Annotated in this window: 52 protein-coding genes and 1 riboswitch (1 of these 53 running past the window's edge); of the genes, 38 read left to right on the top strand and 14 right to left on the bottom strand. The window is 53.1% G+C overall.

Annotated elements, in window-relative coordinates; all coding sequences use genetic code 11:
* The 3 genes in view from E1757_RS27345 to E1757_RS27335 are tightly spaced (at most 56 nt apart) and all read right to left on the bottom strand, a layout consistent with a single transcriptional unit that may run on beyond the window.
* Positions 1-797, bottom strand: partial view of an AEC family transporter gene (locus E1757_RS27345; protein WP_133234404.1) — the 5' portion only. 130 nt of this gene lie to the left of the window's left edge; only the first 797 of its 927 coding nucleotides appear in the window; it begins with the start codon at positions 795-797; the stop codon falls past the left edge of the window.
* A 36-nt stretch (positions 798-833) separates the two neighbouring features.
* Positions 834-1,685 (bottom strand): sugar phosphate isomerase/epimerase family protein, encoded by an 852-nt coding sequence (locus E1757_RS27340; RefSeq protein ID WP_133234213.1) that lies wholly within the window; start codon positions 1,683-1,685, stop codon positions 834-836.
* 56 nt (positions 1,686-1,741) lie between these two features.
* Entirely contained in the window at positions 1,742-2,908 is a 1,167-nt protein-coding gene (locus E1757_RS27335) for an MFS transporter (RefSeq protein WP_133234402.1), read from the bottom strand.
* A 157-nt stretch (positions 2,909-3,065) separates the two neighbouring features.
* Here E1757_RS27335 and E1757_RS27330 point away from each other — a divergent pair, with 157 nt between their 5' ends.
* From E1757_RS27330 to E1757_RS27235, 19 genes are all read left to right on the top strand, one after another.
* Positions 3,066-4,694: a response regulator gene (locus E1757_RS27330; protein ID WP_133234211.1), complete on the top strand. Its 1,629-nt coding sequence runs from the start codon at positions 3,066-3,068 to the stop codon at positions 4,692-4,694.
* 17 nt (positions 4,695-4,711) lie between these two features.
* Positions 4,712-6,553, top strand: a complete 1,842-nt coding sequence (locus tag E1757_RS27325) for a sensor histidine kinase (RefSeq protein WP_133234209.1) — start codon at positions 4,712-4,714, stop codon at positions 6,551-6,553.
* Between the two features lie 130 nt (positions 6,554-6,683).
* Positions 6,684-7,865: an oxalate decarboxylase family bicupin gene (locus E1757_RS27320; RefSeq protein ID WP_133234207.1), complete on the top strand. Its 1,182-nt coding sequence runs from the start codon at positions 6,684-6,686 to the stop codon at positions 7,863-7,865.
* A 424-nt stretch (positions 7,866-8,289) separates the two neighbouring features.
* Positions 8,290-9,258: an ABC transporter permease gene (locus E1757_RS27315; protein ID WP_246079563.1), complete on the top strand. Its 969-nt coding sequence runs from the start codon at positions 8,290-8,292 to the stop codon at positions 9,256-9,258.
* Between the two features lie 16 nt (positions 9,259-9,274).
* On the top strand, positions 9,275-10,150 hold the full coding sequence (locus E1757_RS27310; RefSeq protein WP_133234205.1) for a carbohydrate ABC transporter permease: 876 nt from the start codon (positions 9,275-9,277) through the stop codon (positions 10,148-10,150).
* Positions 10,151-10,248: 98 nt separating this feature from the next.
* Positions 10,249-11,796: an extracellular solute-binding protein gene (locus E1757_RS27305; RefSeq protein WP_133234203.1), complete on the top strand. Its 1,548-nt coding sequence runs from the start codon at positions 10,249-10,251 to the stop codon at positions 11,794-11,796.
* 44 nt (positions 11,797-11,840) lie between these two features.
* Entirely contained in the window at positions 11,841-13,253 is a 1,413-nt protein-coding gene (locus tag E1757_RS27300) for an FAD-dependent oxidoreductase (protein ID WP_133234201.1), read from the top strand.
* Complete coding sequence (locus E1757_RS27295; protein ID WP_133234199.1) at positions 13,240-13,914, top strand: SGNH/GDSL hydrolase family protein; 675 nt, start codon at positions 13,240-13,242, stop codon at positions 13,912-13,914. The genes E1757_RS27300 and E1757_RS27295 overlap by 14 nt, the downstream gene beginning before the upstream one ends.
* 445 nt (positions 13,915-14,359) lie before the next feature.
* Positions 14,360-15,778 (top strand): MATE family efflux transporter, encoded by a 1,419-nt coding sequence (locus E1757_RS27290; RefSeq protein ID WP_165972317.1) that lies wholly within the window; start codon positions 14,360-14,362, stop codon positions 15,776-15,778.
* Positions 15,779-15,849: 71 nt separating this feature from the next.
* On the top strand, positions 15,850-16,815 hold the full coding sequence (locus E1757_RS27285) for an aldo/keto reductase (RefSeq protein WP_133234195.1): 966 nt from the start codon (positions 15,850-15,852) through the stop codon (positions 16,813-16,815).
* 38 nt (positions 16,816-16,853) lie between these two features.
* Positions 16,854-18,053: an MFS transporter gene (locus E1757_RS27280; protein ID WP_133234193.1), complete on the top strand. Its 1,200-nt coding sequence runs from the start codon at positions 16,854-16,856 to the stop codon at positions 18,051-18,053.
* Positions 18,054-18,386: 333 nt separating this feature from the next.
* Positions 18,387-19,640 (top strand): ABC transporter substrate-binding protein, encoded by a 1,254-nt coding sequence (locus E1757_RS27275; RefSeq protein WP_133234191.1) that lies wholly within the window; start codon positions 18,387-18,389, stop codon positions 19,638-19,640.
* Positions 19,641-19,706: 66 nt separating this feature from the next.
* Positions 19,707-20,639: a carbohydrate ABC transporter permease gene (locus E1757_RS27270; RefSeq protein WP_133234189.1), complete on the top strand. Its 933-nt coding sequence runs from the start codon at positions 19,707-19,709 to the stop codon at positions 20,637-20,639.
* Positions 20,636-21,478, top strand: a complete 843-nt coding sequence (locus E1757_RS27265; RefSeq protein ID WP_246079561.1) for a carbohydrate ABC transporter permease — start codon at positions 20,636-20,638, stop codon at positions 21,476-21,478. Before E1757_RS27270 ends, E1757_RS27265 begins: the two co-directional genes overlap by 4 nt.
* A 52-nt stretch (positions 21,479-21,530) precedes the next feature.
* Entirely contained in the window at positions 21,531-22,493 is a 963-nt protein-coding gene (locus E1757_RS27260) for a sugar phosphate isomerase/epimerase family protein (protein ID WP_133234186.1), read from the top strand.
* Between the two features lie 109 nt (positions 22,494-22,602).
* Positions 22,603-24,117, top strand: a complete 1,515-nt coding sequence (locus E1757_RS27255) for a response regulator transcription factor (protein WP_165972316.1) — start codon at positions 22,603-22,605, stop codon at positions 24,115-24,117.
* Positions 24,110-25,981, top strand: a complete 1,872-nt coding sequence (locus tag E1757_RS27250) for a sensor histidine kinase (protein WP_165972315.1) — start codon at positions 24,110-24,112, stop codon at positions 25,979-25,981. The genes E1757_RS27255 and E1757_RS27250 overlap by 8 nt, the downstream gene beginning before the upstream one ends.
* A 236-nt stretch (positions 25,982-26,217) precedes the next feature.
* Complete coding sequence (locus E1757_RS36645; RefSeq protein ID WP_246079559.1) at positions 26,218-26,589, top strand: hypothetical protein; 372 nt, start codon at positions 26,218-26,220, stop codon at positions 26,587-26,589.
* A 16-nt stretch (positions 26,590-26,605) separates the two neighbouring features.
* Positions 26,606-26,968, top strand: coding sequence for an S-layer homology domain-containing protein (locus E1757_RS27235; RefSeq protein WP_133234180.1), 363 nt, complete (start codon positions 26,606-26,608; stop codon positions 26,966-26,968).
* Between the two features lie 59 nt (positions 26,969-27,027).
* Here the strand turns inward: E1757_RS27235 and E1757_RS27230 are convergent, their stop codons facing one another.
* Genes E1757_RS27230 through E1757_RS27215 form a run of 4 tightly spaced genes read right to left on the bottom strand, consistent with a single transcriptional unit; the run spans position 27,028 to position 29,718 of the window.
* Complete coding sequence (locus E1757_RS27230; RefSeq protein WP_133234178.1) at positions 27,028-27,870, bottom strand: energy-coupling factor ABC transporter ATP-binding protein; 843 nt, start codon at positions 27,868-27,870, stop codon at positions 27,028-27,030.
* On the bottom strand, positions 27,867-28,673 hold the full coding sequence (cbiQ, locus tag E1757_RS27225; RefSeq protein WP_133234176.1) for a cobalt ECF transporter T component CbiQ: 807 nt from the start codon (positions 28,671-28,673) through the stop codon (positions 27,867-27,869). The genes E1757_RS27230 and cbiQ overlap by 4 nt, the downstream gene beginning before the upstream one ends.
* On the bottom strand, positions 28,670-28,954 hold the full coding sequence (locus E1757_RS27220) for an energy-coupling factor ABC transporter substrate-binding protein (protein WP_133234174.1): 285 nt from the start codon (positions 28,952-28,954) through the stop codon (positions 28,670-28,672). Before E1757_RS27220 ends, cbiQ begins: the two co-directional genes overlap by 4 nt.
* Entirely contained in the window at positions 28,951-29,718 is a 768-nt protein-coding gene (locus E1757_RS27215) for an energy-coupling factor ABC transporter permease (RefSeq protein WP_133234172.1), read from the bottom strand. The genes E1757_RS27220 and E1757_RS27215 overlap by 4 nt, the downstream gene beginning before the upstream one ends.
* Positions 29,719-29,883: 165 nt before the next feature.
* Positions 29,884-30,078, bottom strand: a riboswitch (cobalamin riboswitch).
* Positions 30,079-30,335: 257 nt separating this feature from the next.
* Here E1757_RS27215 and E1757_RS27210 point away from each other — a divergent pair.
* The 6 genes from E1757_RS27210 (at position 30,336) to E1757_RS27185 (ending at position 36,791) form a co-directional block, all read left to right on the top strand.
* Positions 30,336-31,487 (top strand): Gfo/Idh/MocA family protein, encoded by a 1,152-nt coding sequence (locus E1757_RS27210; protein ID WP_133234170.1) that lies wholly within the window; start codon positions 30,336-30,338, stop codon positions 31,485-31,487.
* Positions 31,488-31,502: 15 nt separating this feature from the next.
* On the top strand, positions 31,503-32,669 hold the full coding sequence (locus E1757_RS27205) for a dihydrodipicolinate synthase family protein (RefSeq protein ID WP_181956699.1): 1,167 nt from the start codon (positions 31,503-31,505) through the stop codon (positions 32,667-32,669).
* 15 nt (positions 32,670-32,684) lie between these two features.
* The gene (locus E1757_RS27200) at positions 32,685-33,506 is read left to right on the top strand and encodes a sugar phosphate isomerase/epimerase family protein (RefSeq protein ID WP_133234166.1); all 822 of its coding nucleotides are present in this window, start codon (positions 32,685-32,687) and stop codon (positions 33,504-33,506) included.
* A 230-nt stretch (positions 33,507-33,736) separates the two neighbouring features.
* Entirely contained in the window at positions 33,737-34,549 is an 813-nt protein-coding gene (locus tag E1757_RS27195) for an AraC family transcriptional regulator (RefSeq protein WP_133234164.1), read from the top strand.
* A 30-nt stretch (positions 34,550-34,579) separates the two neighbouring features.
* A complete protein-coding gene (locus E1757_RS27190; RefSeq protein WP_165972313.1) occupies positions 34,580-35,791 on the top strand; it encodes a Gfo/Idh/MocA family protein in 1,212 nt (403 codons plus the stop codon).
* Positions 35,792-35,798: 7 nt separating this feature from the next.
* A complete protein-coding gene (locus E1757_RS27185) occupies positions 35,799-36,791 on the top strand; it encodes a Gfo/Idh/MocA family protein (RefSeq protein WP_133234160.1) in 993 nt (330 codons plus the stop codon).
* A gap of 290 nt (positions 36,792-37,081) precedes the next feature.
* Here E1757_RS27185 and E1757_RS27180 read toward each other — a convergent pair whose 3' ends face one another.
* From E1757_RS27180 to E1757_RS27165, 4 genes are all read right to left on the bottom strand, one after another.
* Positions 37,082-37,675, bottom strand: coding sequence for a YdeI/OmpD-associated family protein (locus tag E1757_RS27180; protein ID WP_133234158.1), 594 nt, complete (start codon positions 37,673-37,675; stop codon positions 37,082-37,084).
* Positions 37,676-37,877: 202 nt separating this feature from the next.
* Positions 37,878-38,420, bottom strand: a complete 543-nt coding sequence (locus E1757_RS27175) for an AAA family ATPase (protein ID WP_133234156.1) — start codon at positions 38,418-38,420, stop codon at positions 37,878-37,880.
* Positions 38,421-38,571: 151 nt separating this feature from the next.
* Complete coding sequence (locus E1757_RS27170) at positions 38,572-39,018, bottom strand: DUF1801 domain-containing protein (RefSeq protein ID WP_133234154.1); 447 nt, start codon at positions 39,016-39,018, stop codon at positions 38,572-38,574.
* 3 nt (positions 39,019-39,021) lie between these two features.
* Positions 39,022-39,492 carry an SRPBCC family protein gene (locus tag E1757_RS27165; RefSeq protein ID WP_133234152.1) on the bottom strand — a complete coding sequence of 157 codons (471 nt, stop codon included), beginning with the start codon at positions 39,490-39,492 and terminating at the stop codon, positions 39,022-39,024.
* Positions 39,493-39,735: 243 nt separating this feature from the next.
* On the opposite strand from E1757_RS27165, the gene E1757_RS27160 reads away from it, so the two are divergent.
* The 12 genes from E1757_RS27160 (at position 39,736) to E1757_RS27105 (ending at position 53,477) form a co-directional block, all read left to right on the top strand.
* Positions 39,736-40,836: a GntR family transcriptional regulator gene (locus E1757_RS27160; protein ID WP_133234150.1), complete on the top strand. Its 1,101-nt coding sequence runs from the start codon at positions 39,736-39,738 to the stop codon at positions 40,834-40,836.
* 74 nt (positions 40,837-40,910) lie between these two features.
* Positions 40,911-41,600, top strand: coding sequence for an L-ribulose-5-phosphate 4-epimerase (gene araD, locus E1757_RS27155; RefSeq protein ID WP_133234148.1), 690 nt, complete (start codon positions 40,911-40,913; stop codon positions 41,598-41,600).
* A gap of 35 nt (positions 41,601-41,635) precedes the next feature.
* Entirely contained in the window at positions 41,636-43,306 is a 1,671-nt protein-coding gene (locus tag E1757_RS27150; protein ID WP_133234146.1) for a ribulokinase, read from the top strand.
* A 191-nt stretch (positions 43,307-43,497) separates the two neighbouring features.
* A complete protein-coding gene (araA, locus tag E1757_RS27145) occupies positions 43,498-44,988 on the top strand; it encodes an L-arabinose isomerase (protein ID WP_133234144.1) in 1,491 nt (496 codons plus the stop codon).
* An 829-nt stretch (positions 44,989-45,817) separates the two neighbouring features.
* On the top strand, positions 45,818-46,588 hold the full coding sequence (locus E1757_RS27140; protein ID WP_133234142.1) for an SDR family NAD(P)-dependent oxidoreductase: 771 nt from the start codon (positions 45,818-45,820) through the stop codon (positions 46,586-46,588).
* Between the two features lie 60 nt (positions 46,589-46,648).
* A complete protein-coding gene (locus tag E1757_RS27135; protein WP_133234140.1) occupies positions 46,649-47,125 on the top strand; it encodes a 2,4'-dihydroxyacetophenone dioxygenase family protein in 477 nt (158 codons plus the stop codon).
* A gap of 290 nt (positions 47,126-47,415) precedes the next feature.
* Positions 47,416-48,066 carry a GntR family transcriptional regulator gene (locus tag E1757_RS27130; RefSeq protein WP_133234138.1) on the top strand — a complete coding sequence of 217 codons (651 nt, stop codon included), beginning with the start codon at positions 47,416-47,418 and terminating at the stop codon, positions 48,064-48,066.
* Positions 48,067-48,711: 645 nt separating this feature from the next.
* Entirely contained in the window at positions 48,712-50,049 is a 1,338-nt protein-coding gene (locus E1757_RS27125) for an ABC transporter substrate-binding protein (RefSeq protein WP_133234136.1), read from the top strand.
* Between the two features lie 59 nt (positions 50,050-50,108).
* Complete coding sequence (locus E1757_RS27120; RefSeq protein ID WP_133234134.1) at positions 50,109-50,987, top strand: carbohydrate ABC transporter permease; 879 nt, start codon at positions 50,109-50,111, stop codon at positions 50,985-50,987.
* Positions 50,988-51,004: 17 nt separating this feature from the next.
* Positions 51,005-51,847 carry a carbohydrate ABC transporter permease gene (locus E1757_RS27115; protein WP_220446537.1) on the top strand — a complete coding sequence of 281 codons (843 nt, stop codon included), beginning with the start codon at positions 51,005-51,007 and terminating at the stop codon, positions 51,845-51,847.
* Positions 51,848-51,871: 24 nt separating this feature from the next.
* Complete coding sequence (locus E1757_RS27110) at positions 51,872-52,639, top strand: SDR family NAD(P)-dependent oxidoreductase (protein WP_133234132.1); 768 nt, start codon at positions 51,872-51,874, stop codon at positions 52,637-52,639.
* A gap of 73 nt (positions 52,640-52,712) precedes the next feature.
* Complete coding sequence (locus tag E1757_RS27105) at positions 52,713-53,477, top strand: SDR family NAD(P)-dependent oxidoreductase (RefSeq protein ID WP_165972312.1); 765 nt, start codon at positions 52,713-52,715, stop codon at positions 53,475-53,477.
* A gap of 217 nt (positions 53,478-53,694) precedes the next feature.
* Here the strand turns inward: E1757_RS27105 and E1757_RS27100 are convergent, their stop codons facing one another.
* Both E1757_RS27100 and E1757_RS27095 read right to left on the bottom strand, forming a co-directional pair.
* Positions 53,695-54,753 (bottom strand): tartrate dehydrogenase, encoded by a 1,059-nt coding sequence (locus E1757_RS27100; RefSeq protein WP_133234128.1) that lies wholly within the window; start codon positions 54,751-54,753, stop codon positions 53,695-53,697.
* Between the two features lie 168 nt (positions 54,754-54,921).
* Positions 54,922-55,593 (bottom strand): GntR family transcriptional regulator, encoded by a 672-nt coding sequence (locus E1757_RS27095; RefSeq protein ID WP_133234126.1) that lies wholly within the window; start codon positions 55,591-55,593, stop codon positions 54,922-54,924.
* Between the two features lie 234 nt (positions 55,594-55,827).
* Here E1757_RS27095 and E1757_RS27090 point away from each other — a divergent pair, with 234 nt between their 5' ends.
* A complete protein-coding gene (locus E1757_RS27090; protein WP_133234124.1) occupies positions 55,828-56,592 on the top strand; it encodes a sugar phosphate isomerase/epimerase family protein in 765 nt (254 codons plus the stop codon).
* Positions 56,593-56,810: 218 nt separating this feature from the next.
* Here the strand turns inward: E1757_RS27090 and E1757_RS27085 are convergent.
* Positions 56,811-57,671: transposase (locus tag E1757_RS27085; RefSeq protein WP_165972311.1), on the bottom strand; the 861-nt coding region annotated here is incomplete at its 5' end.

The raw sequence follows: 57,671 nt of genomic DNA, 5'->3' as shown, positions 1-57,671 counted from the left end.
GCGGGCATGGACGCCAATATGAACATAACGTCAAACAGCGTGCCTTTGACCGACAAGCAGATCAGCACCGCATAAGCGAGCGCGGGAGCAGCGACGAGCCGAATGACGATACCGGCCCAGAACGCCTTTTTATGATTGGGCGGCAGCGTCTCCCGCTTGACACCGATCATCTGTGCGCCAAGAATCGCCAGAACGACGGGAGAATACGAATCCGCCATCAGGGTGAAGCCTTTGTACAGCGCCTCCGGCATATGCAGCTCCGTCAATCTGGCGATTGCGGCGAGCGCGGCCGCATAAATCGAAGGCATTTTAAATACCGACAAAATCGCATTTTTAACCGTAAATTGGGAGCGTGCCGCAAAATAAATGCCGAGCGTATTCACGATGATCATCTGCACGATGACATAGACGGACGCTTTGTCGAGTCCCGCTTGCCCTAATGCCAGCAGCACGAGCGGAAGCCCGTAGTTCACGCTGTTCGTGAACGTCGAGACCATAGTCAGCCCTGCGCGTTCCCCCGCCGGCAAAGCGAGCATTTTGCCGACGGCTATCGCCGCCCCCCATAGAACAACAATATTGATAACCGTGAACAAAATCGTATCGGTAATGTCGCTCCAGGAAATTTGAGCCTTGAACAGAGCGGTAAAAATAAGCGCCGGGCTGAGGACATACAAGGCCAGCATCGAGATCGGTTTCGTATCCATCCCCCGGAATCGCCGCAATAACGCTCCTCCGATGACGGGAAGAGAAATCGGCAAGAACACTTGATATATCGTAGAAAGAAAGGTTTGCAGCATCAGCATAAGTCAAATTCCTCTCCGGTCATTCCTTGTTCATTGCTGTTTCGCCGTAATGTTTTTCAAATAATGAATGACATCGTTCATCTCATGGGCGTCCGTATCCTCGATGGACACGTCGAGGAACGGCTTGTGTACCTGCAGCTTGCGCAGAAAGCCCGCGATATCGAATACGCCGGTTCCCGGCTTGGCCGACTGCGGCCGCCCGTCCCGCTCGCGGAAGGACGGCGTCACATCTTTCAGATGGGCCAGCACGATGCGGTCCGCAAACAGCTCGAAGCATTCGTCGACGACCTGATCGCGCCGCTCGAAATTGCCCCGGATAAACAAATTGCACGGGTCGAGCACAACGCCGATATGACCGGAAGGCACTTCCTCCATGATCCGCTTCATTTTTTGCGGCGATGTCAGCGTGTGGGTGCAGACCGGCTCAAGCCCGACATATACGCCCCATTTTTCCGCTTCCTCCGCCAGTTCCTCGACTGTAGACCGGAAAATCGACCAGCCGATTTCCTCATAACGTTCGGCATCCTGCGGAAGGTAGGTTGTCAGATCGCCGGTCTCGGTAGCGACAATCGTCGTTCCGAAATCGCGGGCAAACCGCAAATGCTCCTTGAAACGCGCGATTTCAGCCTTTCTTTGCACCGGATCGGGATGAACCGGATTGATGTAGCAGCCGAGCGCGCCAATGCGGATCCCTTGCTGATGAAACGCTTCCGCAATATGATTGGCCAAGCCGGGACTCAGTCTGCCGAGCGAAGTGTCGATATCGCCGATCGCCTTGGACATGGCCAACTGGACGAAGTCGATATCCAATTCGCTTAATTGCTGTGTCAGCTGCCGAAGCGGCAGCTTGCCTGCCTTATGCGCCAATGTTCCAAATGCCATATGTAGATTCCCCCTGTTTTTATGTGACGGTTCAGTTGGTTTATTTTTTCGGCTTGCTAGCTTCCGACGGCGCGGTTTGCGTCGGCCCGCCGGTCGGACGCTCTTTCCTTCAAACAGAGCCAGACGATAAATCCGGTACAGGCTGCGGCGAGCCAGCCGTTGAAGTAAAAGATCGGCTTGATTCCGTAAGCTTCGATAGCCAGGCCGCCGAAAAAGCTGCCCGCAATCCTGGCGATCCCCGCCGATACCAACGCGTTCAACGTTTGCCCGCTTGCTTTCAATTCCGCCGGCACCTCCTGATTTATGTACATGGCCATCGTAACGGACAGCACGATAAATATAAGGCCGTGCAGCACTTGGGCGGGAAGCACCCAATAAGGGTTGTCGGTCAGCGAAAAGGCGAACCAGCGCAGCGTTGAGGCAATGCCGGCGACAAGCAATATATGGATGACCTTAAACCGTTTCATAATGCGCCCCGAGAAGAGCAGAAAAGGAATTTCGCTTACTGCGGAAATAACCATGGACCAGCCCAACAACAGGCTGCTGCCGCCAATGTCATGGAAATACACCGGAAAAAACGAATAATAATAGCCCAGCATCGTATGCAGAACAAGGTTAATGCCCATATAGATCATCAGCTTGCGGTGCTTAAATAAGACGGCAATGTTCATTTTCCGGTCCGCCGACCGGAATCGGGTAGCGGAAGGAAACTGCGACAGCAGCATGACGCTGACGAACATGATTAGGGCATAGACGATGAAAATGAAATCGATATGGTTCTTTGCAATCCACCCGAAAAAAAGCGACATCGCGGCGAACCCGATCGTTCCGCCGAGCCGGATCGGACCGAAAGACCAGCGCTTCTGCTTATCGAGCTGCTCCAGCGTAATGGCGTCGCTGATCGGACCGATGGAGGTTTGGAAAAACGTAAACAAACAAACCATGACCAGCAAATAATAAAATTGGCTGGAGACGGGAAAAAGCAAAATGATCAGGCCGGTGCCGATAATAAGCGCCCGAAGCACCGAGTTTTTCGATTTTGCCCGGTCGCCGAGGGAGCCCCATACGGGCTGTGCGAACAGAGCGATCAGCGGCCCGATACTTAGCAGCGAGCCGATTTGCGCAGGCGTGATTCCGACCGATTGAAAGTAAACCGGGATGAACGTTCCATAAACCGCGTTCGCCATATAAATGACGATATAATAGAGCAAAAAAGGGAGCATGCCTCTCACAGCGATCGCTTCTTTCATTTTTGAACTTGAATGCAAGCACGGTGCTTATTATCTCACTATTTGCGTTTGACGTAAATATAAAAAGCTCCGCTTTTCGAAACCGATTTCATGTATAATGGGGAAAAACAACGGAGGGGGACGGTACCGGATGTACAAGCTGGTCATTGTCGACGACGAGCCGACGGTTCGTTACGGGCTGCGCAATTATTTCGACTGGAGCGCCCATCATATTGAATTTGCGGGCGAGGCCGATGACGGCGATGCAGGGTTGACGTTAATCGGACAGCTTCAGCCCGATGTCGTGCTGACGGACGTGCGTATGATCAATATGGACGGAATCCGCATGTCCGCCGAAATCCGGATGCGCTTTCCGCATATTAAAATCGTGTTTGTAAGCGGTCATGACGATGCGGATTATTTGAAATCCGCGCTGCAGGTCAACGCTGTCGATTATATTTTCAAGCCGGTCAATATGCAGGAGCTGCGAACCGTCGTGGAACGGGTCGTGCGCGAGCTTCAGGCCGAGGAGAAAGAGCGGATGCTGATCGCGGATATGCAGGTCAAGCTGACGCAAAGCATGCCCCTGCTGCGTGAAAAATTTCTGATGTCGCTCATTCGCGACGGCATTGCCCGGCCTGCGGGCACGCGGAGCCGGCTCGAATTTTTGCAGCTGGAGCTGCCGGACGACGATGAGTATTGGGTCATTGTCGTTACGATCGACGATAATGCGGAGGTGGTGGAACCGCGCTCGGAAAGAGACAAGCAGCTGCTCTCTTACGCGGTGCTGAATGTATGCCAGGAGCTGGTCGATCGGCATATGGGGGGGTATGCGTTTGAAAACCGGAGCAGCGAGTATGTAGCCATTCTTCGCACCAACAGCGCAGCGGACGAGGAGGAGCAGCGGGAGGGCAAGCTGTTCCGGCTGGCCGAAGAAATCCGCGAAAACCTGCAGCAGTGGCTCTCCATTACGGTAACGATCGGGGTCGGCGAACGAGTGACGCAGCTGGCGGCGCTGCCTTTGTCGTACACACAGGCGCGCGAGGCGGCCGATCAGAAGTGGTATCTGGGCAAAAACCGCGTCATATCCATGGATAGTCTGGAGCGCGAGGAGACGGATATGTTCCGGTTCGACCCAACGGTCAGCGAACGGTTTATGTCCGCGATGAAGGCTGCGGAGCCCCATCAGCTGTCGGACGAACTGGGTGGCCTGTTCGAACGGCTGGCAAGCAACCGCCGGAACGGGTTCAGGTATGCCGGCAACGTCTGCCTGCAGCTGATTTTGCTGTCCAGCCGGCTGATGCTCGAGTTGAATATCCACAGCCGCGACCTGGAAGAGAAGGAGCATGGTTTGTGGGAACGGGTATTCAAGCAGGAGACGATCGCCGATCTGCAGCGGCTGCTCGAAGCTCATCTGACCGAAGTATGCTCCCTCATCCGGGAGAAGCGAAGCGGTAAATCGAGCAATGTCATCGAACGGATACGCCATGTGATCGGGCAACGCTACGCGGACAATTTGACGGTCGCGGCCATAGCGGAAAGCGTTTATTTAAGCCCGACCTACGTCAGTCTGCTCTTCAAGCAGGAAACGGGCGAAACGGTCTATGAATATTTGACCAGGGTACGGGTCGAACGCGCCAAGGAGCTGCTGCGCGATCCCGGCGTGAAATTGTATGAGGTATGCTTTGCGGTCGGCTATTCCGATCCGAGCCATTTTAGCAAGCTGTTTAAAAAGGCAACCGGCTTTACGCCGAGCGCCTTTCGCGAACAGCCTTTGTAAAGGCGGTGCATGGCGGGATGAAAGTGTGGCTGCAAAAAAGAAAGCGCGACGTCACGCTGCTGCTGAAACAATTCATTGCGGCCCGAACCTGGCTGCTATGCTATGTGCTGTTGATTTTGCTGCCGGCTTCGGCGCTGCTTTACTTTTACGTTCAGCGCTCCTCGGGCATTCTGGAAGGAGAAGTGACCCGCTCGATGCTGCAGACGGTCAAGCAAACCGGAATCAATCTGACTTACCAATTCGAACGGGTGCGCGATACGTCCAACTCGATTTTTATGAATCCCAACCTGTACCAGTACTTGAACCAATCCGAGGCGACGGCGCCGATCGGCCAGCAGCTTGTAGCGCTCAAAGATTTGCGCTATATGATGGACACGGCGGAGACGAACGGCAATGTGTTCCGCGTCAGGCTGTTTGTGGACAAGTCGCGTATTTACGCTGGAGAGCTGATCAACTTTTTTCCGCTCGACAGCTTGAAGAGCCGGCCCTGGTACAACAACGTAACGGAAGCGGGCGGATCGATCGTTTGGACCGGAGCCTATGAGGAGAAATATATCGACAGGGAAAGTGCCTATGTGCTGTCGGGAGCCCGGATGATCCGCGATGCGAATAAATACGATCAATTGGTGGGCGTGCTCGTTATCGATATTAAGGAGCAAGTCGTAAGAACGATATTGGATGCGGTCGAGCTGTCCAAGCAGCAAACTATTTATTTGATCGATTCGAAGGGGATGTTCGTGCTGCATCCGGATAAAGCGATGCTGGGCCGGACGATGCCGGGCGACCTTGTAAAAAAAGCTGTCTCCGAAGTGGATGAAGGAATCGTGAAGCTGGAGGACGGCGATAAAACGAAGTATGCGGTTTTTACGACGCTGCATGCCACCGGCTGGAAGCTGGTGGCGGAGGTGCCGGCAGCGGAAATATCGCGCCAGGCCGTCACGTTGAACCGGTTTTCCGGCGTCGCCACGCTGCTGGGCGGTTCGGTACTGTTTTTGCTGCTGGTGTTCGCCCTGCTGGCTTTTATAATCCGGGGCATGAACCGGCGGGTGCAGCTTGTCATCCGGACCATTCACCGGGAGGGGCTGGAAAGTCTCGATGAGCGAAGCGCAGCGGCTGAAGGCCATATTAACGTGCTCGAGCGTAGCGTCGATCATTTGATCGACAAGGTGCGCAGCTTGATGGAGGAAACCTACAGGACGAAGGTGCTGGAACGGGAGGCGCAGCTCCGCGCATTGCAGGCGCAGATCAATCCGCATTTTCTTTACAATACGCTCGATACGATCAACTGGATCGCGATTGGCCGCAATGCGCACGATATTAGCCAAATGATAGACGCGCTGGCCAAATATTTCAGGCTGAGCCTGAACAAAGGGCGGGATTGCGTAAGCGTCGAGGATGAATTGAATTTGGCCCAGGTTTATTTGGACATCCAACAGAGCCGGTTCCCGCAAAGCTTTACTTATACGGTAGAGTCCGACCCGTCCGTTCACTCGTATTTCATGCCGAAGCTGACGCTGCAGCCAATTGTGGAAAATGCGCTGCTGCACGGCATCCGCAAATCCCGGGAAAAAAACGGCTGCATCAAGATTACGGCGCATCCGGTCGGGGACGAGCTCGTATTGACCGTGTCGGATGACGGCGCCGGCATGGAACCGTCAGCGGCCGAGCGGCTGCTGAGCGAGCCGCGGCCTGCCAGCCGGCTGGACGGCTCGGGCAGCTCTTACGGACTGTATAATGTGAACGAGCGAATCAAGCTGTACGCGGGTGAGTCGTTCGGCTTGTCCGTTCGTTCCGCGCCAGGTCAAGGCACGACGGTAACGGTTCGCCTAAAGGCGATTCGCGAAGAGCCCGTACAATGAGGAAGGCCTACATTGAAACAAAGGGCTGCAGGCCGATATAAAAAAAGGACATATTTCACATTGCCGCCTCCTTTCATAACATAGTCTAGGCTAATGTCATGGTGCTTGATTTGAAGGAGGAGCAAAATTTATGGGAAACAAGACGCGCAATCAGACTGCGGACGGAAATATCCCCCAGCCGATCAGGAAGGATGGGGCCGGTTGGTGGGATTTGGGCCCGCGAAACATCGGAAGAGATATGCAAAACCCGGATTTGCTGGTTCCTCCCGCCACAGATGCCGGGACAGTTCCAAACTTGAGGTTTTCTTTCTCCGATACTTATATGCAGTTGAACCACGGCGGCTGGTCGCGGGAAGTGACGGCTAGACAGCTTCCGATTGCAACCACGATTGCGGGAGTGAACATGGCGTTGACGCCGGGCGGTGTGCGCGAATTGCATTGGCATCAGCAACCGGAATGGTCGATCATGCTCGTGGGCCGCGCACGCATCACCGCGGTCGATCAGAACGGAAGAAACTTTATTGCAGATGTCGGTCCAGGCGATCTGTGGTACTTTCCTCCGGGAATTCCGCACTCGATACAAGGGCTGGAGGAAGGCTGCGAGTTCCTGCTCGTCTTTGACGACGGCAGCTTCTCCGATCTCAATACGTTATCGATTTCCGACTGGTTCGCACATACGCCGAAGGAAGTGCTGTCGGCCAACTTCGGTGTCCCCGAAAGCGCATTTGAGGGCATCCCGAAGCAGCAGCGCTACATTTTCCAAGCAAATGTACCCGGACCGCTTGAAACTCAAAAAGTTTCCGATCCGTATGGGACGGTACCCGAAACATTCACACACCGGTTGTTTGCGCAGGAACCGATCGTAACTCCGGGCGGGACGGTGCGAATCGTCGATTCGTCCAACTTCCCCATTTCCACGAAAATCGCCGCTGCGCTGGTCGAGATCAAACCGGGAGCAATGAGGGAGATGCATTGGCATCCCAATAACGACGAGTGGCAGTATTATTTGACCGGTAAAGGGCGCATGACGGTGTTCGCAGCGAACGGCAACGCCCGAACATTCGATTATCATGCGGGTGATGTCGGATATGTGCCCTTCGCCTTCGGCCATTATATCCAGAATACCGGCGATCAAAGCTTATGGTTTCTGGAGATGTTCAAAAGCGACCGCTTTGCGGACGTATCGCTGAACCAGTGGATGGCGCTGACGCCTCGTCAGCTGGTACAGGACAACTTGCATGCTACGACGGAATTGATGGATGCGCTGCGAAAGGAAAAATGGCCTGTCGTGAAATATCCGGGATTTTCCTGATTATAGGCGGGCGTATGGAGGGCACGGGATTGTTCCGCCCGGCAAACGTCATCGATGCGTACGAGCGGAGCTTGACAAAGCCGGACCGGTATCATGTAAGATGGCGCATCACCTCCGGATATGGGCGTGCCGGGAATGGGCAATCGAATCGTCATCATGCAAAAACGAGTATAGGGAGAAAGAGCTTGCGCCGCGCAGGTTCTTTTTTTTAGTTTACGGTATCCCGCAAATGTACATGAAAGCCCCATTTTGCGGGGGCGTTTTGCATCCATCGGCGTTCGACGGGCGGCCGCTTTCCGTTTACGCCGTTTTTTTAGTTCAAACCGAGTAGGATTTCACCAGAAATCGTAGCTTTACCCACTACTGGCCATTTTTCAAAACGGCTATAATCACAATACAAGCACAGAGAGGTGGGGAGACAACGATGCATACATCTACGACTGCAAACATGGACAGCCAAAAGCTCGGACCGCGACTCGCCGTCAAAAGGAATAGCAAGTGGAAGCTGTTCCGCAGCCATCTGGATTTGTATGCGCTGCTGATACCGGGGCTAATGTTTTTGCTGCTATTCAAGTATACGCCGATGTACGGAATCGTCATTGCTTTCCAGGATTTTAACATTTTTGACGGCATAACCGGCAGTACCTGGGTAGGGCTGGAGCAATTTCGGAAGCTGGTTCATTCCGATGAATTTATACAGGTGTTCGTCAACACGCTGGTAATCAGCTTTTACAAAATTGTGCTGCTGTTCCCGATCCCGATCGCGGTGGCGCTGCTGCTGAACGAGGTACGGCGCATGCTGTTCAAACGAACGGTGCAGACGATCATTTATTTGCCGCATTTTTTATCATGGGTCATCATTTCGGGGTTGTTTATCAACATCCTGTCCCCGTCCGGCGGTCTGGTCAACCAGTTTCTGCAATGGCTCGGCGCGGAGCCTGTTTCGTTCCTGCTTGATAACGCCTACTTCCGCAACGTCGTCGTTTTCACCGCAGGGTGGAAGGAGGTCGGCTGGAACGCGATCATTTTTATTGCGGCGATTGCCGGTATCGAGCAGGAGCAGTACGAGGCGGCTGCGATCGATGGCGCGGGGCGCATCAAGCAGATGCTGTATATTACGCTCCCCGGCATCATGCCGACGATTGTATTGATGTTCATTTTGCGCATCGGACATTTGCTGGATGCCGGGACCGAGCAAATCTTGACGCTGTACAATCCGGTCGTTTACCAGTCAGGAGACGTGATCGGGACGTACGTATACCGTGTGGGGCTCGGCAAAATGGATTACAGCTTCAGCACCGCGGTAGGACTGTTCAACTCGGTCGTCGGATTTTTGCTTATTATCAGCGGCAACATGCTCAGTAAAAAACTGCTAAACCGCAGTATTTGGTGAAAAGGAGGCGGCAGCGTTGCAGAAAAAATCAATCGCCGACGTAAGCCTGGATGTGATCACATATACGATATTGGTGCTGCTGGCAGTGTCGACGCTGCTTCCGTTCGCCAACGTGCTTTCGAAATCGGTCAGCGAAGAGTGGGCCGTTGTCTCCGGGAAAGTCGGTATTTTCCCGATTGGCTTTCAACTGCACACGATGGAATATGTCGTGACATCGGCCCAGTTTATTCGCTCCTTCGCCGTTTCGATAGGCGTTACGGTCGTTGGGACGTTCCTGTCGATTGCATTGACAGCGATTACCGCGTACCCATTATCCAAGAGACAGCTTCCGGGCATCGGTTTTATTATGGTGCTGTTCGTATTCACGATGATGTTCAACGGCGGTATGATCCCGAACTATTTGCTGATGCGCAGCCTTAATTTGATCAACAGCCTGTGGTCGTTGATTTTACCTGCGATGATCAGCGTATTCAATCTGTTTGTCATCAAGAGCTACTATGAAAGCTTGCCCGAGGCGCTGGAGGATTCGGCGAAAATGGACGGGGCGCGCACCTGGACGATCCTGTTCCGGATCATTTTGCCGCTCAGCGGCCCGGTGCTTGCGACGATCTCGCTGTTTTATGCGGTCTATTACTGGAACGATTTCTTTAATCCGATGCTGTATATCAGCGATTCGTCTTTAAAGCCGCTGCAGCTGTATTTGCGGGATATCGTGATGGATGCGGACACGTCCTCGGCCTTGAACAAAAGCGCCGACGATCTGATGAACGTGTCGCCGGAAGGGGTTCGCGCGGCAACCGTCATTGCCTCGACCGTTCCCATTTTGCTGGTGTACCCGTTTCTGCAAAAATATTTCATCAAAGGCGTACTGATCGGTTCCGTAAAAGGGTAGCCGTTCGCTCCCTGCTTTCCGCAGCGGCGAATGTTCCATATAAAAACATACGGGTCTGCCCGCATGCAATGGTAAAGTAAAAACTGGGAGGGTTTTCGATGAAAAACAACAAAAAATGGCTTCTCCTCACACTGGGCGCTTTAATGATGGCTTCCGCCGCCTGCTCCTCCAAAGGAGGAAACGCCGGTGCGCCTGCTGCGGGCGGTTCCGGTTCCAGCACGGCTCCGGCAGCCAAAAATGAAGCGAAGCCGACGCTGAAATCGCTGCAAATTTGGCAAAAAGACGACTATAACACATATCCGGTCGCTAAAGTGCTGGAGGAAAAAACCGGCTACAAGGTGCAGTACGACATGCTGCCTCAGGATAAGCCGCAGGATAAGCTCAACCTGCTGATTGCTTCGGCCGAGCCGTATGACGCGATCACGACAGTCGGGGGCAGCGATTTTAAAGCGCTTTATTCCGACTATGCGAAAAAAGGCGCATTGGTCGATTTAACGCCGTTGATCGATAAGTTCGGGCCGAATATTAAGGCTGCCGTCTCGCAGGAAACGTTCGATGCCGCCAAGGTGGACGGAAAAATATACGCAATTCCGACGAAATCGATTGAATTTTCCAGCGTCAGTCTGATGATCCGTCAAGATTGGCTCGACAAGCTGGGATTAAGCATGCCGACGACGCTTGAGGAGCTGACGGCTGTGTTGAAAGCTTTCAAGGATAAAGATCCTGGCGGCAATGGAGATAAAAATGTGCCGTTAACGATCAAGGGCGACGAGCCATTCGTGCAAAATCTTGTCGGCGCGTTCGGTATGCCGAACTTCTGGAATCCGGTGAACGGCAAGCTGACTCCGCGCGCGCTTGACCCGGCGTTTAAGGATTACGTCGCTTTTATGGGCGATTTGTTTAAGCAGGGGCTGCTCGACAAAGAATTCGGCGTCAACAAGGACGCCACGATGAAGGAAAAGTTTTCAAGCGGGCGCGCCGGCGCGGTTCCTCTGCATTGGGCGGATGTGCCGACCGTTGCGGATGCGCTGAAGAAAAATCAGCCTGACGCCAAAATGGTGTATGTTCCCGTATTGAAAGGCGCCAACGGCAAAGCCGGTCTGGCGGCCACCTCGGGCTTCGACCGCATCACCTTTATTCCCAAGTCGTCCAAGCACCCCGAGGATACGGTAAAGTGGCTTAATGCCAAGCTGGATAAGGACACGTTCCGTACGATGGCGATCGGCGAGGAAGGAAAGCACTATACGTTCAAGGACGGGGCGTACAACCCGATCTTGCCGATTTTCACTGATGAGCGCAATCAGGCGAACAATTACCTGATGGGTGTCGACGAGAAAAACTACCCGACCTACTGGCAGGCGCGGGTACGTAAAGATCCTCGCCTGTTCGAAGCCTGGGAGTTTTTGAATGTCAAGCAGCCGGCGTCGGTCCGCATTACCGATCCGCTTGGAATGGCTCCGTTCATGCCTGAATATTCCAAAAATTTCCAACAACTGAATACGACGATCAACGAGTATGCGGTTAAGCTTATTTTTGGCGCCGAGCCGATCGGCGGGCTGGACGCTTTCCTGCAAAAGTACAAGGCGGCCGGCAGCGATTCGAGCTTCAAGGAAGTGAACGACTGGTATGCGACTTTGAAAAAATAATGCGGCTTTAAATAAGCTGCGCGCATGTTGAAGGAGGATTACACATGAATGAAAAACGGGCGACAGTGACGATTCCGCAGCAGGAGCTGCCGGTATCTTATGAGCCGGAAGTCGTTGTGATCGGCGGAGGAGCGACGGGCATCGCTGCGGCGATCGCGGCAGCTCGCAACGGCGCCGATACGCTGCTGGTCGAGCAGCGGGGGTATATGGGCGGCATGGGAACCGCTGCGCTTGTTCCGGCGTTTTGCCCTTATACCGACGGGGAGAAGCCGGTCATCCGGGGAATCGGGCTGGACTTGATGGAGAAAATGAAGCAGGCCGCCGGAGATGTCTATATGAGTATGCATAAAGACAGGCTGGACTGGGTTCCGATCGATGCCGAGGTATTGAAGCGGATTTACGACAGCGAGGTGACCCGAAGCGGGGCAAAGGTGCTGTTTCATACGTTTGTCGATCAGGTGCTGGCGGAGGGCGAGCAGATTCAAGGGATAGTAATCAGCAACAAGAGCGGCCGTTCGGTCGTCCGGGCGAAGCTGTACATTGACGCGACCGGAGACGCTGACCTGGCTGCGCTTGCCGGAGTGCCGTTTCACATCGGCGGAGACGAAGGGGAGCTGCAGCCGGGAACGATGTGCTTCCTCGTATCCGGTCTGGATAAGGATCGATACGACCGGTTTATTGAAGAAACCGGGCAGGGAGGCCAGTTGTCCGAGACGGTGCAGCTGGCGCAGCAAAACGGCGACCTGCCGGAAGGGCGCAAGCGCATTTCCGGCACGGCGTGGCTTTCGAAGTCTGTGGCCGGCTTCAATTTCGGCCATGTGTTCGGGGTTGACGGCACGAAGGCGGAGGATTTAACCTATGCGGCGATCGAGGGCAGGAAGCTGATCGAAACGCAGCTGCGGTTTTTGCATAAATATGTGCCGGGCTTTGAGAACGCCCATCTCGTACATTCGGGCGATCAGATCGGCATCCGCGAGACGAGGCGGATCGTCGGGGATTACACATTGGTCGTAGACGATTTCATGAGCATGCGCAGCTTCGAAGACGATATCGCGCGCAACTCTTATTTCATCGATATTCATTTGGCGAACGCGCAGAGCACGATGGCGATCAAGCGGCTGCCCAAGGGCCGTTCGCACGGCGTCCCTTACCGCTGCATGCTGCCCCAGGGCAAGGAGAACCTGATCGTGGCGGGCCGTTCCGTATCGTCGGATCGTCCCGTGCAGGGCTCCCTGCGCGTCATGCCGAACTGCTTCGCGATGGGGCAGGCCGCAGGCACGGCTGCGGCCATGGCAGCGCAGGCGGGCACCGGCTTCCGCGGCGTTCGCGTGCCGGCGCTGCAGCGAAGGCTGACCGAGCAGGGCGCCTGGCTCGGAGACCGCTCGGAAGCCGGAGCGGAAGGAGCGGCCGTCGGCACCGGCGCAACGGCGGCAATCCGGTTCGATGAGGAATGCTGACGGGACATTGCGGCCTCCGGTTAAAGCGCCGGCGGTCGATGCGCGTGCGGCCGACGCGCGCTGGGAAGGCGCGGGCTGGGGGACGCTCGGCGACAGCATTACGGAGGCGAACGGCTACCAGCCGCTTGTCGTATCCCGACTTGGCTTCGGCAGTATCGTCAATTACGGCAAGAGCGGCTGTCCGATGACGGCTGGCGGCGGCACAGATTACGGCGCGACCGTCAATATCGGCAGGACGGTAGATCCGTCGCTGGAATGCGTCACGGTGTTCGCCGGCGTCAACGATTTCCGGCTGCATAAACCGCTGGGCGGCCCGAACAGCTATGACAGTTTAACTTATTACGGCGCCTACCGAACCTTGATCGAACAGCTGCTAACCGCCAATCCGTACTGCAGGCTGAATCTGTGGACGCCGTTGGCGAGGGATAAGGACGGTTATGATATACACTTTACGAACGAGGCGGGCTGCCGGTTGGGCGACTATGTCGAGGCGGTTCGTCAGGTCGGGCGGGAATATGCGCTGCCTGTGCTGGACCTGTTTGCCGAGAGCGGGTTTCATAAGCTGACGCTGCCGGCATTCACATCGGACGGACTGCATCCGAACGCCGAAGGTTATCGGAGAATTGTGGACATGGCTGCGGCATTTCTTGCACGATTGTAGCGAGCGCCGAAAGCTTAAGGCCGGCTTGAAGCGGCGTTCTTGCTATTCCGCGCCCGGTCGGAGGATTACGGACTTGCCGACGGCTTCAGTTCCCGCGCTTACTCCACCTGTTTCACGATAATACAATTACCGCAAGCGGCTGTCCCGGAAGGATGCAGGCGAATAAGCCAGTCCGCGGTCTAGTGTGACGCCTCCAAAACCACGATTATGGTGGGGACGGGGGCGTCTTTTTCAAATCGCGGTCGCTTATCTTGGAAAGGCCTTGATAGAGCAAATCGGGAGCAAAAAGTAAATATACAATATGTAGCAGCTTACGTCAAAGTTACTTATTGAAGCCAAGTTAAGTCCTTATCCAATTGGAAAAATTCAGCTATGATGAAGAAGAGACTTTTTTTCCGAAGCTGTTTCGGGAATGCATCCAAAGAACGGGAACGTAGGTGACTTCATGAAAGCGCAATCGCAGGACAAGGAACAACCCTCGGAAGAGGACGAACGGATGACCGCTTCGGAAGCCGCATTGGCCGATCCGAACGACCGCAAGGCGATCCGCAAAATTATTTTGCAGCTCGCGGGCCCGTCGTTGGTGGAAATGCTGCTGATCAATTTCATGCAGATGCTCAGCATGATTTTGGTAGGCCGGGTAGGTCCTGAAGCGGTGGCGACAGTCGGCTTGACCAGCCAGCCTTATTTATTGCTGCTTGCCGTGTTTATGACGATGAACGTAGGCACTACGGTTATTGTCGCAAGGGCGGTCGGTGCGGGCAAAATTATGGAAGCGAATCGCGCCGCCAGCCAGGCTTTTGCGCTCAACATCGTACTGTCGGTGGTCGTGGTGGCGCTCGGCTACGTGTTTGCCGCCGATCTGCTGAGGCTGATGGGGGCCGGCGAGGATGTCGTGGCGCATGGGCTGCGTTATGCGGAAATCATTTTTTTATCGATCGGCTTTAATACGATTTCGATGGCATTGACGGCCATTTTACGAGGTGCCGGCGATACGCGCACCCCGATGAAAATTAACGTGCTGTCCAATGTGCTCATCGTTGTCATCGGGTTTCCGCTGATATATGGCGTCTTCGGCCTGCCCGAGCTGGGTGTGACAGGAGCGGCGATCGCTACGATCATCTCGCAGCTCGTTTCCATGGTATGGGTCGTTGCGGTCATGTTTAGCGGCAAATATACGATCCGGCTGACGGCCCGCGGCCTGCTGCAGGTCGACCGGGAGATGATCGGCCGTATCCTCAAGATCGGCCTGCCGACGGCGATTGAACAAATCGTGATGCGGCTCGGCATGCTGGTGTTTGTCAAGGTGGCGGCCAGTCTCGGAACCGTGGCGCTGGCGGCGACTCAGATCGCGTTTAACATTTTCGGCCTTACCTTTATGCCGGGGATGGCTTTTTCCATTGCGGCTTCCACCTTGGTCGGTCAGGCGCTTGGCGCGAACAAGCCGGACTTGGCCGAAAAGTACGGGTGGCAGGTTCGTAAAATCGGGATGGTTGTAGCAGGCGGGATGGGAGTTGTATTTATTGCATTCGCTCCTTACATCATGATGATGTATACGCCAGACCCGGCCGTTATTGCCCAGGGGGCTGTCGGTCTGCGCATCATGGGCTTCATTCAGGTGTCGCAGGCGACCCAGTTTATTTTGGGCGGAGCGCTCAGAGGCGCGGGGGATACGCGCTATCCGCTGTATTCGACGCTGGTCGGGGTATGGGGCTTCCGCGTCGCGTTAAGCCTGCTGTTCGTGTACGCGCTGAAATGGGGCATTGCCGGAATATGGGCGGCCGCCGCAGCGGATCAATTCGTCCGTTCCGTTCTGATCCATGCCCGGTATAAGCGGGGGGTCTGGAAGACAGCCAGGGTATAGACCGGAGATCCGCCGCATATAAACATGGTTTCTTGCAAAAAAATTTCTTATAGAAAGGCATGTGATCCGAAATGAACCACAGAAGATTGGGAAGAACCGGCTTGAAAGTATCCGAGGTCAGCTTGGGCACGATGGCGTTCGGACGTTGGATCGACGAGGCTCAGTCGCGCAGCGTATTCGATGCCGCCTTGGAGGCGGGCATCACGCTGTTCGATACGGCGGATGTGTACGGCAAAGGGATGGACCGGGACAACCCGCTTGAATCCGGGGAGTCCGAGACGATTCTGGGCAGCATTATGGGAGGCCGGCGAGACCGGATCCTGTTGGCCACCAAGGTGCACGGTAAAGTCGGGCTTGGTCCCAACGATTCCGGCCAGAGCCGATACCATATATTCCGCGCCGTCGAGGCGAGCCTGAAACGGCTGCAAACCGATTATATCGATTTGTACCAGGTTCACCGGTTCGATCCTCATACGCCTCTGGAGGAAACGCTGCGGGCACTCGACGATCTGGTCAGATCGGGCAAAGTTCGCTATATCGGCTGCTCGAATTTCGCCGCATGGCAAATCGCCAAAGCTCACGGGGTCAGCGCTTTGAACCAGCTTCACCGGTTTGAAAGCGTTCAGCCGGAATACAGCATCATTACAAGAGACATCGAGGCGGAGCTGCTGCCGTTTGTACAATCCGAAGGGGTCGGCGTCATCGTATATAGTCCGCTCGGCAGAGGGCTGCTGACCGGCAAATACCGTCAGGGCGAAGCGCCCCCGGCCGGAACGCGCGGTGCGTCGGGCGAACGGAGACTCCAATCGCTGCTCGAAGTCGACCGCAACCACCGGATCGTCGAAGCGATCCGTCCTTTGGCCGAGCAGAGAGGCTGGACGCTGGCGCAATTCGCTTTAGCGTGGGTGCTCGGCAATAAGAACGTAACCTCCGCCATTCTGGGTGCGTCGAGGCCCGAACAAATCGGCGATGCCGTGCAGCATGTCGGGGAACGTCTGACGGACGAGGAGCTGGCCGTAGTGGATCGGGTGTCCTAAGCATTAAAAAACTTTTTGCGGAAAGAGAATAACCGACGATGAACGTTTCCAACCAATCGGGAAAAACGATTTACGCCTATGTATCGTTTTATTATGCGCTTGTGTTTATGGCGTTAGGCGCATTCTCCTCCTACATCAGCCTGTATTACAATAAAATTCAGCTTGATCTTTTTACCATCGGGCTGTTGACCTCGGCAGGCTCCGTTATTGCATTGTTCGTACAGCCGCTATGGGGGCTGGCGGCGGACAGGTCGGCCTCCAAAAACCGCATATTGCTGGTCAGCCTGCTGCTGACCTCCGCAACGGTTTGGCTTGTCCCGCTGGCGGGCACCCATTTTTGGCTGCTGCTGCTGGCGACGATTGTGTTTGGCGTGGCGCAATGCGTCGTTAACCCGCTCAGCGATACGATTGCGCTGGAGCTTGCGAACAAGTCGAGCTTTAATTTCTCCCGGGTGCGCACGGCCGGCTCGGTCGGCTATGCAGCGATGTCTGCGGTCGCCGGCTGGATTCTTGACCGGAATATCGATTACATGTTTCCCGTTTTCTCGGCGATGACGTTCGCCGCTTTCCTGTTTGCGCTAGGCATTCCGAGAGTGGAGGGCCATCAGCGAAAATCGAAAGTAAAGCTGAAGGAGCTTTTTGCGAACAGGCCGCTGCTTTTGCTCTATATATACACCTTTGCGATGGAATCGACGATCGGCTTCTTTTTTACCTTTCATGCGGTGTACAGTCAAAATCAAGGCATTAGCACCAGCCTGATCGGAATCGGGATCATGATCGGCTCGATCAGCCAATTTCCGTTTATGATTTTTTTCGACCGGCTGTATGCGCGTTTCGGCATTTATAACATTTTACTGTTTTCCGGCCTGATCCATGTCGTCAGGTGGATTTTGTACGCGACCGTCGTTACGAAATTTACCGTCATTTTATGTTGGGTGCTGCATGGCGGAACCTTTATGTTGTTCTATTTATGTCTCGCCGAATATGTGAACCGGCATGTGCAGAAGGAACTGAAAGCAAGCGGTCAAATGATGAACTCGATCATGCTGTCGGGCGGCAGCCGCGTTTTTGGCGGACTGGCCGGCGGAGGCTACGCCGCTTTGTTCGGTATCGGATCCGGCTTTGCCGTATGCGCCGCCATATGTACAGCCGCGATGATGTTCTTTTTCGCCGTCGTGAAAAAGCATTTGCATTTGCAGCCGCAGCAGAAGCAGACCGGCACCGATGTCGCGTCATGATGATGGCGTAGCGCTTCGGTCGGTCGCGCATGGACGATAACTGTTGTCAAACGATCCTGAGTCTTACTGGCCGTCTGGCCGGGGACGCGGGATTTTTTGTTGTTCGGCCAGGAAAACTATGCATTTTGCCTAAATATGGATCCAAGTTCAATGAAGCAGCTTTTCGGACGACCGAGTGAATGAACGCGCTTAACATTATTCATGTGAACTGCTTAAGTTTGTTAATTCCCAAACAAGCGAATGTTCGCTATATTGAAATCCGTAAGCGTTATCATTCCGTAAGTAAAATTCAACGAACGGAAAGCCATTAAACCACATAAGGGGGAAATCCAATTGATCAAACGTGCAGGGCATATCGCGATTATTTTTGTACTCCTGCTGCTGGCCGCCTGCAATAATCCGACTCCGGGGACGAAAGCCGCGGACAATTCCAAGAACGCGCCCGGAACCGGCGAGCAGGTTAAAATTACTTGGTGGGATTATATGAACTCGGAAGAAATGGTAGCGGCGCTGAACAAGGTCATTGCCGATTATATGAAGGAGCATCCGAATGTCAAGATCGAGCGTACATACGTTCCTTTCGGCGATTTGAAAAACAAGCTCCTGCTGGGCTCCGCCGCCGGACAGCTTCCCGATATCGTATGGATCGACAATCCGGACCACCAGGCGTTTGCCGCCGCAGGCGTGCTGGCCGATATTACGAAGGAAGTGAAAGAATGGGGACAAGCCGATCAGTACTACAAGGGACCTTGGTCTTCGACTCTATATAAGGACAAAAACTACGGCGTTCCCAACAGCAGCAACAACCTGGCCTTATATTACAATGCCGATATGCTGAATGCCGCGGGAATTAAACCTCCTGCGAATTGGGCCGAGTTGAAAGACGCGGCAAAAAAATTAACCAAACCCGGCGTCTACGGAATGGCCGCATCCGCCGTTCGCAATGAGCAGGGGACATTCCAATTTTTGCCGTTCGTATGGCAGAGCGGCTCCGATTTGAACAATTTCAACAGTCCGGGCACGATTGAGGCCGTCAAGCTGTGGAAAGATTTGGTGGATGGCGGTTATATGTCGAAGGAAGTGCTGGGTCAGGATCAGCAGGCGGTGATGCTGCAGTTTGCGGCAGGCAATGTCGCGATGATGGTGAACGGCACATGGCAAATTCCAGTGCTGAAAAAAGATGCGAAGTTCAAATGGGACATCGTCACTTTGCCGGTCAACAAGCAGGGAGGCACGATTCTTGGCGGCGAAAATTGGGCGATCACCTCGACCACCAAGCATAAAGATATTGCCTGGGATATCGTCAAATATGCACAGCAGCCGGAATATTTGAAAAACTTCCTGCAGGCGGCGGGGCGTCTCCCGGCCCGTAAGGATCTGATCCAGGACCCGGTATGGCAAAGCGACAAGCTGATGAAAATATTCGCCGACAGCATGGATGTAGCGAAGGCTCGCGCTTACGGTGCGAACTATCCGAAAATTTCCGATTCGATTCAGGAAATGATCCAGCAGGTGTTGACCGGAATCAAATCGCCGGAGGATGCCGTCAAAGAAACGGATGCCAAAATCAAGCCTTTACTGCAGTAAGGACGCAAAAGGGAAGGGGCGGCATGCCGCTGCTTCCCTAATCTTTTCAGTAAACGAGGGAGACCCATGGACATTCAAACTTCAGTGAACGTGCCTTCCGCAGCAAAAACGAACCGCAGGCTGCGGTGGAGCAGAGTGAGCAATTATACGTTCGTGCTGCCCGGCGTGTTATTTATGATTTGCTTTCTTGTGTTTCCGATTTTGTACAACTTGTGGATCAGCTTTCAAAACGTGACGCTGATGAATTTAAAGGGCGACCATGATTTTGTCGGGTTCAGCAATTACGCAGCCATGTTCAAAGATGAGTTGTTCCGCATCTCTTTTCGCAACTCTGCCGTATTCACGGTCGGAAGCATCGGACTTCAATTTGTGATCGGGTTTGCGCTGGCCTTATTTTTTAACCGCAAATTTCCGGGGCGGGACATTATGCGCTCGTTGATGCTGCTGGCCTGGATGCTGCCGATTGTCATTACAGGGACGTTATTTAAATGGATGTTTTCCGGGGATCATGGCATTTTTAACCATATATTGCAAACAGCCGGGCTGCTCGATAAACCGAAATTTTGGCTGACGGACGAGAGCACATCGCTGCTCGGCACAGTGTTCGCGAATATTTGGGTCGGCATCCCGTTTAATATGGTCATTTTGTTGTCAGGCCTGCAATCGCTGCCCGGGCATTTGTACGAGGCTGCGAAAATAGACGGGGCAAGCCGGCTGAATCAGTTCGCGTACATCACGCTGCCGCTGCTCAGACCGACGATTCTGGTGCTGCTGATGCTGGGCATCATTTATACGTTTAAAGTGTTCGATCTGATCTATATTATGACCGGCGGCGGACCGGTAAATGCTTCAACCGTTTTTCCGCTGTACGCATACCGGCTCGCATTTACGAATTTTGAGTTCAGTCTCGGAGCGACGGTCGCCAGCTTCATGTTTCTCATCTTGATGGTGCTGGCAGCGGGCTATCTCTGGCTGATGAGGAAGGAGGAGCAGCATTGATCGGGAAAGCACGTTATGATTATCGGAATTATGCGTTTTCGCTGATCGGCATTGTGATTGTACTGTCGTTTCTGTTCCCGGTTTACTGGATGATTGTAACCTCGATCAAACCGATGGATGAGCTGTTCGCCAAGCCGCCTCATTATTTTCCGCATGCGCCGAGCTTCAGCTCCTATATCGATAATTTCATCAAGAACCGCGAGATGCTCGGTTATATCGGCAACAGCTTTATTATCGCGACGGGGAGCATGCTGCTGACGCTGCTGCTTGCGGCTCCTGCCGCATACGGATTGGCCCGGCTTCCAATGAAAGGCAAGGCGGCCATTCTCATCCTGCTGCTGGCCACTCAGATGCTGCCGAGCATCATGCTGGCGATGCCGCTGTTCATCGCATTTTCCAAGATCAATCTGATCAACAGCTTCACGGCATTGATCATTGCGAACACGACGCATTCGCTGCCGTTTGCGATACTGGTGCTGCGTCCTTACTTCCTGGCGCTGCCGGCAGGTCTGGAAGAGGCCGCAATGATCGACGGCAGCAACAAATTCAGCGCGTTCGCACTCATCGTCCTGCCGCTGGTCAAACCAGGCCTGCTGACGGTCGGCGCCTTTTGCTTTCTGTGGGGCTGGGGGGATTTCCTGTTTGCGCTGACGCTGACGACCAACGAAGCGATTCGCCCGCTGACGATGGGGCTCTACAAATTTATAGGCGAATACGGCACGCAGTGGAACAATCTGATGGCGGTGGCGACGATTGCGGCGCTCCCGATCATCCTGATCTTTATTACGATGCAGAAGTACATTGTCGGCGGTCTGACGAACGGCGCGATGAAAGATTGAATTCAATTTTATTCGTACATGGAATTTCATTTATGAAAGGGGAAGGTTACACATGAAACTGGGCGTATTTTTAACGTTATTTCGCCGTCACAGCTTGGAGGATGCATTGGCCTATGTCGCCCGGCAGGGCGTGCAAACCGTGGAGATTGCAACCGGAGGGTATGTCGGCAACCACCACCTGAATCCGTCGGAAGTGCTTGGAAACCGGGAGCAGCTGATGCGGATCAAGGAGCTTCTGACCAAGCACGGCATTACGGTCAGCGCGTTGAGCTGCCACGGCAATCCGCTGCATCCGAACAGCGCCGTTGCCGAGCTGCACCACCGCGAATTCGAACAGACGATCCTGCTCGCCAAGGAGCTCGGCGTCGACACGGTCGTCAATTTCTCCGGCTGCCCGGGGGAATCCGAAACATCGCAGCGTCCGGTATGGATCACTTGTCCATGGCCGACCGACTTCTCCGATACCGTTGCCTGGCAGTGGGAAGAGCGGGTTCTCCCTTATTGGGAGAAGATGGGACAATTCGTTCGCGAGCAAGGGATCAAGGTGGCCGTTGAGCCGCATCCCGGCTTTGTCGTCTACAATTCGGAGACGGCTCTTCGCTTATGCGAGGCGGCGGGCGATCATGTCGGCGTCAATTTCGATCCGAGCCATCTGTTCTGGCAGGGAATGGACCCGGTCGCATGTATTTATGCGCTGCAAAATAAAATTTATCATTTCCATGCCAAAGATACGGCCATCTATCCGCATAATAACGCGCTAAACGGTGTTCTGGATACGAAGTCTTATAAAGACGTCAAACATCGCTCATGGACGTTTCGAACGGTCGGATACGGACATGGAACGGAGGTATGGAAAGATATTGTCAGCGCATTGCGGACGGCAGGCTACGACGGGGCAATCAGTATCGAGCATGAAGACGGATTGATGTCGGTGCAGGAAGGCTTTACGAAGGCGGTGCGCTTCCTGCAGGACGTGCTGATTACGGAAACGTCGGGTGAAATGTATTGGGCTTGATAGCGTCGCGAGCTAATGGCGCGGATGTTAGTTCGCCGGTCTTCTAGGCAGCCCAACGGGAATGAGCTATAGTTAGAAGGGTACAATGCACCCTAAGGAGGAGCAGCGCATGAACATCCTGATTGTCGACGATGAAGCTATTATTCGTAAAGGGCTCGAAAGAGCGATCGGTCAATTTGACGGCTTCCGCGTCGTCGGGACGGCCGATGATGGTGAGAGCGCGCTGGAATGGCTGAAAAGCGCCGATGCGCCGCCTGATTTGATTATTACGGATATATTCATGCAGTATATCGATGGCCTGGAGTTCATTGAACGGGTAAGCGGTCAGTACCCTCACATCCGGTGCGCTATTTTATCCGGGCATGGAGAGTTCCATCTCGCGCAAAAGGCGATTGATCTGAAAGTATGCCGGTACATTACGAAGCCTGTGGAGCCGCCGGAGCTGTTCTCCGTACTGGACGGTATCCGCGAAGAAATCAGGAAGGAGCGCACCCGATATGCGGACCCGCTGCGCATGGAGCAGCTGACGGCCAATGCCACGCTGTATGTCAGGGACAAGCTGCTGTCCGATTTGCTGGAAGGGCGGCTCGTCTCCGCATCGGAGCTGCGCGATTTTGCCGGCTGCTTTCCGTTTTCGCTGGATGCGCATTTCGTCGGCGGGGTCGTCCGCGTATGCAAATACGGGATGGATTTGTCGCAAAGAGATATGCTGCTGTACAGCGTAGCCGTCAAACAGCTGTTTACGGAAGTGGTATTATCCGGAACGGCAGGGTTCGTGATGATCAAAGAAACGGGCACTCTCGTGTTCGGAACGCGCGGCGCTCAACCGGATTGGGAGGCGTTGGATAGTTTTGGTTCATTGGCCGAAAGCGTGCTGGGCATCCCGATAGCTTTCGAGACGGGAGAGACGGCGCACGGACTGCTTGAGCTCCAGCCTTCCTTGGCGGGTGCGGTGGACCGTTTGGAAAGCCGGATCAACGAGCATTTCTTTTTTCCGTTGGAACAGGTACAGCAGCTTCGTCTGGCGGCGCGGGCGGGCGATATCGAAGAGATGCGCGTCGCGGCGCATGCTTTCATCCACACGCTGTTGGAGCATAATTTCGGCATGGAGCTTGTGCTTCAAGGCTTTTACAAGCTGATCGAGTCGATGGAAGGCTTGCTGGGGCAATTGGATATCGAATGTCCCAAGCCCCCTCAATTACTTCATTTGCCGCTGCCCTCCGTCGTTGATTATATGGAAAAATGGCTCGACTCTTGCATTTCGCTGTGCGGACGGCTAAAGCCGCGGCCGGGCAGCGATATGGTTCATAAGGTCATGGTTCATATGGAAGAAAACTATGCGGACCATTCGCTGTCGCTGAACAGCCTTGCCGAACGGGTATCCGTCCATCCGAATTACTTGACCCATATGTTCCGCAAGCAGACGGGGCTCTCCTGCATGCAGTTTCTGGCACGTCTTCGGATGGAGAAGGCGAAACTGCTGCTGCATGAGCCCGATTTGAAAATATGCGAAATCGCCGACCGGGTCGGTTACGGGAATCCGCTTTATTTCAGCAGCTATTTTAAAAAATGGGTTGGCGTCAATCCAACCGACTATAAGGATGGACTCGGCACCTATGCTTAAACGGCTGCTCCGGTTTTGCTCCGGGTTTTACAGAACGCTCAAGCGTAAAATTTTCGTCAAGCTGATATTGTTGATCGTCATCCCCAATTTACTGCTATTGCTGATCATTAACCAGCTGATGAACAAGCAGATCCAGCAAAAAATCGACGAGATGGACAATACGCTGTATGTGCTTGAGCATGCGACGAGCCGCGAGCTTAGAGCGTTGTTCAACGATGTGACGACTTTGACCAACCAGATATTGATTGAGCCGGAGGTGCAGCGTATTTTATCCGGCAGTTTGAAGGATGCGGGGCTTGCCCAGAAGGAACGGGAGGGAGCGGCCTACGGCTACACGCTGCATGAGGATTATGCGAACCAGGAAATAATGCGTTCGATTTTATCGAGACAGCGGCTGGTATGGAACAATATTTTTTCCATCGCCATCATTGATTCCAATCATGCGATTTATTTGAATACATCGGAAAATTACCAATTAAACGCAAGCGATTTGACCAAATCGCTGCTGCTGCGCGAAATTGCTTCTCCCGAACAGTCCGGTTTGGCATGGAGCGTGAACGACGCGGTGACGAAAAATGCCGATATGATTACGATCGGACGCAAAATATATGGAACGAACCAGCCAAAGCGGGTAATCGGCTATGTGCTGGTCAATTTATCGTTAAATGCGGTGAGGGATTCTTTTCATACGTACAATTATTTCGGGCAGATGATTTTTGGTCTCGTTAATAAAACGGAAACGACCTGGATGATCTACGACGACCATAAAATGATCGGAGGCCATGGACCTTTGCTGCCCCGCCCGCTCGCAAGCGTCAGTTCAGGCCTGACGGAAATAAACTTAAACGGGCGGGAGTGGCGTACGGTCATCCGGCAAAACGAGGAGCAGGAATTTTTATTCGTCGGGCTGGATGCCGAGTATATTAAAAGCCAGGCCGCCGTCTTCCGCAACAATTTGTACTATGGTTACGCGTTTTTTTTGCTGCTCGCGTTTCTCATTTCGCTTCAGGGCACGAAGATGCTGTCGCAGCGGCTCGGGGCGTTGAACCGGGCGATGCGCACATTCGGGCAAAAGCAGTGGGGCACCCGGATCGAACTGAAAGGAACCGACGAAATCAGCATTATCGGGGATACGTTCAACTCGATGGCCATCCATATCGAAGGGCTGCTGGACGATTTGCGGGAGCAGCAGCGGCTCAAGCGTCTGTTTGAATTGCGGGTGCTGGAATATCAGATCAATCCTCATTTTTTGTACAACACGCTCGATTCGATCAATTGGCTGGCGCTGGAAAACAATCAAACCCGGATCAGTCAAATGGTGAACGGGCTGTCCAAGCTGTTTCGGCTTATTTTAAGCAAAGGGAAAGAATTCATTACGCTGCAAGAGGAATTCGAGATGATCCGGATTTACTTGAATATTCAAAAAATCCGCTTCGAGGACAGATTTGCGTTTATCGTCGATCTGGATGATGATGTCGCCGGATATCCGATCGGAAAATTGATGCTGCAGCCGCTGGTCGAAAATTCGATCGTTCACGGCATTCGCAGAGTGCGCAGGCAGGGTATCCTGCAGGTGACCGGCCGGCGGTCGGAGGGAAAAGTCATATTGGAAATATCCGACAATGGAGTCGGCATGACGCCGGAGCAGGTTCAGAAGCAATTGGAGCTGATGGAGACCGGCGTACTGGAAAAAGGAGCGATTTCCTCCGGCGGCTACGGCATGAAGAACGTCGATTCCCGGTTAAAAATGATTTACGGCGGCCATTACCGGATGACGCTCGTCTCAAGCCGGTCCGCGCCAAGCGGGACGACGGTGCGAATTCAAATAACGGAGAGCGCTATGCTTGGGATGAAAGAGGAATAGCCGGTAGGCGAATCCAAACCCGCCGCGCAGTAACAATGAGAAAAGGTACAGTCACTCACGAAAAATGAGGAGACTGTACCTTTTTTCTGCTGTCAGGTCGAATCTTGGAAGGTAAACAGGAAGTCGGCCGGTAAAAGAACTGATTATAATTTTTAACAATTTGATGCGTTTATTTCATTCCATTGAATCCATGCTTTGCAATACAATTAGGGCATGAAAAGGAGTGAATGTACAGAATGATGGAAGCAAAAGCTGTTAAGGTATCCGGTATGCCTAAGCCTTCGGTTCGAAGAAGGGCGCGGATTCACTGGATTCCCTATCTGTTTATCGCACCCACGGTGTTGCTGATCGTTTCGTTTTTGTTTTACCCGATGCTTAACGTGTTTTACTTCAGTTTACAAAATTATAACCCAAGCAAGCCTTACTATAATAGCTTCGCCGGCTTGGACAACTTTGTAAAGATTTTCACTTTCTTTGCTCCCTGTGGTCGTTCTGTTCGCTTTTGTTCAGAAGTACATGGTGCAGGGAATGGCGGCAGGCGCGGTCAAAGGTTGATTTTTCGGGTGTATTCCTTACCAAAGGGTTCATCGATATACAATAATAAATAAAGGTGGGAAAATTGAAATGAAATGGATGAAGATGCTTGCCGATACAAGCCAACATTGGGCAAAAGCTGCTATCTCCACAGCCGAAGCGCAAGGATTGGTTTCGGGATATAGCGATACAACCTTTGGCCCGGACGATTATATTACTCGTGAACAAATGGCCGTCATAATGGTTCATGCCGCTAAAATGGATATTGCGTCAGAAGGCGCGAATTACACTGATCGCGCGGAGATTTCGGATTGGGCAAAAGCTGCGATTGCAACAGCGACTTCGAAAGGGCTGCTAGACGGGTACCCGGATGGTACGCTTAAACCACAAGGGAATACATCCCGCGCGGAAGCAGTAACTGTCATTCAAAGAGCATTAACTTTAAAAAAGTAGAGTAACCGTACAAAGCTGTTCCTAAGTCTGCAAACTAGACTTAGGAACAGCCTCTTTTTTTAGCAAGAATAATGGAACTGGAGAGCGACCCGCTTCAGTTCCTCAACGCTTCGCGGCGGCGCTACTCCATTCCGCATCGCTTCGGGAAGCGCCTGCCATAGCTCCAGCAGCAGGGGCAGCTCAAGTCCGAGAGCCTGCAGTCTCGCTTCATCGCGGAACACTTCCTCCGGCGGTCCCTGCATTACGCATTGTCCGCGATCCATGACCAAAACCCAATCCGCCCAAGCGTAGGCCAGGTTCATATCATGCGTTGCCATGACGACCGTTATGCCGGATTCGTGAATACGGCTCAATTCTTCCAGCAGCTGCCGTTCGGACGAGCGGTCCAAATAAGCGGTCGGCTCATCCAGCAGCAGCAGCTCCGGCCGAAGCACGAGCACGCCGGCCAGGGCGACCCGTTTTTTTTGTCCGAGGCTCAGATGATGAAGCGGCGTATCCGCCAACTGGCCCAGCCCCATCGAATCGAGGATGTGCAGCGTACGGACGCGGATTTCATCCTCCGGTACCCGCGCATTGCGAAGTCCGTACGAAATATCCTCGAAGGGCGTATTCAATATCAATTGCTGCTCCGGATCCTGGAACACGAGCCCTACGCGCTGCCGCAGCAGCTGCAGCTGCTTTCTGTCATACGACAGGGGAGTCCCCTTCCAGGTCAGGAGCCCTGCCGCAGGTCGGTGAATGCCGACAGCATGCAAAAAGAAGGTGGATTTGCCCGAGCCGTTATGGCCGCAAATCGCCGTTCGTTTTCCTTCCGGAATGCTCATTGTCAAGCCGTTCAGAGCATCAGCTGCAGAGCCGGGGTATTGATAGTTGACTTCCAATGCTTCCATAATCGATTTCACAGCAGAATCCTCCAGCGAAGCCATAATTCTACAAGCAATAAAGCGGCGATTCCGGCACAGCTTTCCCGCCAATAACGGGCAGGTACGGAAACGGCCCGGTACGGGGCCATATGGATCTCATCGGTAAAGCCTCTTGCGATCAGCCCGTTGGCGAGCTGCTTGTAGCGCTGCATCGTTTTGGTGAACAGCCTGACGACGAGGGACGCAGTATCGGCAAGTCTGCTTTTGAAGCCCGAATGGCCACCGCGCGCCATCTGCGCTGTATACATGTCGTGCGCTGCCGTGTCGAGCAGAAATAAAAACCGGTACATAATGAGCATCAGCTCGATGACGAGGGACGGCATGCGGAGCCATTTCATGACCTGAAGCAGCTCGGAAACGGGCGTAGTCAGCATCATAAAGGACAGGCAGGATACGCAGGCCGCGGTTCGGCATAATAATAGAAGAGACGCGTGAACGCCGCTGTCCGGTATATAGGCCGTCCAGTGGGCGAAGGTGAAGGAGAACGCTGCCCCGGTCGTGCCCGGCAGCTGCGTGCCGGACGGAGCAATCTCGATGAGGACAGCCGGCAGGCTCGCAGCGTAAAATATAAAGCAGGTGCCAAGCAGCCCTGCGTAAATGCGCATCGGAATGCGGGCATGGCCGACAGTCCACAGGCACATCCAGCCGACCGTAAGCAGCTGGACCGCCGGATGCGACATGTACGACAGCACGAACATGGCGGCTGTGAATCCGCATTTCCACAACGGAGATACGGAGCGCAGTTTATTGCCGTAGGCGTATGTATCGATAAGTCGGATCATTGCGCTTTGGATTTGGCGGCTTTGCCCCGAAGAAATCCGATTGCATATCCGATGAATCCGGCCCCGGCGGCGGCCTGCAAAGCGAACAGCATGCTCTCGGTTTCCGCAGGCGGCTCCATTAACGGAGCAAACCACGGCTTATAGCCGGGAGCCAGTTCGCCGATCATTTGCTCCGCAGCGCCGTCGGCTCCGCCGAAATCGCCCTGGACGAGAAGCAATGGGAGAACGGCCAACAGGATGACTGCCGTAATGATCCAAATATTTTTCGAGCTTTGGTTCATCCTTTATTCGCTCCTTTCATGCTGCGCTGCAGCAGCGACAGCTGTTCCGGGCTGTACGCCTGCAGCCAGTTCCAGATTAAGACGGTAATCAAGCCTTCGCTGATGGCCAGCGGGATTTGGGTTATCGCGAAGATACCCGCGAATTTCAGGAAGGAAGCGGCGATGCCGCCGCTTGCCGCGGGAAAAGCGAGCGCCAACTGGATGGACGTTACTACATAGGTGGATAAATCGGCCAGGGCGGCTGCCAAAAAGATCGACAGCTTTTGCCTGCCTGTCGACGCTATCATCGAACGATAGACGGTATAGCCGATCATCGGGCCGGCGACCGCCATCGAAAACGCATTGGCCCCAAGCGTCGTCAGTCCGCCATGCGCCAGCAGCAGCGCTTGAAACAGCAATACGATCGAGCCGAGCACGCTCATCGGCAGCGGACCGAACATGACGGCTCCGAGACCGGTTCCGGTCGGATGGGAGCTGCTTCCGGTCACTGACGGAATTTTGAGCGCGGACAAAACGAAGGTGAAAGCGCCGGCCAAACCGAGCATCAGTTTTAATTCCGGCGTTTCTTTCGTAATCCTCATTAAAGACCGCAACCCCAGAACGAAAAAAGGAATGAAGACCGCCCACCAAAATACCGCCCATCCGACAGGCAAGAAGCCCTCCATAATATGCATGGCATAAGCGGACTGCGGTTCGTTCACGGTTAAATAAACAGTAAATCCGAGCGCCAGTAAAAACGTGCTGAGCCCTTTTTTTGCTTTCATCGACAACTGCCTCCCTGTACAAATGTTTCCCAACCGCATTCCATACACATTTGCAAACAAAAAAACCAATCCTGTCGGATTGGCATGGGTACGTAACAAAGAGAGACAGCTAATGATTCCGATTGCCGCTTCACTGTGCGTACACCTCTCCTTTCCGCGAAGGCATGTGGGTGCATAGATAAGGTAGGTCTCCTGGCTCTCGGCTCTTCATGTTTTCCCGTCTTCCCCGAAGTTCGTCGTTCGAGTGACATTCATTGGGAAAAAACTCCCCGATTACAGTGGCGGGACCGCTCGGGATTTGCACCCGATTCCCTGTTACCCTTTGCTTTAAGCAAAGGCACCTCATCTATATTGAGTATGCGATTGTTTGATGACACGAATTGAATAAAAGATAACATGAAAACGGACCATTGTCCATTGGCCCGACAGCTTTTTTCGAAAAAGCGTCACATTGCCCGTTACCAACCTTAATCGACAGTCCCTACTTGTTTGTTAAGCAAACGGTTCCAAATTTAATAATCGAATTCTGATATTTATAAGACGCTGCATGCCGAACCCGTTACAATAAGGCTAAGACAATTTAATTACGCTTTATATTTGAAGGGAGCAATTATACAATGGCAACTATTAATGTGGGCATTATTATGAACGGCGTTACCGGCCGCATGGGGACGAATCAACATTTGATCCGCTCTATCGTAGCGATCCGCAAGCAAGGTGGCGTAGCGCTGCCTAACGGTGACGTCATTATGCCGGACCCGGTGCTCGTCGGACGTCAGGAAAGCAAACTGAAAGCATTGGCTGAGGCGAACGGCATCGAGCGCTGGACCACCGATCTGGATGCATGCCTGGCCGAATCGTACAATCAAATTTACTTCGATTCGCAAACAACCGTACTTCGCGCTCAAGGCGTCCGCAAAGCGATCGCTGCCGGCAAACATATTTATTGCGAAAAACCGACGGCCGAAAGCTTGGCCGAATCGTTGGAGCTGGCCAAGCTGGCGCGCGACAAAGGCATCAAGAACGGCGTCGTGCAGGACAAACTGTTTCTGCCGGGCTTGATCAAGCTGAAAAGATTGATCGACGCCGGATTTTTCGGCCGCATCCTGTCCGTTCGTCTCGAGTTCGGCTACTGGGTATTCGAGGGCGATATGATTCCATGCCAGCGTCCTTCGTGGAATTACCGCAAAGAAGACGGCGGCGGCATCATCGTCGATATGTTCGCTCACTGGCGTTACGTGCTGGACAACTTGTTCGGCGAAGTGAAATCCGTTTCCTGCCTGGGCGTGACCCACATTCATGAGCGCTTTGACGAAAAGGGCGAAAAATACGTTTGTACGGCTGACGATGCGGCATATGCCACCTTCGAAATCGCAGGCGGAATCGTCGCGCAGGTCAACTCCTCCTGGACGACCCGCGTAGACCGCGACGATCTGGTTACGATCCATGTCGACGGTACTGACGGCAGCGCCGTAGCCGGACTTCGCGAGTGCAAAACGCAGCATAAAGTAAATACGCCGAAGCCGGTCTGGAATCCGGATATTCCGAACCCGTTCAACTTCCAGGAGCAATGGGAAAATGTACCGGACAACCAGCTGTTTGACAACGGCTTTAAAATTCAATGGGAATTGTTCCTGAAGCACATCGTTATCGACACGCCGTTCCCTTGGGACTTGCTTGAAGGCGCCAAAGGCACGCAGCTTGCCGAGCTTGGCCTGCAGTCCTGGAAAGAACGCCGCTGGATTGACATACCGGATTTGAACTTGTAAGAGGGGGTAATGAATTTGGCTCAATCTATTCAATTGCCGCGCGCCGGAGGCGAGCTTTACACCTATGAGCTCGGCCGCTCCGCCGCGTTTGAAGTACCGAAAGGCCCGTTGAAAAAGCGCATCGCTTTTTCCGCGGCGCATGTCGTTTGCGATCCTTTTTCCAATACCGATCCATTGGCGCAATCGAAAATCGATTTCAAGGCGACCATGGAATACCGCTATTATTTGTGGTCGCTGGGGTTGTCCGTCGCGGAAGCGATGGACACCGCACAGCGCGGTATGGGACTGGACTGGAACGCGTCCAAGGAGTTGATCAGGCATTCCATCGCAGAAGCCCGTGCCGTCGGCGGCAACATGGCTTCCGGAGCCGGCACCGACCATTTGGCGCCAAGCGCCAACGTTACGCTGGAGGAAGTGGAGGCGGCTTACGAGGAGCAGTGCTCATACATCGAAGGGCTGGGTGGACGCATCATCCTGATGGCGAGCCGCGCTTTGGCCGCCTGCGCCAAAAGTCCGGAAGATTACGAGCGCGTTTACGGCAAAATATTAAGCCAGGTTTCGCAGCCCGTCATCCTGCATTGGTTAGGCGACATGTTCGACCCGCAGCTGGCCGGCTATTGGGGGCATCAAGATCCGGATGCGGCGATGGACGTATGCCTGCGCGTCATTCGCGCCAATGCGGACAAAGTCGACGGCATCAAAATTTCGCTGCTCGATGCGAGCAAAGAAATCAAAATGCGCCGTTTGCTGCCTGAAGGCGTGAAAATGTACACCGGCGACGATTTCAACTATCCGGAGCTGATCCGCGGCGACGACCAGGGGTTCAGCCATGCGCTGCTCGGAATATTCGACGCGATCGCGCCTGCGGCGGCAGCGGGGCTGCACGCGCTGGATGCGGGGGATACGGAGCGTTACCACCATATTTTGGACAAAACGCTGCATTTGTCGCGGCATATTTTCCAAAGACCGACGTATGCCTACAAGACGGGTATCGTCTTCATGGCGTATTTGAACGGCCATCAATCGCATTTCCGTATGATCGGCGGCGCGGAAGGCGCGCGTTCGATCGTCCATTTGTCGGATTTATTCGTCATGGCGGATGAAGCGGGCTTATTCATTAACCCGGATCTCGCCGTGGAACGGATGCGCAAAGTATTGACATTGTCTGGCGTAAATGAGTAAGGGAGGGATTTCAAGATGGGAAAACTGCAAAATTTTGACCGTCTTAGCTTGAACCAGATTACGACAGACCGGTGGAGCTTGCGCGAAGCGGTGGAAGGCAGCGTTCGCGCCGGCATTCCATGGATAGCGCCATGGCGCAACAAGGTCGCCGAAGCGGGGTTGGCTGAAAGCCGCCGCTATATTCGCGATGCGGGCCTGAAAGTATCGAGCCTGTGCCGCGGCGGATATTTCCCGGCGGCGACAGCGGTCGAACGCGAAGCCAGGCTGGACGATAACCGCCGGGCGGTGGAGGAAGCCGCCGAGCTGGGCGCGGAGGTGCTCGTGCTCGTCTGCGGTCCTTCCGCGGACAAAGATATTGCGACTGCCCGCCAATATGTGGAGGAGGGTATCGAGAAGTTAATCCCGTTTGCCCGCCAACACGGGGTCAAGCTCGGTATCGAGCCGCTTCATCCGATGTATGCCGCAGAGCGTTCGGTAATCGTTACGCTGGGGCAAGCCAATACGCTTGCCGAGAAGTTTAACAAGGAGGATGTCGGCGTTGTCGTCGACGTGTTCCACGTATGGTGGGACCCTGAGCTGTATACGGAAATTGCCCGCGCAGGCGACCGCATCCGCGGCTTCCACGTTTCCGACTGGCTCGTTCCGGTTCCGGATTTGCTGCTTGGCCGCGGGATGATGGGCGACGGTGTGATCGAGCTGAGCCGTATCCGACATGCCGTTGAAGCGGCAGGCTATAACGGGCCGATCGAAGTTGAAATTTTTAACCAGACGATTTGGGATATGCCGGGCGACGAAGTGCTGGCGCTGATGAAAGAGCGTTATTTGGAACACTGCTGACATAAGACGATACGAGTACACGCTTCACGTTTGTGAATGGCGTGTACTTGGCTTGGCTGCAAGTATATGAACATTCATACATGCTTCGTACAACCGCGACAATCGCTTACGCTTACGTTACGACGGAGAAGCCGCTTATCCCTGGTTGTAAAGAAACATACTTGTGAGCTTGCCCCCAAAACGGTAAGATGGGTATATCATTAATATTCGGGCGTTTTGGGGGCTTTATTATGAAGCTGAAAAGGATTGAACTGCATTTGGGCGGTATCCAGTTATACGAAAGCAAGCATCTTGACGGCGACATCGTCGACGAGCATCATCATTCCATCCATCAAATTTTATATGCGCTGGAAGGCGAAGGAACCATTACGCTGGACAATAAAAGGTATGATTTTAAACAGGACAGCGTCGCGCTGATCGTGCCGCATTCGAATCATTCCGTATTTTCCGAATCGAAGCTGACGCTGCTTGTGCTCGCTTTTGAGGAGACGGCGATTGATTCGCATGCCCGTACGGGCCTGCTGCATGCCTGCTTTACGTCATCCGCATTTTTGCAGTTAAATCCGTTTGCGGCGGCCGATTTAAGACAGCTGCTGCGAAAAATGCTGTTCGAGCAATCCCATCAGGACGAGCTCGGGGATTGGGCGCTGCAAATTTATATGCTTGAAATATTGCTGGCGCTGGCACGCTCGCGCCAATCGGCGCTGGTGACGGATTCGAACAGCTTGCGCGCGGATCGGATTCGCAGCTACATCGACAGGCACTACTTCGAACCGTTGAATGCAGGCGATATAGCCGCCAGGCTGGGAATCGGAGCCCGGCATGTCAACAATATTTTCAAGGACCAGTACCGGATCACGCCGATTCAATATTTAACGGAGGTCCGGATTAGTCTGGCCAAAAAGCTGCTTATTGAAACGGACAAGGATATCGTGTCGATATGCTTTGAGGTTGGGTATGAAACGCTGCCGACATTTTACCGGGCATTCAAAAATAGTGTGAATATGTCTCCAAATATGTTCAGGCAGCAAAATAAAAGCTGATCGATGAATCATAGTAGGGGTGACGGGCTGATGATCGAGAACAAACAAGTGTCCATTTTATTAGTTGGAATCGGCGGTTACGGGAACAATTATGTGAGAGATCTTCTGGAAGCGGACGACAACAGGGCGTCTATTGCCGGCGTCGTTGAAGTGAACCCGGACAGCTGCCGGTATGTGCAGCAGCTAAGAGACAAAGGCATACCGTTTTATACCGATATGGAAAGCTTTTACGCGGAATCGCAAGCCGATCTGGCTATCATTTCGACACCGATCCAGTTTCACTGCCAGCACGTATGCACCGCCTTGTCGCATGGAAGCCATGTCCTGTGCGAAAAGCCGCTGGCCGCGACCGTCCAGGAAGCGCAAACGATGATGGAGGCGCGCGACCGGAGCGGCAAGTTTGTAGCCGTAGGCTATAATCTCTCGTTTAACAATCAAATTTTGGCGTTGAAGCAAGATATTTTGGCAGGGCTGTACGGAAAGCCGAAACGGCTCAAATCGATTGTCCTGTGGAGACGGGCGCTGTCGTATTTTCAAAGCGGCTGGAAGGGCAAGCGGAAAAGCGCGTCAGGCGCATGGATTTTGGACAGCGTGGCGCATAATGCGACCGCCCACTTTTTGCATAACATGGTTTATTTGACCGGCCCCGCAACCGATCGGAGCGCGAATCCCTTGAACGCGACCGTCGAGCTGTACCGCGCGAACGATATCGAAACCTTCGACACGTGTACGATGAAGGTGAAGACGGATAACGGAGCAGATATTTATTTTTACACCTCTCATACGATTTTGGACAATGAGGGCCCGATTTTTCACTTTGAGTTTGAACGGGCGACGATTACATTCGCCGAAGGCCTTAACGATAACCGGATTACGGCCGAATTTCACGACGGCTCGCAAAAAGTGTATGCCAGCACGGGCACAACGCAAACCGAAGACAAGCTGCGCGTCTGCATAGACGCGATAGTTTCGGGCAGCGGCCAAGTTCCGTGCGGACTCGAGGCCGCCTATTCGCAGCTTCTGGCCGTCAACGCCGCCATGGATGCGATCCCGCAAGCGCCGGGTTACCCGGAATCGCTGGTGCATCTGGACGACGAGACGAACGCGGTATGGGTCGAAGGCTTGGCAGATACGCTGAAACGCTGCTTCGACGAGTGGAAGCTGCCGTCGGAGACGGGCACGGCCTGGGCGGCGCCGGCGAAGCACGTCGATTTTGCCGGCTACCGGGAATTCAGGGGGTGAGCCGGTTTTGCAATTAGCCATTATCGGTTCGACAGGCCATATCAACTATGTAATGGACGGACTTCGGGAATTGCCCGAGGTTCGTCTTGTCGGCGTTTCGCCGGGCTCCGAGGGCGAGCCGATCGGGAAGCTCACGGAGAGAGCGGCACGGGAAGGCCATGAGCCGACCGTGTATGCCGATTATCGCGAACTGTTGGACAAAGCCAGGCCCGATGTCGTCGCCGTAGCCTGCTTTTTCCATGACCATGCGAAAATCGCCGCAGAAGCTTTGCGCAGAGGGATTCACGTGTTCGTGGAAAAGCCGGTGGCGACGTCGCTTGACGACTTGGCGATGCTGCGGGAGGCATACCGCAATGCCGGCGGGGCGCAGCTGGCGGCGATGTTCGGGATCCGTTACAATCCCGCTTTTTATACGGCATGGCATGCGGTTCGGGACGGGGCCGTCGGCGGGATCCGGCTGATGCATGCGCAAAAGTCGTACCGGCTCGGCAGCCGGGGCGAGCATTTCAAGCGGCGTGAGACTTACGGAGGCACGATTCCGTGGGTTGGAAGCCATGCGATCGATTGGGTGCACTGGTTTAGCGGCGCCCGGTTCGAAACCGTCTATGCCTCGCATTCCGCGATGCATAACCAAGGGAACGGCGAGCTGGAAATGTCGGCCGCTTGCCAATTCACGATGTCCGGTCAAATTGCGGCAACGGTCAGTATCGATTATTTACGCCCGGCCGCGGCGCCGACGCATGGCGACGACCGCATCCGGATCGCCGGAACAGAGGGAGTACTCGAGGTTCGCGGCGGGCAGGTGCTGCTGATCAACGGGGAACAAGAAGGCGAGCGGGAGCTGCCGCTGCTGCCGAAGGCGGACATTTTTGCGGATTTCGTAAGGCAAATTGCCGGAACCGGCACATGCCTCGTGAGCGCCGAGCAATCGTTCTACGTGACCGAAGCATGCTTGAAGGCGGTCATCTCCGCAGACGAGAACCGGGTCGTTACGTTCTAGAACCTTACCGAAAGGTTATAACGGAAAATACGAAGAGGCTGTCCCAAAAGGGGATCCGTGAGTGAGCCAGTCCCACCAATAGCAAAGACGCCCCCGGAACCACCGACGAGTGGGGAAGGAGGCGTCTTTTCGCATGCAGATTCATGTCAGAGTGGGAGTTCAAAAATCCGAAAATGATTTTTGGGACAGCCTCTTCATCATGTCGTGTGCGACGGATATGGTGCCGGCGTGCAGATTAATAAGCTGCATATGCTGGCCGGTACGTGCAACCGCAATGGTTTGGATAAAAGCTAATCATTTAATCCCTTTCCATTGAGAATTTGCTGCATATATTTTTCAACCCTTGACTCTCGAGTTTTGGATTGTTTGGGTTCAGAAAAATAATGAATGTATGCTCTTTGCCGTCCCGGCGTCAATGCTTCAAAAGCAGTTTTCAAGGCAGGGATTTCATCGAGTTTATTTTGAAATTGTTCAGGAATTACGAATTCTGTCGTTTTCTTATAATTCACTTCCAAACCGGCTTTTTCAACTTCAATGGCTTCATAAATATAGGCTTTCAGAATGGTTTCCATTTCAACTATTTCTTGAACATTGGTGAACCGAATCTGGCGCGCCGCCTGTACATTCTCCGTTTGTTGGATTAGAATCCCATGGGCATCCTGCAACAAGACGCCTTTGTGAAACAGAAGCGCACAGTATTCTTTAAATCCATGTATTAAAACGATGTTTTTTTTCTCAAACGTGTAACAAGGATGCATCCACTTAAATTCTTCGGTCAGCTCACAGTCAAGAACGATATTTCTCAACTTCTCATATTCTTTCTTCCACTTTTTGGATTTACTTAAATATTCATCAACCTTGGGATTCATTCTGCTATTTGTCATCGAGCGACACCCCTCAAATTTTGACTGTATTTGTTTAATCAGGCAACTGCCTGATATATTTGATTTCCGGAATCGTTCAGGGTTAGAGCGGCTCAATGACATTCCACTCTTCATCGCTTATTTCGTATCTGCGTCTCATAAGCTCAATTGTACTGCTTTTTAATGGATTGTACAGTTTGCATACAGACACTAGTCGAACCGCTTATGACAGCAGCGCCTCATCCTGCAATCTCGCCAAAATTTCAATAACGGTTTGTTCAGGCGTCAATTCGGATGAGTCCAACCACATTCCGATTCGGGGTGTTTCATTTCGTAACAAACTGTCCAACTCATCCACTGTCCAAGCACCGTATCCTTTTTTTAAACGGGCAGCTTCCCTTTGTGCAACGACTGACGAGCTCGGACAAAGAACTACAGTATAGAAGGGGCGGCTTTGGATCATGGCAATGAAATCGTTCAGCATGGGACCGATTACGACATCCTGAACGACGACTGTAAATCCGGCTTGACAATAGGCATCCGCACACTGTGCGGCCAGCCGATACCGGAGCCGCAATTGGTCCAACTCGTCTTGTCCGGCGTCGGGCTGTACCTCTTTGCGGTTATTAACAATCATTCTCCGAAAAATATCTCCCCGCAGATGCACCGATTTTTCGAACCGTTCGGAAAGCAGCTGAGCAACGGTTGATTTTCCGCTTGCCATTATTCCTGTAATTAGAATAATGCTAGGATGTTCTGTCAGCATGGAGTCGTCACTTCTTTCTCCTTTATTATCCTGCTCGTACGTTGAGCGAACCTTTTGCGACTCCCGTGAAAGAAAGGGGAAGGTCCGTTCCATTGACTTCGAGATGTAATCTTGCTTCGATCCCGTGACTTATCACGTCACTTGAATCCCGTCACCTGAATCTCGTCGCTTCGATCCATTTCGCTACAACCGCGGCAAGCTTTTCTTTCTTAGCCTCCACATCGCTCATATCGGTTAATTTTATAATAGCTCTGTCGGCGGCAACCCAATCCAATAATCCCGTGGAGTCTTCAAACAGAGTGCCTTTCCCCGCATGATCTTTTATTTTGGCTCCGCAATGAAAAACAAGTCGAAAATAGCCTTTTCCTTGCAAATTAAAGGTCACTCGATCTTCATTGTCGTAACAAAAACTCGGCGCGTTCCATTTTATATGCTCCGTAATGTGTTCATTAGCGCTTAAAATGATTTTCCGAACTTCCTCGATTTCCTTTTTCAGCGGGTGCTCGACATTGTTTAGAAATTCAATTACTTGTTGATGACCGGACAGCTTCACTGGTTTCTTGCCGGTTGTTTCCGGCGTTTTCTTAATTGCTGCCATATTTTATTCCCCTTTAACATGGGCGTCAGGAGCCTTGTCCGCTACAAGATTTAAGACGATGTTATGTTCAAGAAAAGCTTTGAGCCCGCAAAGCACCATCGTGTATCCTCCCATCGAGTCAATGGCATGATTTACGATATCGTCTCCATTTCCTGCAAACCCTGAGTTCACAATGGTCAAAAAGGTTTCGTCATTCGCCCGGGAAGTAAAAATCCACTCGACCTTGGTGCTGTCCGACGATTCAATCCGAATCCGCTTGTTTTGCTCAATTTCTGTTACATAGACGTCATCGGAAACGCCGTACATTTCCCATTCCCACCGGACATGCTTGCCCTCTTCCAATCTTCCGCTGCTTTTGGTGAACCAAAATTTAGTAGTAATGGCGGGATCGATAAAAGCTTCAAACACCTCTTCAACCGACCTGCGAATGAGCATTTCTGCCTTGACCACCGGAGCATGATTTAGAGTTGTCATCTTGATTACTCCTTTCATCGTTTAAGGTTTAGTTAAATCATATCATATCGTATCATATCATATATAAGATGCTATAATTTCTTATCATTTGCTCGTATTATGGTTTCACAAATCTATGCGGACATACTTTCCCGCTGGAGCCAGTCAGAGTGCGCTGCGGGCGCATATGTACATACAACGAAAAGCAATGATATAATAATCCGTACAAATCGCAAATTAGCAGCGGAATTTTAGAGGTGAATGATGAAGGACCGTAAACAGCTTCCCAAATATATGCAGTTAAAGCATGAAATTTTATCGTGGTTTCATTCCGGAAGGCTGAAGCCGGACGATCAAATGCCGACGGAGCATGAGATCGCCGAGCTGTTTCATATGAGCCGGCAAACGGTTCGTCAAACGTTCGGCGAGCTGGAAAAGGACGGATGGCTGCAACGCATCCAAGGCAAAGGCACGTTCGTATCCAGCCCGGACAGCCGAAAGGTCAAGCCCGCGCAAACGATCGGTATCGTTACGACGTACATTTCCGATTACATCTTCCCGCATATCGTTCGCGGAGCGGAGGCGGTGCTCAGAAACCGCGGCTACCGGATGCTGCTGTCGAGTACGGATAACGATAAAACGAAGGAATGGGAAAGCCTGCAAATGATGATGAGCCAGCCCATCAGCGGGCTGATCATCGAGCCGACGAAAAGCGCGGAGGGCAATCCGAATCTGAGCTGCTATCTGGCGCTCGATTACGAAAAAGTTCCTTATTTGATGATTAACGAACGGTATGCGGAGATGAGTTGTCCGTACATTAAAGTAAATGACGAGGCGGGAGGCTACAAGGCGACGGAGCATCTGATCGAATGGGGGCACCGCAAAATCGCCGGATTTTTTAAAATGGACGATCTGCAGGGCGTCAACCGGCTGAAAGGCTTCATCAAGGCGCATCACGAGAAGCGGGTCCCGCTGCTCCCGCAAGCCGTAGTTCATTACACGACGGAGGAGAAGCGGACAAAGCCGTACGAGCTGGCGCTTTCCATGCTGACGGGGAAGCCGGAGGCTCGCCCAACCGCCTTCGTATGCTATAACGACGAGCTGGCGCTGCTGTTGATTGAGGCAGTGAAGCAAGCCGGCTTGAGCGTACCGAACGATATTTCGATCGTCGGCTTTGACGATTCTTCGCTGGCCGCGGCGGCCGGAGTCAAGCTGACGACGCTTACGCATCCGAAAACCGAGCTGGGCACCCGTGCGGCCGAGCTGCTGACCGATATGATCGAAGGCAGGAATGGCAGCGAACCTGCGGGCGTGACGTTCGAGCCGAAGCTGGTTATTCGGGAATCGACGCAAAAAATTTTATAAATCTATAGAAAATTTGTACGTACAACTGTATAATGGCAGTAGATCACATTTTACAGGAAGGACGTGGGTAAGCGATGCTGAAGAAATTAAAGCAGGCGGTGCTGGAAGCGAATCTCGATTTGCCAAAATACGGCCTTGTTACGTTTACTTGGGGGAATGTAAGCGGGATCGACCGCGAGAAAGGCCTTGTCGTTATAAAGCCGAGCGGCGTACCTTACGAGGAGCTGAAGCTGGAAGATTTGGTCGTGCTCGATTTGGAGGGGCAGGTAGTCGAAGGCAAGCTCAGGCCATCGTCCGATACGCCGACGCATCTGGTGCTGTATAAGGCGTTTCCGCAAATCGGCGGAATTGTACATACCCATTCGCCGTGGGCAACCGGCTGGGCCCAGGCGGGACGCGGCATACCGGCGCTTGGCACGACGCATGCCGACTATTTTTACGGCGAAATTCCGTGCACCCGTCAAATGACGGAAGCGGAAATCAACGGCGCTTACGAGCTGGAAACCGGCAATGTGATTGTCGAAACGTTCAAAGAGCTTGACCCGTCGCATATGCCTGGCGTGCTGGTCAACAGCCACGCCCCTTTCAACTGGGGGAAAGACCCGCATCAAGCCGTGCATAATGCGGTCGTGCTGGAAGAGGTGGCCAAGATCGCACAACAAACCTTCCAGTTGAATCCGGGCGTCGGTCCGATGGAACGAACGCTGCTGGACCGGCATTTTCTTAGAAAGCACGGGGCGAACGCTTACTATGGACAGAAGTAAAGCGATTACATAACCTTTACAAGGGAGAGAGGAACATGAGCAAAAAGTACGCCATCGGCGTAGATTACGGAACCGAATCCGGAAGAGCCGTGCTCGTTGACTTGTCGGACGGCACAGAGGTTGCGGAGCATGTCACACCGTATCCGCACAATGTAATCGACGAGCTTCTTCCCGGAACGGGAATCAGATTGGAGCATGACTGGGCGCTTCAGCATCCCGGCGACTACATCGAGGTGCTCAAGCAGTCCGTTCCCGCGGTCATGAAAGCATCCGGCGTCCATGCCGACGATGTGATCGGCTTGGGCATCGACTTCACTGCATGCACGATGCTGCCGGTTGACGCGGACGGCATACCGCTCTGCTTCAAGCCGGAGCTGAAGGATCAGCCGCACAGCTGGGTGAAGCTGTGGAAGCACCATGCCGCACAGGATGAAGCCAACCGGATCAACGAAATTGCCGAGCAAAGAGGTGAATCGTTTTTACCCCGGTACGGCGGCAAAATTTCTTCCGAATGGATGATTGCCAAAATATGGCAAATTTTGAATGAAGCGCCCGAGCTGTACGAGCAAACCGATCTGTTTCTGGAAGCGACGGATTGGGTCGTGCTGCAAATGACCGGCAGCATGGTCAGAAACAGCTGCACGGCCGGGTACAAGGCGATCTGGCATAAGCAGGACGGGTATCCCGACAGCGAGTTTTTTAAAGCGCTCGACCCGGCGCTGGAGCATGTTACGGCGACGAAGCTGCGCGGCGATGTGGTGCCGCTCGGCACGAAGGCAGGAGAGTTGACGGCGCCGATGGCAGCGCTGATGGGCTTGAAGCCGGGCACCGCGATTGCGGTCGGCAATGTGGACGCCCATGCCGCGGTTCCGGGCGTCGGTGTCGTAACGCCGGGCAAGCTGGTCATGGCGATGGGTACCTCGATCTGCCATATGCTGCTCGGCACGGAGGAGAAGCGCGTCGAGGGGATGTGCGGCGTCGTCGAGGACGGGATCATCCCCGGCTATCTCGGCTATGAGGCGGGGCAGTCGGCGGTCGGCGATATTTTTGCCTGGTATGTGGAGCAGGGAGTGCCCGCTTACATCAAGGAAGCCGCCGAGCGGGAGGGCGTCCATGTGCATGAATGGCTGGAGTCCAAAGCCGCCGCATACAATCCGGGCGAAACGGGGCTGCTGGCGCTGGACTGGTGGAACGGCAACCGGTCGGTGCTTGTCGATACGGATTTGACCGGTTTGCTGATCGGCTGCACGCTGTTGACGAAGCCGGAGGAAATTTACCGCGCTCTGCTGGAAGCGACTGCGTTTGGCACCCGCAAAATTGTCGATGCGTTTCATGACAACGGCGTCGAGGTGCACGAATTGTACGCCTGCGGCGGACTGCCGCAAAAAAATCGGCTGCTCATGCAGATTTATGCGGATGTGACCAATCGCGAGATCAAAATCGCCGATTCCAGACAGACGCCGGCATTGGGGGCGGCGATGTTCGGTGCGGTTGCGGCCGGTTCCGCCCAAGGCGGCTACGACACGATTGTCGATGCGGCGCAGAAAATGGCGCGTGTGCGGGAGCAGACCTACAAGCCGATACCGGAAAATGTCGCCGTTTACGAGAAGCTTTATCGGGAATACAGCAAGCTGCACGATTATTTCGGCCGGGGCGAAAACGATGTCATGAAACGGCTGAAGGCGATTAAGGAAGCGACTCTGTAGCTTTGAGGCCGGCGGGTATGTCCGGCATACCGGCTGCTGCCCAACGTTATGGTCGTCATTTATCCAAAACGGCCGAAAAACGCCCTGCGGTAGTCTTCTCCCTCTTTTTGAGGGCGGCCGGACAGATCATTGAACTTGTGCCATTATCATATGCGAAAATATGCGAACATTTATTCGAGGAGGACTATTTCATGTTGACTGTTAAGCCTTATCAATTTTGGTTTTTGACCGGAAGCCAGCATCTGTACGGACCGGAAACGCTGGAGGAGGTTGCGGATCATTCGAGACATATCGTGGAGTCGCTGGACCGCGATTCTGCGATCCCTTTCGAAATTGTATTTAAGCCGGTGTTGACTACACCCGATGCGATTCGCCGCGTTTGCATCGATGCGAATGCGGATTCGACCTGCGCGGGATTAATAACGTGGATGCACACCTTTTCTCCGGCCAAAATGTGGATCGCCGGACTGACCGAGCTGCGCAAGCCGCTGCTGCATCTGCATACGCAATATAACCGCGACATTCCGTGGGATACGATTGATATGGATTTCATGAACACGAATCAGTCGGCGCATGGCGACCGCGAGTACGGCTTTATCGGCACCCGGATGGGCGTGGCTCGCAAAGTCGTCGTCGGGCATTGGGAAAATGCCGAGACTCGCAGCCGCATCGGCGGCTGGATGCATACGGCTGTCGCTTACACCGAAGGCAGCAATCTGAAGGTCGCCCGCTTTGGCGATAACATGCGTCAAGTTGCGGTTACCGACGGCGACAAGGTGGAAGCGCAAATTAAATTCGGCTGGTCCGTGAACGGTTATGGAATCGGCGATCTGGTGCAGCGGATGAACGATATTTCCGATACAGAAGTGAAGCGGCTGTTCGGCGAATATACCGAGCTGTACGACATTGTACCGGAAGGCCGCACAGATGGGCCGGTAAAGGACGCGATTTTGGAGCAGGCGCGCATTGAGCTCGGCTTGCGGGCGTTTTTGCAGGAAGGCGGCTTCGGAGCGTTTACTACGACTTTTGAGGATTTGCATGGCATGAAGCAGCTGCCGGGCTTGGCGGTTCAGCGTTTGATGGCGGACGGCTACGGCTTTGGCGGCGAAGGCGACTGGAAGACGGCGGCGCTGGTCCGCATGATGAAAATGATCGCCGGCAATGTCGGCACCTCCTTCATGGAGGATTATACGTACCATTTCGAGCCGGGGAACGAGTTGATCCTGGGCGCGCATATGCTGGAGGTATGTCCGACGATTGCGGCCACGCGACCGAAAATTGAAGTCCACCCGCTTTCGATCGGCGGCAAGGCCGACCCGGCCCGGCTGACGTTCGACGGCGCTGCCGGCTCCGCAGTCAACGCATCGCTGGTCGATATGGGCAGCCGCTTCCGCCTTATTGTGAGCGAAGTGGATGCGGTCAAACCGCAGCAGGCGATGCCGAAGCTGCCGGTCGCACGCGTGCTGTGGAAGCCGCAGCCATCGCTGCGCGATGCAGCGGAAGCCTGGATTTACGCCGGCGGCGCCCATCATACCGTGTTCTCGTTCAAGGTGACGACCGAACAGTTGGTCGACTGGGCGGAAATGGTTGGAGTCGAATGTGTGATTATTAATAAAGACACAACCGTCCCGGCGTTCCGCAGCGAGCTGAGATGGAACGAACTGTACTGGAGGCTCCGCTGATAAGGCGGTCAACAAGTAGCGGAGAGGGCGGAATCATTCTGGAATAGCTTGGCGAGGAAGCTCAAATCTGAGGAGCGGCTCGATTCGAAACCAGGGGCGTAACGGACCTGAGCGCCGGTATTTGCCCCGATTTCGTCCTTTTCACATTGTAACAGACAGGAGAGACCTTATCCGGTTCACCGGGCACTCATTTGCCCCGGCTGCTGCGAAATAGCGTCCCCTGGGTCATTTGAAAATCATACGTTTGGCCATATATAAGGGCGCTGGTGAGACTGTCGATTAAAGGACGGGAACGGACTTTGGAGATGACTTCGAAGCTCAAACACGTTTTATTGCCTTGATTTGATTACACTTTTCGGTATCAAGGCAATAAAAAACTCGCCCTGAAGCCATTCTCCAAGCCCTTATCCCTATTAATCGACAGTTTCATGGTGTCCGTTAGAGTAATTTCCTGAAGAAAATATTTTTCGTTGACGTATCGTCCAAATATGGTATCATTTGGATTATAAAAACTAATATATTAGATATTAGTTTTGGGAAATGATGTAATTCGGTAAGTCGTTATTTTGGCAGTACAGGGGTTAATGCGGAGGATTAATGAGGTAAAGTACCTTGATGCCGGCCGGAAATACGGATTTCAGTGAACTCGTTCAGCTATGCTGAACATCGGGGAATCAGATGGGGACTCTACCCCACCTGATTCAAGGCCCACCTTAGAGGTGGGGGTCTTAACCCGATAAAGTCGTAATCGGATCAACGATTAAACACGGCAATTGGCAGCAAGCAATGCCTTTATGCAGGCTCATATTAATGTGAAGGAGTTGACGGCATGGCATCAAAGCAGGTGGCTGTTGTTACCGGAGGATCGTCCGGTCTGGGTTTGTCGGTTGCCGAACGGTTCGCCCGCAAAGGGATAACCGTTGCGATGGTCGATATCGCCGCGGAGAGCGGGAAGCAGCAAGCCGCGCGATTAAGAGAGGAAGGCGACGACGTCCATTTTTTTACGGCGGATGTTGCGAATCAGAACAATGCGAAGGAAGTTATCGCGCAGGTCGTCCAATCATTGGGCGCAGTTCACGTATTAGTTAATGCGGCGGGCATTATTCGGCGTTCGCCGAATGTGCTGGTTCCGGATCATGAGCTGAAGGCCGTATTGGACGTCAACCTTAATGGAACCGTTTACATGTGTCAGGCGGCACAGCCTCATATGGCTGTCGGCGGCGGCGGGGCGATCGTGAACTTTGCTTCCATGCTGGCCCATTACGGAAGTAAAAATTTACTGTCGTACGCCGCATCGAAGGGCGGTATTGTGCAGATTACGAAATGCTTGGCGGTCGATTGGGCCGAATATCATATCCGTGTCAATGCAGTCAGTCCGGGATATATTGAGACGCCTTTGTCATCCGGAGCGACGAGAGATCCGGCCTTTAAGGAAAGAATTCTTTCGAGAACGCCGCAAAGACGGTTCGGAACGCCCGCGGAAGTGGCGGCAGCCATCGATTTTTTATGCTCGGACGATGCGAGCTTTATTACCGGCGTCGTACTGCCTGTTGACGGCGGCCTGCTGGCCGGCGACCCTTCCTTGTTCCCGCCGGCCTGATCGCAGCAGTACGGATTCAATTGCTCTTAATATTAATCATACTATTTGGAGGAGATCATAATGACCACATTAAACGAATTTGCGCAAATGGTCGGCTTGCCCGATCAGGCGATCGATATCGACGATATTCCATGGGTGCCGCAAACCGACCGCGTCTGGTTTAAACCGGTCCGGTTCGATCTGGCTACGGGGCGCTGGATTAATTTGCTGAAGGTGACGCCGGGCGGTCAAGTCAACCGCCACCGCCATACCGGCGGCCAAGTAATGGCCTTCACGATTCAGGGAGAATGGCGCTATTTGGAAAGAACGTGGGTCGCCAAGCCGGGAACCTTCGTCTATGAGCCGCCGGGCGATATCCATACGCTGGTCGTCGACGGGGAAGAAGAAATGATCACGCTGTTTATTTTGGAAGGCACGGTGCAGTATTTGAACGAACAGGATGAAGTGTTTTATCAGGATGACGTGTTTACGAAGCTGAAGCTGTATCGGGAGTATTGCGAGAAAAATCAAATTCCGGAACGCAATTTGCTGTACTAGGCTCAGGCAGGTGCAGCCGAGCATGTCGGGTCCGTTTGTATAGGGCTGCGATAGAGACTGTCGATTAATAGGGATAAGGGCTTGGAGAGTGGGTTCAGGGCGAGTTTTTTATTGCATTGATACCGAAAAGTGTAATCAAATCAAGGCAATAAATCATGTTTGAGCTTCGAAGTCATCTCCAAAGCCCGTTCCGGTCCTTTAATCGACAGCTCCGATATAGCGCTATAATATTGACCTTTACACGGGCGCCAAGCTCGTCTATTGCAGGTCATGGCGGGAAAGGGGGCCTCATGGGAACCACTTTTGACAACAGCAATTTATATGAACGGGTATACGTGTACCTGCGCGATAAAATTTTAAACAACGAATTGCAACCGGGCTCCAAAATCGTCTATGAGCACTTTTTGGCTGAGCTGGGCGTGAGCCGCACGCCGCTGCGGGATGCGATCAACAGGCTGAAGCAGGATGGTTTGATCGAGGTGAAGGCGAGGTCGGGCTCTTACGTTTATTTTCCGAACGCCAAAGATATCGAGGAATTGTACGATGTCCGGAAAGCATTGGAATGCCAGGCGCTTTTAACGGCGGCCACGACGTTGACCAAAAGCCGGTTGGAGGCGCTGCTGCGCGAAGCGGACGAAGCCGAAACGGCTATAAAAAAGGGCGACATTCAGCCGTTTTTTGAAGCGGACCGCAATCTCCATCGGACGATCATCGAGCATTCCAATAACCGGCTGCTTATTTCGATTATGAGCACGCTTGAATTGAAGATCAAATGGTTCGGCGTCATTATTACGAAAAACTTTGACCGGCCGCTGCAGGCCAACGATATGCATAAGCGGATTTTACGGGCGTTGTATGAATCGGATCATGAGAAAGCCAATGCACTGATGTCCGATCACATAGAAGAAATTAAACGGTATACGATGGGGGACTATGCGTAAAGTCTCCTTGCCGCGCCCCGGCAGTGCGGCCGGTAAATGTGAACAGAAACCAGCAATGTTAGCCTCCAGGTTTTTGGACCGGAGGCTTTTTGGTGTGTGCGAAGCACGGCCCGTCAATTTCGCGCAGTTGTTTGTCGGCACCGTCCGCGGCGGCCTGGCGCTTGTGAACTGCGTAGCCGCGTGCCGCCATCCGAGTTTCACAAAAAGCTGTAACGATTCGCTAACCTGCGGGGGGAGTCACTCTTTCCCCGATTGACCCAGCTTTTTCTCCCCTTATCAACGCGTTTTCCGCAGCGATCTCTTCAGGACATGAAAAATGAGACATTTCCCGCCTAATTTTTGGTCATAAATCACATAAAATCTAATATATTAGACGAAGAGTACCCTTCCGGGCGGCCGACTGCCCGCGTTCGGGGCGGCGCAGAGCGGAGGTTGACAGCGCTTTCCCGCTGCGCGGCCACTCCCCCCGTCCGTCTACATCCCGGGCTTGTCCCGCCTCGGGACGAGCTGTACTACGGCCGAAAGGCTCGGAAGTCCGGACTCCCGAGCCGGTGGCATGGCATACTTCCATAGGAAAGGGGGAGCGGCGTAGGGATACGCACTTATAGACGGTGTCGTTAAACGAAGCTTCAAAGGAGGATACCTATGTACAAAAAAACGTTAACGGTAACGCTGATGCTCGGGCTAATGTTCGCAACCGCCTGCAGCTCCGGGGGCGGCAGCGCAACGCCGGCTCCGGGCAAGGATGCGACGGCCAAGCCGGCGGATGCAAAGCCGGCCGATGCGAAGCCGGACCAAAAGAAGGGCAAGCTTGTGTTTTGGGATAAGTCGGAGTATGTGAAAGATTATAACGATTTTCAAAAAGAACGGGTCGCCCAGTTTTCCAAGGAATTCAACATCGATGTGGAATATGTGGCGATCCCGCCGGCTGATGTTAAGACGAAGCTGCTGGCAGCCGTCGAAGCCGGCAATCCGCCCGATCTGCTGCTCGCCGACGATTTTGTCGCCAAGCAGTTTGTAGGCAACAATCAGTTGGTGGAGATTACCGATATATTGAAGCAATTCGATTTCAGGGAAGATTCCAAAACATACGCTTACGCGATGGAAGGCTGGTACGAAATTCCGGCTTATCACAGCCCGAACGTTATGTATGTCCGCAAAGATAAATTGGAAGAAAAAAACTTGCAGCCGCCGAAAACATGGGATGACGTCAAAAATGTGGCCAAAGCGATCAACGATCCGAAAAATAATTTTTACGGCCTCGGCTTCCAGTTGGGCGGAGGCGGCGACTCGGAAGGACGGATCAACAACCTGATCCGCACGTTCGGCACCGATTTGGTCAATAAAGACGGCAAAGTGACGATCAATACGCCGGAAGCTTTGGCGGCAATCAAATACGACGCCAGCTTCTTCCAGGAAAATCTCGTCCCGCAGGGCGCCGTTACGGGCGATGACGCTTATAACAATAACGTCTGGCTGGCCGGGCAGGTAGGTATCGTATTCAACTCGAGCAGCATCTATGCGGCGATGAAAAAGGATAAGCCGGAATTGCTTGAAAAAACGTTGATTTTACCTTGGCCAGCCGGCCCTAAACGCCAATTCGGCTCAGGCGGGGGCACCGCATTCGTCATGTTCAGCAAAGCCAAAAATACGGAGGCCGCCAAGCAGTACATCAAATATTTTTTCGACAAGGACTATTATGGAAAGCTGCTGGAAAAGCTCAACGGGTTAGGCGGACCGGTTTTGAACGGAATGGAAAATACGCCGTTTTGGCAAAAGCCGGAAAATAAAGCCTGGTTCGACGCGACGAGAAATATTGTGCCGCTCGGCGATCCGGCACCGCCGGATGCGCGCGCATCCCAGGTCATCAGCGAAAACATTCTTTCGAAGGGCGTGCAAAAAATCGTCGTCAACAAGATGGATCCGCAAAAAGCGTTGGATGAGATCGAGAAGGACTACAAAAAAATTTACGATAAAAAGTAATGCGCCGTAGTCGCACACGGGTGTCGGCGTACTCTCCCGCGGGCAGGTGAAAAACAAGCATGATTCAATCGAAACGGAAAAGCGAACTGGTATTGGGATATACGTCGGTTGCGCCGATCATCATCATTATTTTCGTGGTGATCGGCATTCCTTTTGTCAACGCGCTGTATTTAAGCTTTACCGATAAAACGGTGGGCGCTCAGGCTCATTTCATCGGATTGGACAACTACCGGGAAATTTTTTCCGATCCGGTCTACTGGAAGGTGCTGAAAAATACGTTCGTTTACTTCATTACCGACGTTTTCTTCAAACTGATCATCGGAATGACCTTTGCATTGACAGTCAATCAGCCTTTTTTCGGCAGATCGGTCGTGCGGGTGCTGTTTCTCGTGCCGTGGGCCATTTCGGGCATGGTGGCGGCGCTTACGTGGAAATGGATGTATAACGATACGTACGGTATCATCAACCGGCTGCTGCTGGACGCCGGAATTGTAGACGTGCCTGTCGCCTGGCTCAGCGGACCGAATATCGCGCTTGTATCCGTCATTATCGTTAACATTTGGCGCGGTGTTCCGTTCTTTTTATTCAGCATTTTGGGCGGTTTGCAGACGATCGACAAGCAGCTGTACGAAGCGGCCAAAATCGACGGGGCGGGTACGATCCGCCAGTTTATTTCGGTCACTTTGCCATCCATCAGTCCGGTCATTGTCATAACAACGATGCTGTCATCGATCTGGACGTTCAACGATTTTGAAAATATTTTTCTGATTACGGGCGGCGGTCCGCTGTACAATTCGGCGGTCATTTCCGTATACACCTACGAGGTGGCGTTCCTGCAAAATAATATGGGCAAATCGCTCAGCGTGGCGGGTTCGATTATTCCGATTTTATTGGCGCTGATGTTTTTCATGACCCGCAAGCTTAACAAGGAAGATTGAGGGGAGGCGGCAGGATTGTGAAAGCATCCGCGGTACGAGCCGTTCGAAAAAATGTGCTGATCTATTTTATTGTCGTCGTCGGACTGATCTGGACGTTGTTTCCGGTTTATTGGATGGTCAAAACGTCCTTTACGCCGAACGATCAAATGTATGACGCCAAGCCCAAATTAATCCCGACGGAAATTACGACGAAGCATTATTCCGATTTGTTCAAGGAAACCGAATTTATGGGCAATATCAAAAACAGCCTGACCGTATCCGGACTGGCGACGCTGATTTCGCTTATCATCAGCATTTTCGGCTCTTACAGCTTGACCCGATTGCAGTTTCACGGACGTCACTTTGTGACGAAAAGCATTATCGTCTGTTATTTGATGCCGGCGGCGGTACTGTTTATTCCGATGTATGTGCTGGTCAGCAAGCTGGGCTTTGCCGATAACAAATACGGACTGCTTATCATCTACCCGACCTTTATCGTCCCTTACTGCTGTTACATGCTGCTCAGCTACTTTAAAGCGATTCCTAGAGCGCTTGAGGAAGCTGCGCTGATCGACGGCTGCAGCAGGCTGCAAACGTTGTGGAAAATCGTCCTACCGATTGCCGCGCCCGGCATTGCGGTCGTCGCTACCTTCGCATTCACGATGTCCTGGAACGAATTTTTGTATGCGCTTGTCGTCACTACCAGTCCGAGTCAGCAGACCGCGACGATCGGAATCGCCAGCTTTAAATTTTCCGATACGTTCATATGGGGGCTGCTGATGAGCTCCTCGGTGATCGCGACCATTCCAGCGGCTATTTTATATCTTGGCGCGCAATCGTTCGTCATAGGAGGACTTACCGACGGAGGAGCGAAGTATTAAGGAAACCGGTAAAGGAGGATGAACATGAGCGTAAATAAGTTTAGTCTGGAAGGCAGAGTCGCATTAATTACAGGAGGATGCCAAGGTCTTGGTCTCGTATTTGCCAAAGCTCTTGCCGAAGCGGGGGCGGCCGTAGCGGTCACCAGCAGGGATGAAGCCAAGGCGGCGGATGCCGCAAGGCAGCTCCGGGAAGAAACCGGACGTCCGGCGCTGGGTGTAGCCGTAGATGTAACGGACAGCCGGCAGGTTGGGCGGATGGCGGAGGAAACGGCGCAGGCTTTGGGCCGGATCGATATTTTGATCAACAATGCGGGCATCAATGTCCGCAAGCCGATTCTGGAATATGACGAGGAAAGCTGGGATCTCGTGCAAAGCACGAATTTGAAGGCGCCTTTCCTGTGCGCCAAAGCGGTCGTTCCTTATATGATCAAGCAGCAGTACGGGCGAATCATCAATATGTCCTCGATGCTCGGAACGGCGGCGCTGGCTGAACGTTCCGCATACTGTTCCAGCAAGGGCGGGCTGATCCAGCTGACCAAGGTGATGGCGTTGGAATGGGCCGGGCATAACATTACGGCCAATGCCGTCTGTCCCGGACCGTTTGCGACCGATTTAAACAAAGTGGTCATGAACAATCCGGAGGCCAACCAGTTTTTCCTTGATCATCTGGCGATCAAGCGATGGGGAAATCCGGATGAGCTGACCGGCTTGATCATATACCTGGCTTCCGAGGCTTCCAGCTTTATGACCGGCTCCTCCGTCGTTATCGATGGAGGCTGGACTGCGGAGTGAACGATTCGTCCGATTATTTGTCCGGAGAAACGATTGTTTGCCGGAAATAAGTCAAGGGGAGGAGACTGTACCGATGAGTGTTGAAGGCAAGATCGTAATGGTGACAGGCGGCGCCAAAGGGATCGGCGCTTCGATTGTCAAGCTGTTTCTGGAGCGAAACGCTCAAGTCGTCATCGCGGACGCTTCGCCGGACGGGGAAGCGGCTGCCGGACAGTGGCAGGATCAAGGGAAGAAGGCCGTGTATGTCCAGTGTGACGTGTCCAAAGCCGGCGATGCCAAGAAAGCGGTTACCTTTGCGGAGGAACAATTCGGCAGGCTGGATGTGCTGGTCAATAATGCGGGCATATTTCCGAGAGCGAATCTGCTGCAAACGGACGAGGCCTTCTGGGACCGCGTCATGGATATTAATTTGAAAGGCGTTTATTTGATGTGCAGAGCCGCCGTTCCGGTCATGATCGGCCAGGGAGGCGGCTGCATCGTCAATATCGGCTCGCTTCACGCCGCGACGGGCGGGGAGGAGCTGTTCGCCTATGCGATATCGAAGGGCGGCGTCGTGACGCTCACCCGCAACCTGGCGCATGCGCTGGCCAAGCACCGCATCCGGGTCAACGGCGTTCATCCCGGCTGGGTTCCCTCGCATGGGGAGCGGGCGCTTATGCGCTCCCAAGGAGCCGAGGACGATTGGCCGGAGCAGCGCGGCTCCGCCATCCCGCTCGGCCGGCTGCAGACGGAGGACGACATTGCCGAGTCCGTCGTGTTTTTAAGCTCCAGCAGCGCGGATCAGATCACAGGCCAGATGCTGACGGTGGATGGCGGACTCGGCTTCACGCTGCGGTAGCCGGGAGCATCCGCGCCAATCTGCACCAAGAGGCTGTCCCAAAGGGTCTTTTGGATTTTCAGCCTCCCACTCTGATATGAATGTAAAAAGCCGCTTCCAGCCCCACTTATATAGTGGTGATGGAGGCGGCTTTGCCTTTTTTTCGGGGCTGTATCACCGGATGATCCCCTTATGGGACAACCCCTTATGTTGTTCCGTAAGCTTCGATTCAGACCGCTTACAATTTCTTCAGCCTGCTGCAAATATCGTCGGTCATTTCCTGCGTCGAAGCTTTGCCGCCGATATCCGGCGTTTTGATTCCGCTGAAAATGGTCGCTTCCATTGCATCCAGCACTTGTTGTCCAAGCTCCTGATGGCCGAGATGATCGAGCATCATTTTGGCGGTCCAGATTTGACCGATCGGGTTGGCGATGCCTTTGCCGCAAATATCGGGCGCTGAGCCGTGAACAGGTTCGAACATGGAAGGGAATTTGCCGTTCAGGTTAATATTCGCTGCCGGAGCGATCCCGATGCTGCCCATAATGGCGGCTCCGATATCGGTCAAAATGTCGCCGAACAGATTGCTCGCTACAATGACGTCGAAAATTTGCGGTCTTGTCACGAAAAACGCGGCCAAGGCGTCAATATGATACGATGCCGTACGGGTATCCGGATAGTCTTGGCTAACCTCTTTAAATACATCGTCCCAGAACGGCATGGAGTGGAAAATACCGTTCGATTTCGTCGCGCTCGTCAGATGCCCCCGGCGCTTGGCCGCCAGCTCGAAGGCGTAGCGGATCGCTCTTTCCGTACCCTTGCGGGTGAAAATCGCGTTCTGTATTGCCATCTGATCCTCGCCTTTATGGATGCGTCCGCCGACTTCGCTATACTCGCCCTCGCTGTTTTCGCGAACGACGATCAGATCGAAATCGTTCGGATTGACCAATGGGGAAACGATTCCTTGAATATATTTGGCGGGACGGATATTAATGACCTGCTCGAATTCGCGGCGAATTTTGATCAGCAGCCCCCACAGCGAAATATGATCCGGTACTTTGGCAGGGTCGCCGACTGCGCCCAGGAATACCGCTTCGAACGATTGCAGCGTACGCAAGCCGTCCTCAGGCATCATCATCCCATGCTTTAAATAGTAGTCGCAGTTCCATGGAAACTCTGTAAACTTGAAAGAAAGACCGCCGTGTACCTCGGCCGCCGCGTTCAGTACGTTCAGCGCTGCCGGAACGACCTCATTGCCGATGCCGTCTCCGGGAATTACGGCGATTTCGTGCTTTATCATGTTATGTATCCTCCCCTTTTATTATTGCATACTGTCGACAGTAATCAGTATAGCATAACCCACTGCATTTTCAATGAAAAAATGAAAAAAAAAGCCCCCGATCGGCGATCCCCCCCGGAGGCTTTGCATGGAAGACGAACCCGTATCCTGGCGGTAGTTTTCGCCGTTTTATGAGGAGCCGAGAAGCCCGCGCAAATGCTCGTAGTCATGAATAAGATGGCGGATCATCGCATCGGCCGCCTGCTGCTCCTGCCTGTTTTGAATCGCGTTAAAAATGTCCAAATGCTCGTTGTAAATGTCCCATTCCCGGTTAGGCCCCTGAAAATTGATGACGCGGTACAGATGCAGCAGCGCCTTTAAGTCGTTCAGCTGCCGTTCGAGCCGCCAATTGCCGCTAAACTCGATGAGCAGCGAGTGGAACCTGGTGTTCAGCCCGATAACCTCTTCCTTGACGTAGCCTCCCTCGGCTTCGATGCGAATCCTTGTTTGCCGAAGCGTTTCTTCGATCCGCTGCAGCTCCACGTCGGAAGCGCGGCGAACCGTCAGACTGGCGGCCATCGACTCCAACGCCATCCGGCATTGATAAATATCTTCGACATCCTGTAAAGTCGGTGTATAGACGATAATTCTCGACTTGTCGTCGACCTGAATGAGACCGTCCTTTTCCAGTGCGCGGATCGCTTCCCGGATCGGACTGCGGCTGACGTTAAAATCCCGCGCAAGCCTGGATTCGACTATCCGTTCACCCGGCTTGAATATGCCGTCGACAATCATCTGTTTGATGGAGCGGTACAACTGGTCGTAAAAGGGCGCCGGCTTCTCGATCCGATAAGAGTCCACGCTTACACCTGCCTTTAGTTTTTATGATGGATTATATCGGCGGACGATGAGGATGTCAACCGGAAACGGGCAGGACGGGGCGGACGCGATGCATCGTTTTTTATTGTTTGCCGTTAATTATCGTAAAATTGATTAGTGAAATAGAGAGAGAAGTATGATAGAGTTTAGTTGTTATCAAGTGAAAGTGCTTTCAAAGCAAGAGAAACAAGTAAAAGCAAAAAGGAGCGAGACGAAATGAAAATTGCGGCACAACTTTACACATTAAGAGAATTTTTGAAAACTCCTGAAGGAATTGCTGAATCCTTGAAAAAAGTCAAGCAAATCGGCTATGAAGCGGTACAGGTTTCCGGCGTTGGACCGATCGGCGATCAAGAGCTTAAGGAGCTTGCGGACCGCGAGCAGCTGACGATTTGCGCTACGCATATTCCATATCCGGATTTGACCGATCGTCTGGACGATGTCATCAAAAAACACCAGCTTTGGGGCTGTAAATATGTAGGACTGGGCGGCATGCCGAACGAATATCGGACAAGCAAGGAAGGATATATCGAATTTGCCAAAAAAGCGTCCGAAATCGGCAGGAAGCTCGATGCGGCCGGCCTTAAATTTATTTATCATAATCATAATTTCGAATACGCCAAGTTCGACGGAAAAACCGGCATGGAAATTTTATTGGAGCAATCCGATGCAAGTGCATTCGACTTCGAGCTCGACGTGTATTGGGTGCAAGCAGGAGGCGGCGATGCGGTGGAGTGGATCAAAAAATTTGACGGCCGCATGAAGGTTGTTCATTTGAAGGATATGGCGGTCACACCGGAAAGGGAGCAGCGGTTTGCCGAGGTCGGAGAAGGCAATATGAACTTCCCGGCCATTTTGAACGCTTGCCGCGAGATCGGCGCGGAATGGGGCGCCGTCGAGCAGGATCAAAGCTACGGACGCGATCCTTTCGAATGTCTGGCAACCAGCTTCAACAACCTGAAAAAACTGGGCGCCATCTAATGCGCTTGAACTAACAGACCGATTGATAACCGGGAACGAGAGGCTTTATTGAAAGCCGTCCGGGGAACTCGCACAGCTGCGTTTTCTCGAGGCCACTGAAGAACTTACGTTTTTCGGTTCCGTCAATCTACCCAAAGTGCAAAGAAGACATCCAGTCCAACTCTTGGGGCGGATGTCTTCTGTTTTTCATCAGAATGGTTACAGTAGGTCGTTACCCGTCAGTCTGTTAACTTTAATATTCGCTTTAGATTTACCGCGAATATCGCCATAGCTCCTTGCATCTGCATGCCAAGCAGACCCGAGGATGTGGCGACATCATACCCGTGCCTATGTTTGAGTTCGCTATTCTTCGCTTCGATCTTGTAGCGTTCCTTTGATTTGGTTTTAAAATACTCCGTCTCTTGGAACGCCATTTGTCCCGAATGTTCATCTGACGTAATGGTCACCGAGTAGGTCTTGCTTTTGGCTCCTTCTGTATAGCAGCCTTCTTTGAGCGGACAACGTTGGCATACTTCTACATCAAAATAATAAGTGTCCCTTTGGTTTTTTCCTCGTCCCTTCTTGCCCTGACGGGCCTTTCGAAACGMCATATGACCAGCCTTACATACGTACATGCCGGCATCTTTATTGAACAGGAATTCATCTTCCTTATTTCGACCGCCTTGCGTGATGAGCGGATTCAGTTTCGCTACCAGCTCGATCTCGTTGGTCTTCGCGTATGAGATATTGTCCTTTTCGGAGTAAGCTGTATCGCCAATGACCGTCTTGACCTGCATGCCRGCTGCCTTGCTTTTTTCAATCAACATCTGCAGTTGCTTACCGTCGTTTTTCTCGCCAGTTGTTACGACAGCCGCCGTAATGATTCGCTCCTCAGACATGGCTAGATGTGTCTTGTATCCAAAAAACGCAGAGTCCGCGCTCTTGTGTCCCACTCGAGCATCCTGGTCAGCCGTAATACGAAGCTGTTCTACGTCATCTTCCACTGTTTCTTTCAGAAGGTTCAGCGGCTCCAACACCTTAGGTACTTGAGCGACCCCTGACTCCGTCTCGATGAAGGAAACGAGTTGCTGGCAATATTC

The organism is Paenibacillus piri (genome assembly GCF_004354045.1).
GTDB lineage: Bacteria > Bacillota > Bacilli > Paenibacillales > NBRC-103111 > Paenibacillus_S > Paenibacillus_S piri.
This window is presented reverse-complemented; position numbering and strand designations above follow the sequence as displayed.

Bases quoted from the DNA above. Each gene is read 5' to 3' on its own strand.
- E1757_RS27150 (WP_133234146.1), top strand. From the start codon at position 41,636: ATGAGCAAAAAGTACGCCATCGGCGTAGATTACGGAACCGAATCCGGA.
- araD (WP_133234148.1), top strand. From the start codon at position 40,911: ATGCTGAAGAAATTAAAGCAGGCGGTGCTGGAAGCGAATCTCGATTTG.
- E1757_RS27335 (WP_133234402.1), bottom strand. From the start codon at position 2,908: ATGCTCCCTTTTTTGCTCTATTATATCGTCATTTATATGGCGAACGCG.
- E1757_RS27200 (WP_133234166.1), top strand. From the start codon at position 32,685: ATGGGAAAACTGCAAAATTTTGACCGTCTTAGCTTGAACCAGATTACG.
- E1757_RS27290 (WP_165972317.1), top strand. From the start codon at position 14,360: ATGAAAGCGCAATCGCAGGACAAGGAACAACCCTCGGAAGAGGACGAA.
- E1757_RS27165 (WP_133234152.1), bottom strand. From the start codon at position 39,492: ATGACAACTCTAAATCATGCTCCGGTGGTCAAGGCAGAAATGCTCATT.
- E1757_RS27315 (WP_246079563.1), top strand. From the start codon at position 8,290: ATGCATACATCTACGACTGCAAACATGGACAGCCAAAAGCTCGGACCG.
- E1757_RS27250 (WP_165972315.1), top strand. From the start codon at position 24,110: ATGCTTAAACGGCTGCTCCGGTTTTGCTCCGGGTTTTACAGAACGCTC.
- E1757_RS27130 (WP_133234138.1), top strand. From the start codon at position 47,416: ATGGGAACCACTTTTGACAACAGCAATTTATATGAACGGGTATACGTG.
- E1757_RS27295 (WP_133234199.1), top strand. From the start codon at position 13,240: ATGAGGAATGCTGACGGGACATTGCGGCCTCCGGTTAAAGCGCCGGCG.
- araA (WP_133234144.1), top strand. From the start codon at position 43,498: ATGTTGACTGTTAAGCCTTATCAATTTTGGTTTTTGACCGGAAGCCAG.
- E1757_RS27330 (WP_133234211.1), top strand. From the start codon at position 3,066: ATGTACAAGCTGGTCATTGTCGACGACGAGCCGACGGTTCGTTACGGG.
- E1757_RS27300 (WP_133234201.1), top strand. From the start codon at position 11,841: ATGAATGAAAAACGGGCGACAGTGACGATTCCGCAGCAGGAGCTGCCG.
- E1757_RS27220 (WP_133234174.1), bottom strand. From the start codon at position 28,954: ATGAACCAAAGCTCGAAAAATATTTGGATCATTACGGCAGTCATCCTG.
- E1757_RS27140 (WP_133234142.1), top strand. From the start codon at position 45,818: ATGGCATCAAAGCAGGTGGCTGTTGTTACCGGAGGATCGTCCGGTCTG.
- E1757_RS27090 (WP_133234124.1), top strand. From the start codon at position 55,828: ATGAAAATTGCGGCACAACTTTACACATTAAGAGAATTTTTGAAAACT.
- E1757_RS27120 (WP_133234134.1), top strand. From the start codon at position 50,109: ATGATTCAATCGAAACGGAAAAGCGAACTGGTATTGGGATATACGTCG.
- E1757_RS27105 (WP_165972312.1), top strand. From the start codon at position 52,713: ATGAGTGTTGAAGGCAAGATCGTAATGGTGACAGGCGGCGCCAAAGGG.
- E1757_RS27305 (WP_133234203.1), top strand. From the start codon at position 10,249: ATGAAAAACAACAAAAAATGGCTTCTCCTCACACTGGGCGCTTTAATG.
- E1757_RS27340 (WP_133234213.1), bottom strand. From the start codon at position 1,685: ATGGCATTTGGAACATTGGCGCATAAGGCAGGCAAGCTGCCGCTTCGG.
- E1757_RS27135 (WP_133234140.1), top strand. From the start codon at position 46,649: ATGACCACATTAAACGAATTTGCGCAAATGGTCGGCTTGCCCGATCAG.
- E1757_RS27270 (WP_133234189.1), top strand. From the start codon at position 19,707: ATGGACATTCAAACTTCAGTGAACGTGCCTTCCGCAGCAAAAACGAAC.
- E1757_RS27195 (WP_133234164.1), top strand. From the start codon at position 33,737: ATGAAGCTGAAAAGGATTGAACTGCATTTGGGCGGTATCCAGTTATAC.
- E1757_RS27180 (WP_133234158.1), bottom strand. From the start codon at position 37,675: ATGACAAATAGCAGAATGAATCCCAAGGTTGATGAATATTTAAGTAAA.
- E1757_RS27100 (WP_133234128.1), bottom strand. From the start codon at position 54,753: ATGATAAAGCACGAAATCGCCGTAATTCCCGGAGACGGCATCGGCAAT.
- E1757_RS27255 (WP_165972316.1), top strand. From the start codon at position 22,603: ATGAACATCCTGATTGTCGACGATGAAGCTATTATTCGTAAAGGGCTC.
- E1757_RS27280 (WP_133234193.1), top strand. From the start codon at position 16,854: ATGAACGTTTCCAACCAATCGGGAAAAACGATTTACGCCTATGTATCG.
- cbiQ (WP_133234176.1), bottom strand. From the start codon at position 28,673: ATGATCCGACTTATCGATACATACGCCTACGGCAATAAACTGCGCTCC.
- E1757_RS27190 (WP_165972313.1), top strand. From the start codon at position 34,580: ATGATCGAGAACAAACAAGTGTCCATTTTATTAGTTGGAATCGGCGGT.
- E1757_RS36645 (WP_246079559.1), top strand. From the start codon at position 26,218: ATGATGGAAGCAAAAGCTGTTAAGGTATCCGGTATGCCTAAGCCTTCG.
- E1757_RS27210 (WP_133234170.1), top strand. From the start codon at position 30,336: ATGGCAACTATTAATGTGGGCATTATTATGAACGGCGTTACCGGCCGC.
- E1757_RS27175 (WP_133234156.1), bottom strand. From the start codon at position 38,420: ATGCTGACAGAACATCCTAGCATTATTCTAATTACAGGAATAATGGCA.
- E1757_RS27235 (WP_133234180.1), top strand. From the start codon at position 26,606: ATGAAATGGATGAAGATGCTTGCCGATACAAGCCAACATTGGGCAAAA.
- E1757_RS27260 (WP_133234186.1), top strand. From the start codon at position 21,531: ATGAAACTGGGCGTATTTTTAACGTTATTTCGCCGTCACAGCTTGGAG.
- E1757_RS27215 (WP_133234172.1), bottom strand. From the start codon at position 29,718: ATGAAAGCAAAAAAAGGGCTCAGCACGTTTTTACTGGCGCTCGGATTT.
- E1757_RS27160 (WP_133234150.1), top strand. From the start codon at position 39,736: ATGAAGGACCGTAAACAGCTTCCCAAATATATGCAGTTAAAGCATGAA.
- E1757_RS27170 (WP_133234154.1), bottom strand. From the start codon at position 39,018: ATGGCAGCAATTAAGAAAACGCCGGAAACAACCGGCAAGAAACCAGTG.
- E1757_RS27320 (WP_133234207.1), top strand. From the start codon at position 6,684: ATGGGAAACAAGACGCGCAATCAGACTGCGGACGGAAATATCCCCCAG.
- E1757_RS27285 (WP_133234195.1), top strand. From the start codon at position 15,850: ATGAACCACAGAAGATTGGGAAGAACCGGCTTGAAAGTATCCGAGGTC.
- E1757_RS27110 (WP_133234132.1), top strand. From the start codon at position 51,872: ATGAGCGTAAATAAGTTTAGTCTGGAAGGCAGAGTCGCATTAATTACA.
- E1757_RS27125 (WP_133234136.1), top strand. From the start codon at position 48,712: ATGTACAAAAAAACGTTAACGGTAACGCTGATGCTCGGGCTAATGTTC.
- E1757_RS27325 (WP_133234209.1), top strand. From the start codon at position 4,712: ATGAAAGTGTGGCTGCAAAAAAGAAAGCGCGACGTCACGCTGCTGCTG.